Source organism: Desulfovibrio sp. JC010 (assembly GCF_010470675.1).
Classification (GTDB): Bacteria; Desulfobacterota; Desulfovibrionia; order Desulfovibrionales; family Desulfovibrionaceae; genus Maridesulfovibrio.
The window spans coordinates 1-55,918 of record NZ_VOIQ01000018.1 but is presented as its reverse complement, the minus strand read 5'-3'; the positions used below and the strand labels follow the sequence as shown (position 1 = coordinate 55,918).

Annotated in this window: 57 protein-coding genes and 3 tRNA genes (1 of these 60 cut by a window edge); 40 read left to right on the top strand and 20 right to left on the bottom strand. The window is 50.0% G+C overall.

Annotated features, from left to right (window positions below; genetic code table 11):
- Window positions 1–98, top strand: the end of a protein-coding gene (ercA, locus tag FMR86_RS17920) for an alcohol dehydrogenase-like regulatory protein ErcA (protein ID WP_163352775.1). The gene continues 1,063 nt to the left of window position 1, outside the view; only the last 98 of its 1,161 coding nucleotides appear in the window; its start codon lies beyond the left edge, outside the window; it ends in the stop codon at window positions 96–98.
- Window positions 82–1,728 (top strand): PAS domain S-box protein, encoded by a 1,647-nt coding sequence (locus FMR86_RS17915; protein WP_163352774.1) that lies wholly within the window; start codon window positions 82–84, stop codon window positions 1,726–1,728. Before ercA ends, FMR86_RS17915 begins: the two co-directional genes overlap by 17 nt.
- A 4-nt stretch (window positions 1,729–1,732) precedes the next feature.
- Here the strand turns inward: FMR86_RS17915 and FMR86_RS17910 are convergent, their stop codons facing one another.
- The 3 genes from FMR86_RS17910 to FMR86_RS17900 all read right to left on the bottom strand — a co-directional run bounded on the left by FMR86_RS17910 (window position 1,733) and on the right by FMR86_RS17900 (window position 5,221).
- Window positions 1,733–2,893, bottom strand: coding sequence for a hypothetical protein (locus tag FMR86_RS17910; RefSeq protein WP_163352773.1), 1,161 nt, complete (start codon window positions 2,891–2,893; stop codon window positions 1,733–1,735).
- A 16-nt stretch (window positions 2,894–2,909) separates the two neighbouring features.
- Window positions 2,910–4,568 carry a Na/Pi cotransporter family protein gene (locus tag FMR86_RS17905; protein ID WP_163352772.1) on the bottom strand — a complete coding sequence of 553 codons (1,659 nt, stop codon included), beginning with the start codon at window positions 4,566–4,568 and terminating at the stop codon, window positions 2,910–2,912.
- A 176-nt stretch (window positions 4,569–4,744) separates the two neighbouring features.
- On the bottom strand, window positions 4,745–5,221 hold the full coding sequence (locus FMR86_RS17900; protein WP_163352771.1) for an OmpH family outer membrane protein: 477 nt from the start codon (window positions 5,219–5,221) through the stop codon (window positions 4,745–4,747).
- Window positions 5,222–5,469: 248 nt separating this feature from the next.
- Here FMR86_RS17900 and pyk point away from each other — a divergent pair, with 248 nt between their 5' ends.
- A complete protein-coding gene (pyk, locus tag FMR86_RS17895) occupies window positions 5,470–6,897 on the top strand; it encodes a pyruvate kinase (protein WP_163352770.1) in 1,428 nt (475 codons plus the stop codon).
- A gap of 55 nt (window positions 6,898–6,952) precedes the next feature.
- Here the strand turns inward: pyk and FMR86_RS17890 are convergent, their stop codons facing one another.
- The 4 genes from FMR86_RS17890 to FMR86_RS17875 all read right to left on the bottom strand — a co-directional run bounded on the left by FMR86_RS17890 (window position 6,953) and on the right by FMR86_RS17875 (window position 8,262).
- Window positions 6,953–7,360: a cereblon family protein gene (locus FMR86_RS17890; protein WP_163352769.1), complete on the bottom strand. Its 408-nt coding sequence runs from the start codon at window positions 7,358–7,360 to the stop codon at window positions 6,953–6,955.
- A gap of 118 nt (window positions 7,361–7,478) precedes the next feature.
- Window positions 7,479–7,554, bottom strand: a tRNA-Asn gene (locus FMR86_RS17885).
- A gap of 222 nt (window positions 7,555–7,776) precedes the next feature.
- A tRNA-Asn gene (locus FMR86_RS17880) sits at window positions 7,777–7,852 on the bottom strand.
- Between the two features lie 334 nt (window positions 7,853–8,186).
- Window positions 8,187–8,262 (bottom strand) — tRNA-Asn (locus FMR86_RS17875).
- Window positions 8,263–8,539: 277 nt separating this feature from the next.
- On the opposite strand from FMR86_RS17875, the gene lysS reads away from it, so the two are divergent.
- From lysS to FMR86_RS17830, 9 genes are all read left to right on the top strand, one after another.
- Window positions 8,540–10,066, top strand: coding sequence for a lysine--tRNA ligase (gene lysS, locus FMR86_RS17870; RefSeq protein ID WP_163352798.1), 1,527 nt, complete (start codon window positions 8,540–8,542; stop codon window positions 10,064–10,066).
- A complete protein-coding gene (locus tag FMR86_RS17865) occupies window positions 10,063–11,292 on the top strand; it encodes a lipoprotein-releasing ABC transporter permease subunit (protein ID WP_163352768.1) in 1,230 nt (409 codons plus the stop codon). Before lysS ends, FMR86_RS17865 begins: the two co-directional genes overlap by 4 nt.
- Window positions 11,285–11,968 carry an ABC transporter ATP-binding protein gene (locus FMR86_RS17860; protein WP_163352767.1) on the top strand — a complete coding sequence of 228 codons (684 nt, stop codon included), beginning with the start codon at window positions 11,285–11,287 and terminating at the stop codon, window positions 11,966–11,968. Before FMR86_RS17865 ends, FMR86_RS17860 begins: the two co-directional genes overlap by 8 nt.
- Entirely contained in the window at window positions 11,955–14,669 is a 2,715-nt protein-coding gene (gene bamA, locus FMR86_RS17855; protein WP_163352766.1) for an outer membrane protein assembly factor BamA, read from the top strand. The genes FMR86_RS17860 and bamA overlap by 14 nt, the downstream gene beginning before the upstream one ends.
- A gap of 95 nt (window positions 14,670–14,764) precedes the next feature.
- Window positions 14,765–15,292 carry an OmpH family outer membrane protein gene (locus FMR86_RS17850; protein WP_163352765.1) on the top strand — a complete coding sequence of 176 codons (528 nt, stop codon included), beginning with the start codon at window positions 14,765–14,767 and terminating at the stop codon, window positions 15,290–15,292.
- 6 nt (window positions 15,293–15,298) lie between these two features.
- The gene (lpxD, locus tag FMR86_RS17845; RefSeq protein ID WP_163352764.1) at window positions 15,299–16,327 is read left to right on the top strand and encodes a UDP-3-O-(3-hydroxymyristoyl)glucosamine N-acyltransferase; all 1,029 of its coding nucleotides are present in this window, start codon (window positions 15,299–15,301) and stop codon (window positions 16,325–16,327) included.
- Between the two features lies 1 nt (window position 16,328).
- On the top strand, window positions 16,329–16,793 hold the full coding sequence (fabZ, locus tag FMR86_RS17840; RefSeq protein WP_163352763.1) for a 3-hydroxyacyl-ACP dehydratase FabZ: 465 nt from the start codon (window positions 16,329–16,331) through the stop codon (window positions 16,791–16,793).
- Window positions 16,793–17,602 carry an acyl-ACP--UDP-N-acetylglucosamine O-acyltransferase gene (lpxA, locus tag FMR86_RS17835; protein ID WP_163352762.1) on the top strand — a complete coding sequence of 270 codons (810 nt, stop codon included), beginning with the start codon at window positions 16,793–16,795 and terminating at the stop codon, window positions 17,600–17,602. The genes fabZ and lpxA overlap by 1 nt, the downstream gene beginning before the upstream one ends.
- On the top strand, window positions 17,599–18,432 hold the full coding sequence (locus FMR86_RS17830; RefSeq protein WP_163352761.1) for an LpxI family protein: 834 nt from the start codon (window positions 17,599–17,601) through the stop codon (window positions 18,430–18,432). Before lpxA ends, FMR86_RS17830 begins: the two co-directional genes overlap by 4 nt.
- Window positions 18,433–18,638: 206 nt before the next feature.
- Here FMR86_RS17830 and FMR86_RS17825 read toward each other — a convergent pair whose 3' ends face one another.
- Genes FMR86_RS17825 through FMR86_RS17810 form a run of 4 tightly spaced genes read right to left on the bottom strand, consistent with a single transcriptional unit; the run spans window position 18,639 to window position 20,998 of the window.
- Entirely contained in the window at window positions 18,639–18,884 is a 246-nt protein-coding gene (locus tag FMR86_RS17825) for a zinc ribbon domain-containing protein (RefSeq protein ID WP_163352760.1), read from the bottom strand.
- 12 nt (window positions 18,885–18,896) lie between these two features.
- A complete protein-coding gene (locus tag FMR86_RS17820) occupies window positions 18,897–19,265 on the bottom strand; it encodes a CGGC domain-containing protein (RefSeq protein WP_163352759.1) in 369 nt (122 codons plus the stop codon).
- A gap of 13 nt (window positions 19,266–19,278) precedes the next feature.
- Window positions 19,279–20,136, bottom strand: a complete 858-nt coding sequence (locus FMR86_RS17815; protein WP_163352758.1) for an ATP-binding protein — start codon at window positions 20,134–20,136, stop codon at window positions 19,279–19,281.
- Window position 20,137: 1 nt separating this feature from the next.
- Window positions 20,138–20,998, bottom strand: coding sequence for a P-loop NTPase (locus FMR86_RS17810; RefSeq protein ID WP_163352757.1), 861 nt, complete (start codon window positions 20,996–20,998; stop codon window positions 20,138–20,140).
- A gap of 287 nt (window positions 20,999–21,285) precedes the next feature.
- On the opposite strand from FMR86_RS17810, the gene FMR86_RS17805 reads away from it, so the two are divergent.
- The 3 genes from FMR86_RS17805 to FMR86_RS17795 all read left to right on the top strand — a co-directional run bounded on the left by FMR86_RS17805 (window position 21,286) and on the right by FMR86_RS17795 (window position 26,941).
- The gene (locus FMR86_RS17805) at window positions 21,286–22,137 is read left to right on the top strand and encodes a DUF89 domain-containing protein (protein WP_163352756.1); all 852 of its coding nucleotides are present in this window, start codon (window positions 21,286–21,288) and stop codon (window positions 22,135–22,137) included.
- 98 nt (window positions 22,138–22,235) lie between these two features.
- Window positions 22,236–25,481 carry an AsmA family protein gene (locus tag FMR86_RS17800; protein WP_373682501.1) on the top strand — a complete coding sequence of 1,082 codons (3,246 nt, stop codon included), beginning with the start codon at window positions 22,236–22,238 and terminating at the stop codon, window positions 25,479–25,481.
- A 71-nt stretch (window positions 25,482–25,552) separates the two neighbouring features.
- Entirely contained in the window at window positions 25,553–26,941 is a 1,389-nt protein-coding gene (locus FMR86_RS17795) for a YihY/virulence factor BrkB family protein (protein WP_163352754.1), read from the top strand.
- Window positions 26,942–26,962: 21 nt separating this feature from the next.
- On the opposite strand, the gene FMR86_RS17790 is transcribed toward FMR86_RS17795, so the two are convergent.
- Entirely contained in the window at window positions 26,963–27,190 is a 228-nt protein-coding gene (locus tag FMR86_RS17790) for a hypothetical protein (protein WP_163352753.1), read from the bottom strand.
- 27 nt (window positions 27,191–27,217) lie between these two features.
- Between FMR86_RS17790 and FMR86_RS17785 the strand changes: the two genes are divergently transcribed.
- The gene (locus tag FMR86_RS17785) at window positions 27,218–27,523 is read left to right on the top strand and encodes a hypothetical protein (RefSeq protein WP_163352752.1); all 306 of its coding nucleotides are present in this window, start codon (window positions 27,218–27,220) and stop codon (window positions 27,521–27,523) included.
- A gap of 198 nt (window positions 27,524–27,721) precedes the next feature.
- Here the strand turns inward: FMR86_RS17785 and FMR86_RS17780 are convergent, their stop codons facing one another.
- From FMR86_RS17780 to nth, 3 genes are read right to left on the bottom strand one after another with little or no spacing between them, the layout of a single operon-like run.
- Complete coding sequence (locus tag FMR86_RS17780; RefSeq protein WP_163352751.1) at window positions 27,722–28,366, bottom strand: YdcF family protein; 645 nt, start codon at window positions 28,364–28,366, stop codon at window positions 27,722–27,724.
- Complete coding sequence (tgt, locus tag FMR86_RS17775; RefSeq protein WP_163352750.1) at window positions 28,366–29,502, bottom strand: tRNA guanosine(34) transglycosylase Tgt; 1,137 nt, start codon at window positions 29,500–29,502, stop codon at window positions 28,366–28,368. Before tgt ends, FMR86_RS17780 begins: the two co-directional genes overlap by 1 nt.
- Window positions 29,502–30,164, bottom strand: a complete 663-nt coding sequence (nth, locus tag FMR86_RS17770; RefSeq protein ID WP_163352749.1) for an endonuclease III — start codon at window positions 30,162–30,164, stop codon at window positions 29,502–29,504. The genes tgt and nth overlap by 1 nt, the downstream gene beginning before the upstream one ends.
- 114 nt (window positions 30,165–30,278) lie before the next feature.
- Between nth and FMR86_RS17765 the strand changes: the two genes are divergently transcribed.
- The 7 genes from FMR86_RS17765 (at window position 30,279) to FMR86_RS17735 (ending at window position 36,219) form a co-directional block, all read left to right on the top strand.
- Entirely contained in the window at window positions 30,279–30,566 is a 288-nt protein-coding gene (locus FMR86_RS17765; protein WP_163352748.1) for a hypothetical protein, read from the top strand.
- 20 nt (window positions 30,567–30,586) lie between these two features.
- The gene (gene cutA / locus FMR86_RS17760) at window positions 30,587–30,901 is read left to right on the top strand and encodes a divalent-cation tolerance protein CutA (protein ID WP_163352747.1); all 315 of its coding nucleotides are present in this window, start codon (window positions 30,587–30,589) and stop codon (window positions 30,899–30,901) included.
- Between the two features lie 107 nt (window positions 30,902–31,008).
- Window positions 31,009–31,947, top strand: a complete 939-nt coding sequence (locus tag FMR86_RS17755) for a carbohydrate kinase family protein (RefSeq protein WP_163352746.1) — start codon at window positions 31,009–31,011, stop codon at window positions 31,945–31,947.
- Between the two features lie 233 nt (window positions 31,948–32,180).
- Window positions 32,181–33,263 (top strand): phosphotransferase family protein, encoded by a 1,083-nt coding sequence (locus FMR86_RS17750; protein ID WP_163352745.1) that lies wholly within the window; start codon window positions 32,181–32,183, stop codon window positions 33,261–33,263.
- Window positions 33,235–33,843, top strand: coding sequence for an adenylyl-sulfate kinase (locus tag FMR86_RS17745; RefSeq protein WP_163352744.1), 609 nt, complete (start codon window positions 33,235–33,237; stop codon window positions 33,841–33,843). The genes FMR86_RS17750 and FMR86_RS17745 overlap by 29 nt, the downstream gene beginning before the upstream one ends.
- Window positions 33,844–33,908: 65 nt before the next feature.
- Entirely contained in the window at window positions 33,909–34,370 is a 462-nt protein-coding gene (locus FMR86_RS17740) for a nuclear transport factor 2 family protein (RefSeq protein ID WP_373682500.1), read from the top strand.
- Window positions 34,351–36,219, top strand: a complete 1,869-nt coding sequence (locus FMR86_RS17735; RefSeq protein WP_163352743.1) for a potassium transporter Kup — start codon at window positions 34,351–34,353, stop codon at window positions 36,217–36,219. The genes FMR86_RS17740 and FMR86_RS17735 overlap by 20 nt, the downstream gene beginning before the upstream one ends.
- A gap of 73 nt (window positions 36,220–36,292) precedes the next feature.
- On the opposite strand, the gene FMR86_RS17730 is transcribed toward FMR86_RS17735, so the two are convergent.
- Window positions 36,293–36,637: an Hpt domain-containing protein gene (locus tag FMR86_RS17730; protein WP_163352742.1), complete on the bottom strand. Its 345-nt coding sequence runs from the start codon at window positions 36,635–36,637 to the stop codon at window positions 36,293–36,295.
- A gap of 151 nt (window positions 36,638–36,788) precedes the next feature.
- Here FMR86_RS17730 and FMR86_RS17725 point away from each other — a divergent pair, with 151 nt between their 5' ends.
- The gene (locus tag FMR86_RS17725) at window positions 36,789–37,790 is read left to right on the top strand and encodes a glycosyltransferase (protein WP_163352741.1); all 1,002 of its coding nucleotides are present in this window, start codon (window positions 36,789–36,791) and stop codon (window positions 37,788–37,790) included.
- 6 nt (window positions 37,791–37,796) lie between these two features.
- Here FMR86_RS17725 and FMR86_RS17720 read toward each other — a convergent pair whose 3' ends face one another.
- The 3 genes from FMR86_RS17720 to FMR86_RS17710 form a co-directional block, all read right to left on the bottom strand.
- Complete coding sequence (locus FMR86_RS17720) at window positions 37,797–39,224, bottom strand: RtcB family protein (protein ID WP_163352740.1); 1,428 nt, start codon at window positions 39,222–39,224, stop codon at window positions 37,797–37,799.
- Between the two features lie 256 nt (window positions 39,225–39,480).
- Window positions 39,481–39,912, bottom strand: a complete 432-nt coding sequence (locus FMR86_RS17715) for an ACT domain-containing protein (RefSeq protein WP_163352739.1) — start codon at window positions 39,910–39,912, stop codon at window positions 39,481–39,483.
- Between the two features lie 159 nt (window positions 39,913–40,071).
- Window positions 40,072–41,379 carry a phenylacetate--CoA ligase family protein gene (locus FMR86_RS17710; RefSeq protein ID WP_163352738.1) on the bottom strand — a complete coding sequence of 436 codons (1,308 nt, stop codon included), beginning with the start codon at window positions 41,377–41,379 and terminating at the stop codon, window positions 40,072–40,074.
- 460 nt (window positions 41,380–41,839) lie between these two features.
- Here FMR86_RS17710 and rsfS point away from each other — a divergent pair, with 460 nt between their 5' ends.
- The 16 genes from rsfS to pal all read left to right on the top strand — a co-directional run bounded on the left by rsfS (window position 41,840) and on the right by pal (window position 55,159).
- Window positions 41,840–42,226, top strand: a complete 387-nt coding sequence (gene rsfS, locus FMR86_RS17705) for a ribosome silencing factor (RefSeq protein ID WP_163352737.1) — start codon at window positions 41,840–41,842, stop codon at window positions 42,224–42,226.
- 21 nt (window positions 42,227–42,247) lie between these two features.
- Window positions 42,248–43,780 (top strand): 2,3-bisphosphoglycerate-independent phosphoglycerate mutase, encoded by a 1,533-nt coding sequence (gene gpmI, locus FMR86_RS17700; RefSeq protein WP_163352736.1) that lies wholly within the window; start codon window positions 42,248–42,250, stop codon window positions 43,778–43,780.
- A 3-nt stretch (window positions 43,781–43,783) separates the two neighbouring features.
- Window positions 43,784–44,023 (top strand): hypothetical protein, encoded by a 240-nt coding sequence (locus FMR86_RS17695; RefSeq protein ID WP_163352735.1) that lies wholly within the window; start codon window positions 43,784–43,786, stop codon window positions 44,021–44,023.
- A gap of 188 nt (window positions 44,024–44,211) precedes the next feature.
- Window positions 44,212–46,185, top strand: a complete 1,974-nt coding sequence (locus FMR86_RS17690) for an RHS repeat domain-containing protein (RefSeq protein ID WP_163352734.1) — start codon at window positions 44,212–44,214, stop codon at window positions 46,183–46,185.
- Window positions 46,185–46,487 (top strand): hypothetical protein, encoded by a 303-nt coding sequence (locus tag FMR86_RS17685; RefSeq protein WP_163352733.1) that lies wholly within the window; start codon window positions 46,185–46,187, stop codon window positions 46,485–46,487. The genes FMR86_RS17690 and FMR86_RS17685 overlap by 1 nt, the downstream gene beginning before the upstream one ends.
- Window positions 46,488–46,618: 131 nt before the next feature.
- On the top strand, window positions 46,619–46,966 hold the full coding sequence (locus FMR86_RS17680) for a hypothetical protein (RefSeq protein ID WP_163352732.1): 348 nt from the start codon (window positions 46,619–46,621) through the stop codon (window positions 46,964–46,966).
- Window positions 46,920–47,144, top strand: coding sequence for a hypothetical protein (locus tag FMR86_RS17675; protein ID WP_163352731.1), 225 nt, complete (start codon window positions 46,920–46,922; stop codon window positions 47,142–47,144). The genes FMR86_RS17680 and FMR86_RS17675 overlap by 47 nt, the downstream gene beginning before the upstream one ends.
- A 427-nt stretch (window positions 47,145–47,571) precedes the next feature.
- On the top strand, window positions 47,572–48,948 hold the full coding sequence (miaB, locus tag FMR86_RS17670) for a tRNA (N6-isopentenyl adenosine(37)-C2)-methylthiotransferase MiaB (RefSeq protein ID WP_163352730.1): 1,377 nt from the start codon (window positions 47,572–47,574) through the stop codon (window positions 48,946–48,948).
- Entirely contained in the window at window positions 48,942–49,421 is a 480-nt protein-coding gene (locus tag FMR86_RS17665; RefSeq protein WP_163352729.1) for a bifunctional nuclease family protein, read from the top strand. Before miaB ends, FMR86_RS17665 begins: the two co-directional genes overlap by 7 nt.
- A 9-nt stretch (window positions 49,422–49,430) precedes the next feature.
- On the top strand, window positions 49,431–50,084 hold the full coding sequence (locus FMR86_RS17660) for a histidinol phosphate phosphatase domain-containing protein (RefSeq protein ID WP_163352728.1): 654 nt from the start codon (window positions 49,431–49,433) through the stop codon (window positions 50,082–50,084).
- Between the two features lie 14 nt (window positions 50,085–50,098).
- The gene (locus FMR86_RS17655) at window positions 50,099–50,845 is read left to right on the top strand and encodes an NAD-dependent deacylase (RefSeq protein WP_163352727.1); all 747 of its coding nucleotides are present in this window, start codon (window positions 50,099–50,101) and stop codon (window positions 50,843–50,845) included.
- A 28-nt stretch (window positions 50,846–50,873) separates the two neighbouring features.
- The gene (locus tag FMR86_RS17650) at window positions 50,874–51,593 is read left to right on the top strand and encodes a MotA/TolQ/ExbB proton channel family protein (protein WP_163352726.1); all 720 of its coding nucleotides are present in this window, start codon (window positions 50,874–50,876) and stop codon (window positions 51,591–51,593) included.
- Window positions 51,594–51,596: 3 nt separating this feature from the next.
- Entirely contained in the window at window positions 51,597–52,013 is a 417-nt protein-coding gene (gene tolR / locus FMR86_RS17645; RefSeq protein ID WP_163352725.1) for a protein TolR, read from the top strand.
- A gap of 23 nt (window positions 52,014–52,036) precedes the next feature.
- Complete coding sequence (gene tolA / locus FMR86_RS17640) at window positions 52,037–52,990, top strand: cell envelope integrity protein TolA (RefSeq protein WP_163352724.1); 954 nt, start codon at window positions 52,037–52,039, stop codon at window positions 52,988–52,990.
- A 15-nt stretch (window positions 52,991–53,005) separates the two neighbouring features.
- On the top strand, window positions 53,006–54,379 hold the full coding sequence (locus FMR86_RS17635; protein ID WP_239057286.1) for a protein tolB: 1,374 nt from the start codon (window positions 53,006–53,008) through the stop codon (window positions 54,377–54,379).
- Window positions 54,380–54,568: 189 nt separating this feature from the next.
- Window positions 54,569–55,159 (top strand): peptidoglycan-associated lipoprotein Pal, encoded by a 591-nt coding sequence (gene pal, locus FMR86_RS17630; protein ID WP_163352723.1) that lies wholly within the window; start codon window positions 54,569–54,571, stop codon window positions 55,157–55,159.
- A 79-nt stretch (window positions 55,160–55,238) separates the two neighbouring features.
- Here the strand turns inward: pal and FMR86_RS17625 are convergent, their stop codons facing one another.
- Window positions 55,239–55,703: a phosphatidylglycerophosphatase A gene (locus FMR86_RS17625; RefSeq protein WP_163352722.1), complete on the bottom strand. Its 465-nt coding sequence runs from the start codon at window positions 55,701–55,703 to the stop codon at window positions 55,239–55,241.
- Between the last annotated feature and the right edge of the window lie 215 nt (window positions 55,704–55,918).

The window sequence follows — 55,918 nt, the reverse complement described above, 5'->3', positions numbered from 1 at the left end:
AGCTCGCGGAGCTGGCTTTGAAAGATGCCTGTATGGTAACCAACCCGGTGGAACTCAGTCAGGAAGATGTAGAGAAGATTTATGAAGCGGCGCTCTAAACCCAATCCCAGTGAGAATGTCCGCAACAAGCTTATCGGGCTTGGCGAGACTTCCATGCGCAAAAGTTATTATCCTGAACTGCGTGAAAGGATTAACGAGCTGGAGCGTTTCCGGGCATTGGTGGAAAATGCAAATGACGCATTATTTGTGCTTGATGCATTCTCATGGAGCTTTGCAGACGTAAACAAGACCGCGCTGAAAAAGACCAATTATACCCGCGATGAAATGCTGGACAGCCCTCCGGAACTTGTTTTTCCTGAGGATACCTGCTTTTTGCTCCACGAAGTGCTTATTGATGATGACGTCCATTCCTCATGGGACAAAGAAGATGTTTCCATGACCGACCTGCTCGGCAAGGGCGGCTCAAAGATTCCGGTGGAAATGACCCTGCGCGTGCATTATGTGGGCGGCAGGCTTTATATTGTCATGGTTGCCCGTGATGTGCGCCGCAGGCTGGCCGATCAGCGTGAATTGCGCCGGACCCGGAACTATCTTGGAAATGTCATTGATTCCATGCAGTCCGTACTGGTGGGCGTGGATGAAAGATCAAATGTGGTGCTCTGGAATGATCATGCACATAAGGAGACCGGGGTTCCCGCTGAACTGGCTGAAGAACGTTTTGTTTACGAGGTTATGCCGGAGCTGCGCCGCTTCGAGCATTTGATCTCGGCAACCATTCGTGGAGAAGCTGACGGGGGCACGGAAATTTTTCATATGGACCGGAACGGGGATACTGTTTTTTTTGAAATTGTCGTTTTTCCATTTAAGGGCGACGAGGCCGGAGCGGTTATCCGTATTGATGATATTACCGCCCGTACGCGCATGGAAGAGGTCATGGTCCAGACCGAAAAGATGATGACTGTGGGCGGACTTGCCGCAGGTATGGCCCATGAAATCAATAATCCGCTGGGCGGGATTCTGCAGGGGGTGCAGAATATCCAGCGCAGGATTTCCGGGCATCTGCCTAAAAACCGCGCTGTGGCTGAAGAGTTGGGGATTCCTTTTGAAGCAATCCACGAGTATTGCGAGAAGAGGGGGATTCTTCCCAAGCTTGAATCTGTGCAGGAAATGGGGGAAAGATCTGCCCGCATCGTCTCAAACATGCTTCAATTCAGCCGTCAGTCCGGCGGGGAAAGGGCCTGCTCCGACATAAAGAGTATTGTAGAAACCGCCATCGAGCTTTCTTTCAGCGGCTATGATTTTTACAGTCAGTCCGGGGGCGGGGGATTTGAAATTGTCCGTGAGCTGGATGAGAACACACCGTGCTTGCTCTGCTCTCCTTCTGAAATTGAACAGGTTCTGATCAACCTGCTTAAAAATTCCGTGCAGGCAATTCTGGCTGATCCCTCCAGAAAAGATAATCATGTCGCCCGGATAATCGTCCGTTTAATGCCGGACAACGATTATGTGCGGCTGGTAATTGAAGATAACGGTCCGGGCATGGATGCTAAAACACGCAAAATGGCATTGGAGCCCTTCTTCACCACCAAGCCTGCTGGCGAGGGGACCGGGCTTGGGCTTTTTGTTTCTTATTTCATCATCACTCAGAAGCATGGCGGAACCTTTGATATCGAAACCAGTCCCGGCGAAGGCATGAAGGTTGTGATCAGGATTCCGGTTGAGTGTTGATTAGTCACATTGATTTTTCAATTGCATCTGCCCTGCGTTTCATCTGGTCGGCTATGTTTACCAGAGTGTCGCTTCCTGCGGCAATGGATTTAAGTCTCTTTTCATCATTTCCCACCCTGCGGAAAACCCACTGCGCAATGTAAAATGCATCGTCGGGCTTATCGCATTGCCCGGCGCAGTATGCGTTGATTTTTTGGGTGATACCGGTTTTGATCTTTTCACGTATGGTGATGGCTTCCTTAAGTAATTTCCCGGAATGGGCCGCTTTACTGCGTGTGGATTCTGATTTTGAATTATGTGAGTTGTCGAGGTCCAGCTGGAAGATTCCATTTGCGGAGTCGACTCTTTTTTCAGCTTTCGCGAAGCTGTCCAGTGCCTGAATCAGGTCCGGGTTGTCTGCCACGGCCTTGAGCACAGCTGCTACGTGACGCAGGGGCTGTGCGCTTACCCTGAACATTTCCGCCCTTTGCTTACGGGTAAGTTCCCTTACCGAGAATGAATCTCCCTCAACGAATTTGCGTTCCGCCAGAACGCCCTTTTCTTCGATAAGATCAAGGATTGTTCCGGTGTCTGCTTTGGAGAGTTCTTCCATCTTTCCGGGAGCAAGCAGATAGTCCCAGATTGATTTGCGGGCAGTAACGAGATTCTGGGCTTCCGGCATAAGACCGCGCAGATTCAGGCCGAAGTGCATGTTGATCCCTTTTAGGGATGCGGAGCTGAATCCCTGTTTTGCCTTGTAGGGCAGGGAACCTGTGGGATGGTAGCTGTCGGCTACGTACTGAGCGAGATTATCAAGGAAAACTTCAGTGATAATGCTTGCCTTGAGCTTATCAACTGCTTTTTCAAGCGGAGCCTGTGCGGTTTTGTCTGCGGAGTTGGTTTCCTTGCCCTTGCTGCTCTTGCTCTCCGCGGGGGCTGCGTCTGCTGTGCTGTTCTTCTCAGATGCGGGCTGTTCCGGAGTGGTTTTTATGCTGTTGCCGGATTTAGCCACTTTTCCTGAGACAGGCATTTTACCGCTGGACCCGTCCTCATTGACCCATGCAGGGGCTTCTACTTCAACCCCTGTTTTTTCCCCCAGATCTTTTTTGACGTAAAAAAACAAGGCTGCTGCGGAGGCAACAAATACAGCTGCAAAAATGAGGGCGGGTATTTTGAATTTATTCATGAGCGGCTCCAAATGGTTACCAGTGGCGGTTCCATGCGAATTTTACGGTATTGGTCGGGCAGCATATGCCGGAATCAGGATTCATGGCCGCGAGATATACGGCTCCCTTGGCAGCCTGCCGGGCAATGCGCCTGATTTTTGAGAAAAGTTCAAGCTGTTCGACCATTTCAGGGACGGGAATGTCACCGTTCCCTCCGGCGGAAAGCAGTTTTGCCTTCAAGTCGTGATAAGCTGATAACATGTCATGTATCATGTTGTCGATTTTGCAGAACTCCTCTGAATATGGATTTTCTGCAACATTTAACACTCCGATGCAGGAGTTGCGGAAGACTGTGACCATGTCGGCGTCCGCTCCGAGCAATTCAAGCGCGGGTTTCAAACCTTTCTTTTCCAGTGAAGCCGCCAGTGCCCCTGCTGTGCGGAAGTATTGCAGCACGCGCAGGGCTGTGGCTACCTGCTGGCCCTGATTCTCGGTCAGCGGGCGGGCCTGCAGCCGGGCGCAGAAGGAACGGGCCGCTTCGATAAGACTTTCCTGTGCGGCCTTATCTGCCGGAAGCGCGCCGTAGCTGAAGTTGGAATTCAAACCTTTGCGCACTATCCTGCGGGTAAGTCCGCCGATACGTGTCATTTCAAGGGTCAGGGCATCAAGTGCCAGTGTGGGGGTGGTGATAACATTGTTATCCAGATACTTGGGCCGCCCCCGTTCGTCCTCCACTGAGGAGAATCTTTTTTCAATAAATGAAACCAGCTTGTCGGTGAATGGCCAGAGCACCAGCACACCGAGGAAATTGAAAACGGTATGAAACAGGGCCAGAACTACGGCAGGCTCGTGGTGCATACCCATGAGATCCAGGCCGAAAAGGATGGCTTTGATCAGCACCGGGAGAAGCAGCAGGGCGACAAGGGCCGTGATTATATTAAAGATGATGTGTCCGGTGGCGACTTTTTTCGCGTTGATGGTCGCTCCGATGACTGAGAGGGCCGCGGTGGAAGTGGTGCCGATGTTGGTGCCGATTACTGCGGCCGCACCCTGGTTGAGGTCCAGCAGCCCGCTTACTGTGGCGGTAAGCACAAGGGCCATTGCCGCGCTGGAACTCTGCATGAGCAGGGTCAGCATCAGTCCGATACCGATGAAAACAGGAATGGAAAGGGCACCCATAGTCGCGAATGAGCTCAAATCGATGGATGCTTCTATACCTTTAAAAGCCATCTGCAGGGTGGAAATGCCCATGAGAAAAAGACCGAATCCGGCAAAAGCATCCCCGAAATAGGCCCGCCGTGTGGTCGGGCCGCTTAAACGCATCATGGCACCAAGGGCGATGACCGGCAGGGCAAAAGCTTTCATGTTTACGCTGAAGCCGACAGCAGCGACAATCCAGCCGGTAACGGTTGTCCCGATATTACTGCCGTAAATAACCCCGATAGACTGGGAAAGGGTGATCAGTCCGGCATTTACAAAGCCGATAACCGCAACGGTCACCGCGCTTGATGATTGCACCAGCGCAGTGATCAGGAAGCCTGAAAAAAGGCCGCGGCCCGGACTCTTGGTCCATTCTCCGAGGATTTTTTTCAGTGATTTTCCGGCTGCCTGCTTTAAGCCTGTGGTCATAAAGCGCATGCCGATCAAAAAAAGCCCCAGTCCGCCGAAAAGATTGCCGAGTAATGCTAAGTTCATATCAGGTGTTTGGTAGATTGTTGAAATTAAGAGAGAAAATATGATTTCATAATCTCTTGTGCGCGGGGAAAAATCAAGGAAAAGGTGGGGATTAAGAAAAGTTCTTTTGTAACAAAAACGCCCTCCAATGCTGTAGCAGAGGAGGGCGTTTCAGTGTAAAGGCAAATCAGCCGAAATTATTCAGGCTTGATTTTAATGTCCATTTTGTTCATTGCTTCGATGATTTTGTCGCTGATGTCTGCGGACTCATCGTAGCTGATGGCGGTTTCGGTGCCGAGAATTGCAGAGTAGCCATTGGCCTTGCGGTATTCGTCAACTGCTTTGGTGAAGCCGTTCTGCAGGGCTTCTACTATACGATTCTGCTCAGCACCCATCTTGTTCTGGTATTCGCCGATGGCTTCCTGAACTTTACGGGTGTTTTCTTCGGTCTGGTTGCCGGCGAGGGATTTCTGCAGTTCTGCAAATTTAGTCTGGAATTCTTCGCTGGATGTTTTAAGATACTCCATGCCTTCAGCTCCGGCCTTGCAGTCTTTGAAAACTTTGTTGGTGTCAACAAAACCGACTTTAGCACCGGAAGTGGACTGCTGCTGACAGCCTGCGACAACTGCGGCCATGGCAATAATCAGTACGAGTTTGAGTACGTTTTTAAACATTTAATTCTCCGTGAGTTAAAATTATTTTCATTTAGAGTTATTCGGTATAAACTCGGAAAGGTGTCATGTAAAATAAAAAAATGATTATTAGCAAATTATGCGACTACGAAATTAAAATTTTGTACATTTCCGAAAATTATGTTACAAATATTTTCGAAAGTGAACATCGGATAGTGGTGGATCCGTATTTTTCCAATCAATTGGGGATAGTAAAATTTTTACCCAAATAAAATATTGAGGACAAGATCATGAGAACCAAAGTTGTTGCCACCCTCGGCCCCGGGTCCAGTAATGTTGAGACCATTACTAAAATGGTTCAGAACGGAGTAAGAATTCTTCGTCTGAACTTTTCCCACTCTGACGCGGAGAGCTTTAAGCCCGTCATTGCTATGATTCGTCAGGTTGAAAAAGACCTTTCTGTTCCCCTGACCATCATGGGCGACCTTTGCGGACCCAAGATCAGGGTCGGCGTAATTGAAGACGCACCGCACGATATTGACTCCCGTGCTTATGTTTATCTTGGGCTTCCCGAAGTTGCCGACAAGGCCAAAGATCTTCCGTTTATTCCCCTTGATCAGCCCGAATTGCTGCAGGGGCTTGAAGACGGAATGGAAGTTTCCCTCAGTGACGGAATGCTTCAGTTTTTCGTAACCGAAACTCTTGAGAAGGATAAGCTCTACAAGCTTCAGGCTCAGAATGCCGGTTTGCTTGCTTCCAAAAAAGGGATCACCTTCCCCGGCAAGCACATCGCGCTGCCCGCTTTTACCGAGAAGGATAAAGTTGATCTGGCTGGATGCATCGAGATCGGTGTTGATTCCATTGCCATGTCTTTTGTCCAGACTGCACAGGATGTCCAGGACGTTCTGGATGCAATGAACAAGCACGGCGTTGTGCTGCCCATCATCGCTAAGATTGAACGCCAGAATGCAGTTGAAAATATTGAATCCATTCTGGAGCTTGCCAGCGGTATCATGGTTGCCCGTGGTGACCTCGGCCTTGAGTGCAAGCTCTCAACTGTTCCGGTTATCCAGAAAAAGCTCATCCGTGCTGCCCGTCATGCCCAGAAGCCGGTTATCGTTGCAACCCAGATGATGCTTTCCATGGTTAAGAACCCCATCCCCACCCGTGCGGAAGCAAACGATGTTGCCAACGCAATTATGGACGGTGCGGACTGCTGCATGCTTTCCGAAGAAACCGCCATCGGTGCATATCCTGTTGAAGCTGTCGGGTACATTAAAGAGATCGCAGAAGGTACCGAGCCTTACTACCTTGAGCGCATCAAAGGGCCCTACAAGCCTGCTGATGAGTTGGTTCCCAATCCGGTCAAGTATCTGAGTTACTCCGCATGTCTGCTGGCTCAAGATATCGACAGTCCGGCCATCGTCTGCCATTCCTCCAGCGGTTCTTCCGCCAGACTTGTGTGCAGTCGTAGACCGGCGCAGACAGTCTATTGCCTGACCCCGGATAAGAGCGTTCCCGCATACCTCAACTTCTTCTGGGGTATTAATCCTGTTGTGACCGAGTCCAAGCTCACCAACCACAGGGACCGTCTGGTGGAATTCCTTGAAGCCGACGATAAGTTTGAAAGAGGCGAGGGTTTTGTTCTTGTTTCCGGTCAGCCTACTCCCGGCCAGACCATGCCCAAGACCAACGAAGTTAAGCTCTACTACAAATAGTACAGCTGTCCATATCGATAAAAAAGTCCCGGTACCTGAGGTGCCGGGACTTTTTTTATTCTTTAATGTTGTTTTTGATCAGGCCGTAAAAGGAGCTTGAGTCGGACTGAAAACGCCAGCCCAGATGGACCATGCATGAGCGGCAGACAGCGACCTGCCATGTGTATCCTGCAAACCATGAGAATTCATTGGAAGGCTTTCCGGCTATGGTGCAGCCCGGAGCGGTGGAAAAGCATTTTATTTGAAAAACATAGCCATGTGGATTGAAAAAGGAATGCTCGTGCTTGTCATTAATTTTAGTTGCAAAAGAATTGTCGGTGATTTCAGCTCCGCACTCCCGGCAGGTGATTTTTTTTTCTGAATCGAGCATCAAGTCCTGATCTTCGACTTCGACGCCGGAGTCAGCTCCGGGAGGTGCTGTTTTCAGAAGTGAGCAGGGGAGTGGGGTGTAAATTGTCTGCATGGTTTAAATATAACTCGCAGACAGGGAAATCGTAAAGGGAAGAATTAATAGCTGCAAAAATGATGAGGAAAAGCATAAAAAAAAGCTGCTTTCAAAAGAAAGCAGCCTTTGAGCTATCTGGCTCCCCGGGAGGGACTTGAACCCCCAACCTAGTGATTAACAGTCACCCGCTCTGCCGATTGAGCCACCGAGGAATATTTTGTGTTGCGCGGTTCCCCGCTGCAACGAAGATTGTTTTTACGGATTTGTCTTCAGGTTGTCAAACATTATCTTTAAATTAATTCGATTTTTTTGTTTGATGCTGAATCCGCCGGGATAAATACGTTGGATAGCTTATGTTTAAGTGTTCCTGATCAGACAAAATCAGGATGCAAAGAAAAAAGCTGCTTTCATAAGAAAGCAGCTTTTGAGCTATCTGGCTCCCCGGGAGGGACTTGAACCCCCAACCTAGTGATTAACAGTCACCCGCTCTGCCGATTGAGCCACCGAGGAATATTGGTGCCGCAACGTTTTCCGCTGCAACGAAGATGGTTTCTACGGATTTGTTGCCGACATGTCAAATATTATCTTTAATTTAATTTAAAAATTCTTTAGACTTTCTTTCAGGCAAAGGCCGGAGGCTTGAAAATGACGGTTTTGAGCTTCTCCCGGCAGATTCTGGATGGATACATATTGACCGAAAGATCGGGGGCTTTTTTCAGGACATATATAATTAATGTAGGAAAAGAGACCGGCTGAAGAATTCTGATTTGGGGAAAGAGCGAGGCAGGCTTTTGAAATTAAAAGAAAAAGGCTGCCTTCAAAAGAAAGCAGCCTTTGAGCTATCTGGCTCCCCGGGAGGGACTTGAACCCCCAACCTAGTGATTAACAGTCACCCGCTCTGCCGATTGAGCCACCGAGGAATATTGGTGCCGCAACGTTTTCCGCTGCAACGAAGATGGTTTCTACGGATTTGGCCCGCACTTGTCAAACACTTTTTTAAAAAAAATATTTGTGTGCGAAAGTGAACTATTAAAGATGTACTTTCTTGACGACAAAGGGTAATTAGCTTAGGCAATCAACGGATCTTGTATTTATCTAGACTTTATTCGGTTACGGAGAATTAATAACTTGAGCGGCAAGAAGAAAAAGCAAATAAAGCTGGCAACCAAATCAGAGCATGTGCAGACATTTATGCCCATGCTTGAGGCTCTGCAAGCTCAGAACGAACTCAATCAGGTTCTGAAGAATCGTGTGGAAAAAGCCTGCGGCCTCCTCGACGAAGGCATTGCACTTTACCCCAACGACTTCAGTAAAGATACAGAAGTCTCGGATATCTGGGACAATTATGACAATCTCGGAGGCGAAGAGCTGGAAGCTCTGGGCAAGAAATTCAAGCTTGCAGGCAGGGTTATCACTCACAGGTCCTTCGGTAAGGTCGCATTCTTTCATCTTCAGGATCCGACAGGCAGGATTCAGGTCTATGTGGCAAGGGATGACCTTGGTGCCGACCTTTACAAAATTTTTAAGAAATTCGACATCGGTGACATTGTCGGGGTTGAAGGTGAGCTCTTCAGGACTAAAACTGATGAACTGACCGTCAAGGCGGACAAAGTTGAACTGATCACCAAATCCATGCGTCCGCTTCCTGAGAAGTATCATGGTCTGAAAGATGTCGAGACCAGATACCGCCAGCGTTACGTTGACCTGATCGTCACCCCCCGCGCACGCGAGATTTTCCAGAAGCGTACCCTTATTGTTCGGGCTATTCGCAACTATCTGGATTCCAAGGGATTCATGGAAGTTGAAACTCCCATGATGCATCCCATCGCAGGCGGTGCTGCGGCTCGTCCTTTCACCACCCACCACAACGCCCTTGATATGCAGCTCTACATGCGCATCGCGCCGGAGCTTTATCTCAAGCGTCTGCTGGTCGGCGGTTTTGAGAAAGTTTACGAGATCAACCGTAACTTCCGTAATGAAGGTATCTCTGTGCGGCATAACCCGGAATTCACCATGCTTGAGTTCTACTGGGCTTATGCCGACTTCGAGGACCTTATGGACCTGACCGAGGAGATGGTTTCCTCTGTCTGTAAGGAAGTTAACGGCGACACTGTCATTGAATATCAGGAAGAGAAGATCGATCTGACTCCAGGGGCGTGGCATCGCGTAGCTTTCCACGAATCCCTTGAAACTATCGGTGGTGTTTCTCCTGAAGTATACAATGACTATGATAAGTGTAAGGAGCTGGTTAAGAAGCTCGGCGAAAAGGCTGTTGAGGGTGAAAAACTCGGCAAGCTGCAGGCCAAACTCTTCGATGCTCTGGTTGAGCCCAAGCTGATCCAGCCCCACTTTATCTACCATTATCCCACTGATATTTCTCCTCTTTCCAGAAGGAATGAAGAGAATCCCGATATTACAGACCGTTTTGAATTGTTCATTTACGGTCGTGAACTGGCTAACGCCTTTTCCGAACTCAACGACCCCGTGGATCAGCGTTGCCGCTTCATGGAGCAGGTTGAGGAAAAGGATGCCGGGGACGATGAAGCCCATAACATGGACGAGGACTATGTTCGCGCCCTTGAATACGGCATGCCTCCGGCAGCAGGACAGGGAATCGGTATTGACCGTCTGGTTATGCTTTTGACCGACAGTGCTTCCATCAGGGAAGTTATCCTGTTCCCGCTTCTTAGAACCGAAGGTGCTTCCGGCAATGGTGGCTCATGAAGTTTGAACTCTTCGTCGCACTGAGGTACCTCTTTACGCTGAGAAAGAATAATTTCATCTCAGTGATCTCGCTCTTTGCTGTGTGCGGCGTTGCTCTGGGCGTAGCAGCCCTTATTGTGGTGATCGGGGTTATGAACGGTTTTTCAACCGACCTCCGGGATAAAATCCTCGGAGTAAATGCCCATGTCATCGTGACCGCTTACGACGGCACGCTTGAGAATTATCACCACATGACCGACAGAATTGAAAAGATTCCGGGCGTTACAGGTGTAACGCCCTTTATCTATTCTGAAGTGATGCTTTCCAGCGGCGGGGGAGTGAAAGGCGTTGTCCTGCGGGGTGTGGACGCTGAAACCGCCAAAGGAGTGCTCAGCCTGCCCGGAGATATGGTTTCCGGTAGTGTTGACTGTCTTATAAAAGAGAGTAAACTGCCTGAAATTGTTATAGGAAATCAGCTGGCTCAGCGTCTGGGACTGGTTATCGGCGATACAGTGAATCTGCTTTCGCCTTCCGGTACCCGCACTGCGGCAGGATTTACCCCGAAAGTTCGGGTTTTTAAGGTCGGCGGAATCTTCCGTACCGGTATGTACGAGTATGATTCCTCACTTGCTTACATAAGCAATACAGCTGCACAGAAGCTGCTCGGTTTCAAACGGGATTTCGTTTCCGGCCTTGAAATTAGACTTGCTGACGTATATGCAGTTGATAAGATAGGCGATCTTCTGGATAAAGAGCTTGCCGGATACCCGGTGCAGGTCAAAAACTGGCAGGAAATGAATGCCAACCTTTTTGCAGCTCTCAAGCTTGAAAAGACAGCCATGTTCATCATTCTGGCCATGATCGTCATGGTCGGATCATTCAGCATCATTACTACCCTGGTTATGCTGGTAATGCAGAAAACCAAGGATATTGCTGTGTTGATGTCCATGGGGGCTACATCCGGAAGCATCAGAAGAATTTTTATGCTGCAGGGTACTTTGATCGGGTTGATCGGGACCAGCATCGGATACCTTATCGGGGTTCCGGTGGCATTGCTCCTGAAAAAATACCAGTTTATCAAGCTGCCCAGCAATGTTTATCCGGTGGACTATCTGCCCATCAGGATGGACTGGATGGATATGACAATAATCGGTGTTGCGGCGTTTCTGCTTTGTTTTCTGGCTACATTGTATCCGGCAAGGCAGGCGGCGGCTCTGGAACCGGCACAGGCTTTAAGGTATGAGTAATTTGCTTTACGAACTTACTGACGTCGTAAAAGAATACGAAGGGCCGACCGAGACTGTGCGGATTCTGGATCACGTCAACCTTACGGTTGATGCCGGAGAGTCCCTTGCTATTCTGGGGGCGTCCGGGTCCGGTAAAACAACGCTGCTTCATATTCTCGGCACTCTGGATACCGCATCGCGTGGAAATATCCATTTTGCGGGAATGAATATTAATGATATGACACCTGAAAAGCGGGCCGAAGTTAGGAACAGGGGAATCGGTTTTGTTTTTCAGTTTCATCACCTTCTTCCGGAGTTTACCGCTCTGGAAAATGTTGCTCTTCCTGCCATGATGGCAGGCATTGGTCAGGGGGAAGCCTCTGACATGGCCCGTGAAGCCCTTGAGCTGGTAGGGCTGCAGAACAGGATTGACCACAGGGTTACCACCTTGTCCGGCGGAGAAAGGCAGAGGGCCGCTATAGCGCGTGCTATTCTGCTTAAGCCTAAAGTTCTGCTTGCAGATGAACCTACCGGTAATTTGGATGAGAAGACAGGGAAGATGGTTGGCGAAATGCTGGCTTCCCTTAATGAAGAGCTTGGAATGACGCTCATAGTTGTGACCCACAACATGGAACTTGCCGGGGTTATGAAACGCCGGCTTGAGTTGCGTTCCGGAGAACTGTATGCCCAGAACTAGAATTCTGTTTTTACTGATTGCGGCAACTCTCGCTTTCTTTGTCAATTTCGAAGCAGGCAAGGCACAGGCAGAAGATGCCTCCAATGTCATTATTGCCGTACTTCCTTTTGAAGTTAATGCTGACGCTGATACCCAATACCTTAAAGACAGTTTACCCACTCTTCTTTCCGACAGATTGCGCGAAGTTGGATTTCGCGTGGTCGACCAGAAGAAAGTTATGCAGCTGGTGGATGAGCAGGGTTTTGAATACCTGAACATTCAGGCAGCTAAAGATATGGCCCTGCTTGCCGGATCGGGGTATTCCATATACGGAAGCTTCAGCCAGATCGGCGAAGATCTTAGTCTGGATGTAAGACTTGTTGAAGCGTTCGGCATGAAGCCGGCGGTTCCGCTTTTTGTTTCCAAGAAAGGGCTGATCAATCTGTTGCCTGCTGTGGACGAGCTGGTTTCCAAGGTGAAACTGGAGCTGCTCAGCCAGGACAAGATAGCAGATGTTGAAGTTCGCGGATGCCGGGTTCTTGATAAGGACGTTATCCTGATGCGGACCAACATCAAGACCGGTGACATCTACACTCCTTCCAAGATTAACGCCGACCTCAAAAATATTTACGCCCTCGGTTACTTTGACGATGTAAAGGTCAAAGTAACCGACGTTCCCGGCGGTAAGAAGATCATTTTTGACGTGAAGGAAAGGCCGCGTATTCAGGCCATTTCAGTCAAGGGTGAAGATGCTATTGACGCCGATGATATTCTGGCTGCGGTAAATACCAAGAAAGGCGCAGTCATGAACCCCAAAGTTCTTTCTGACGATCTGAACACCTTGCGCGAAATGTACCGCAAGGAAGGTTATTACAACGCTAAGGTAGATTACAAGGTTGAAGGTGAGGGTGCTCAGGCGCGCTTGAACCTCAATATTAATGAAGGCAAGAAGCTTTATATTGAAGGCATCAAGATTGAAGGTGCCAAGCAGCTTGATCCTGATGATGTGAAAGAACAGCTGGCACTGACCGAAAGAGGCTGGCTCTCATGGTTCACCAAGACCGGCGTCCTCAAAGAAGAACTGCTTGAGCGTGATGCTGCTGCCATTCTCGCTTACTACGGTAACCGCGGTTTTATCGATGCCAAAGTCGGTGAGCCGGAGCTGGATATCCAGGAAGACGGAATTTTTGTTACCTTCAAGGTTTCCGAAGGGGACCGTTATAAGGTCGGCAAGGTAAGTTTTCAGGGCGATCTGATTGTCAAAAAATCAAGATTGCGCGAACTTATCTCCGCTGATGATATGTCCGACGGCGGCGAGTATCTTGACCGTTCTCTGCTGCGTGAGGACATGAAGGCTATTTCGGATTTTTATTCCAACTACGGCTACGCCTATGCCGAAGCAAACATCAAGTTTGACCAGCATAAGGAAGAGAAGAGTGTTGATATTGCCTTCATAGTTTCCAAACGCCAGAAGGTGCATATCCGCAGGGTTATTATTGAAGGTAACTCCAAGACCAGAAACAACGTAATCATGCGCGAAATGCGTCTGACTGACGGCGACCAGTTCAGCGGCTCCAAGCTGCAGCGTTCCATTGTCCGTCTGAATAAGCTCGACTATTTCAGCGAAGTAGATATTGAGCCGGTACCCACCGGTGACCCCGGTGAAATGGATCTTAAGGTCAAGGTCAAGGATAAAAATACCGGTATGGTGAGTGGCGGTATCGGTTACTCAACTTCCGACAGTGTGTTTGTTTCTGCCAGAATCACCGAGCGCAACCTCTTTGGACGCGGCTGGGAGTTCGGTCTTAATGGCGGCTGGAGCTCCAAGACCATCAGTTACGGACTGGAATTCTACAACCCCCGCATTAATGATACCAAATGGGGCGGTGGATTCAACACATACTGGCGTAATGACGACTTCACAGATTACGACAAGCAGACCATTGGTGGCGTTGTCTCTGCCGGGTATCCCCTTGGTGAATACACCCATTTCTATACCAATTATCGTTTGGATTTTTATACTATCTCTGAAGTTGCAGATGATGCAGCAGACTCCATCAAGGATATTGAGGGTGATAACTGGTCCAGTGTCGTTACCGCAGGTGTTAAGCGCGATACGACCAACAAGGCCTTCAACCCCTCTACCGGTACTGTCAACAACCTGGTTGTTGAAATGGGTGGCGGTATCCTTCTTGGTGATGACTCTTATGTGAAGTACACATATGATTCCAACTACTTCACTCCGGTGTTCTGGGATCTGGTCTTCCACTGGAAGGGTAGTGCCGGTTTTATTCATGACAACTTCGGCGGCGGCGATATGCCGGTGTTTGAGAGATTTTACCTCGGCGGTATCAACACTGTCCGCGGTTATGACAGCCGTGAGATTTCACCTCGTGACTCCGAATCGAATGACCGCATCGGTGGTAACAAGATGCTCTACATGAACTTTGAGTTACTGTTCCCCATCAACGAGGAGCTCGGTCTTATCGGTGTAGGTTTCTTTGATATCGGTAACTCCTGGGATGATGGCCAGAACTTCTTCTATGATACCAAGCAGGAAGACGGAACAGACCTTTTCCTCGGTATGTATAAGAGTATCGGTGCCGGTCTGCGCTGGTTCTCCCCCATGGGTCCGATCAGGGTTGAATACGGTTACGGACTTGATAAGCTCGAAGACAGCTCAAGACATAAGATTGAGTTCTCCATGGGCCAGTTCTTCTAGCAGAGTTTGATATATTAATGTAAATGAAGGGCATGCCGATTTCGGCATGCCTTTTCGGCTGATTATAAGATAGGAATTATAAGGAGTAATTTTAAATGCGTAGAATTCTTTTTGCAGTACTGGTTCTGGTTTTTGCTTTTCAGGCTCCGGCTTTTGCCGCTTCCCAGAAAATCGCTATTGCCTCCATGGCGAAGCTGATCAAGGAATCAGAGGCTGGACAGGATGCCCAGAAGAAAATGGAAAAGAAATTCGAAACTGCCAAAAAGCAGCTTGAGGGCAAGCAGAAGGAACTGGAAAAGCTTAAACAGTCTCTGCAGAAACAGAGTCTTGTACTTTCTCTTGAAGCCAAGCAGGACAAGGAGATTGAGTTCAAGCGTAAGGTAAGGGATTATCAGGATCTTGCTCAGGCTACGCAGCGTAAAATGCAGCTTGAAGAGAAAAAGGCCGGTACTCCCGTACTTCAGCTTATCCAGAAAGTTGTAAACGAATACGGTAAGAAAAACGGCTACACCGCCATTTATGATAAAAAAACTTCCGGTCTGCTTTATGTTGACGAAACTGTAGATATCACCAATCAGCTGCTGCTCGAAATGAACCGCGCTTTCAGAGCCGGCAAGAAGTAGGACCATATGCTTCTTTCAGAACTTGCAGGTCTTATCGGCCTGAAGATGGCAGGCAAGGATAAGGAAATCTCAGGTGTCAATACACTTGAATTGGCCGGACCTTCTGAGCTGTCCTTTCTGGCGAATGCAAAGTACGAAAGCGCGCTCAAAGTTACCAAGGCCGCTGCGGTCGTGCTTGAGGAAAAATATGCCGATCAGGTGGAGTCCGCTCTTATAAGCGAGAATCCGTATATGGATCTGGCTAAGGCCATGCATGTTTTTTCCCGCCCTCAGGGGTGTCTGGAAGGAATCCATGAACTGGCCTTTATCCATCCTGAAGCTGAAGTTGATGGGTCCGCTACCATTTATCCTTTCGCCTTTGTGGGCAAGGGAGCTAAAGTAGGACCTAACTGCAAGGTTTTTCCCGGATCGTACATTGGGGAAGATGTTGTGCTGGGACCGGGATGTACCATTTATCCCAATTGTTCCATTATGGCAGGCACTGTTATCGGTACTGGTGGTATTGTCCAGCCCGGTGCGGTCATCGGCGGAGATGGATTCGGCTACGCGCAGGTTTCCGGCAAGCATATGAAGATTCCCCAGATCGGGACCGTCGAACTGCAGGATCAGGTGGAGATCGGAGCCAATGCCTGTGTTGACCGTGCAGCACTTGATGTTACCAGAATCGGTGCCGGGTCCAAGCTCGACAACCTTGTTCAGATTGCCCATAACGTGACTACCGGTGAAGACTGTCTTGTTATTTCGCAGTCCGGTGTTGCGGGCAGTACAAAGCTCGGCAAGGGCGTAGTTCTTGCCGCTCAGGCCGGACTTGTGGATAACATCAAGATCGGCGACGGAGCTGTGATCGGAGCGCAGGCCGGGGTTACCAATGATGTACCCGCAGGATTTATGGGGGCAGGTTCCCCGTTGCTTGAAAAAGGGAACTTTTTACGTTCCTCTATTTACCATAGAAAGCTGCCTGATATGGCAAAGAAAATGTCTGCGCTGGAAAAGCGTATCAAGGCATTGGAAGCAGAGTTAAGCAAGGAAGATTAAAGTGAGTAATTCAACTCCCGATATTATTGATATTAAAGAAATTATGGGGATGCTTCCCCATCGTTATCCTTTTCTGCTCGTTGACAGGGTGGAAGAGATCAAGCCCGGTGAGTCTATCAGGGCGTATAAGAACGTAACCATGAACGAGCCTTTTTTTCAGGGCCATTTCCCCGGACTCCCGGTTATGCCCGGCGTCCTGATTGTGGAAGCTCTTGCTCAGGCCGGTGGAATAATCGTTCTCAGCACTGATGAAATTGATACTGAAGACAAGGTTTTCCTGTTTACCGGAATCAACAAGGTTAAATTCCGCAGACCGGTTGTTCCCGGCGATAAGCTTGTGCTTGAAATCAGCGATGTTAAACGCAAGATGAATATCTGGAAAATGAAGTGCGTTGCAACCGTTGACGGCGAAGTAGCTGCGCAGGGTGAAGTCTCCGCAGCGATCGTCGACAAGGAGTCCTTGTAGTGGCTACTGAGATTCATCCTTCTGCTATCGTTGATTCCGGCGCGCAGCTGGGGGAAAATGTCAAGATCGGTCCTTTCTGTATTATTGAGGGGAACACTGTCATCGGTGATGATTGCACTCTTGGCGCGAATGTTCAGATTAAGTCATTTACCCGCATGGGTAAGGGAAACACCCTTGACAGCGGTGTTGTTCTCGGCGGCCTGCCTCAGCATCTCGGCTTTAAAGGCGAGGAAACATGGGTTGTGCTCGGAGACAATAACATCCTGCGTGAATACGTGACCATTCATCGCGCAACAGGCGTTGATATCGGACGCGAAAGCACAATTGTCGGCAATAACTGCATGATTATGGCCTACGCACATGTGGCGCATGATTGCACTCTCGGTGACCATGTAATCATCGCAAACGCTGCCAATATTGCCGGGCATGTGGATGTGGGCAACTATGTCACCATCGGTGGAATGGCCGGTCTTCATCAGTTTGTACGTATCGGCGATTATGCTTTTGTGGGGGCCATGTCCGGTTTCGGTCAGGATATTCCTCCGTACATGATTGCAACCGGAGTGCGTGGCGTCCTTCAGGGGCCGAATTCCATCGGGTTGCGCAGGAACGGGTTCAAAGCCAAAACCTGCAACTCTATCAAAAAAGCATACAGGCTCATCTTTCGTTCAGAGACACCTCGTAAAGAGGCTCTGGATCAGGCTGAGCAGGAATTTGCAGACGTTCCCGAAGTGCAGAATCTTATTGAATTTATCCGGTCCAGTAAGCGGGGGGTTACCTCTGCCGGGCACGGTTCTAAAGAAATATGACAAGTAATACTGAGACAATAGGTCTTATAGCCGGAGGGGGACAATTCCCCCTTCTGGTCGCAAAAGGAGCCGCAGCACAGGGCAATCGTGTTGTGGCTGTTTTTTTTAAGGGCCATTCAAATTTAGAAGTTGATGAGCATGTTGATGCCTCTGTTGAACTCAAGCTCGGTCAGCTGAACAAGCTGGTTTCTTTTTTTAAAGAGAATGGTGTCAGCAAAGTGGTTATGGCCGGAACTATCAACAAACCAAAAGCCTTTGATATTCGCCCTGACTGGCGCGCTGCAAAGCTTCTTTTCAAGCTGGCTTCAAAGGGTGATGACGTCCTGCTCCGGGCAATCGCCAGTGAATTTGAAGGCGAGGGTATGCAGGTGGTCGGACCGCATGAATATGCACCTGACCTGCTGACTCCTCCCGGATATTTAACCAAACGCAAGCCGAACGAAGTGGAAAGCACTGATATAGCATTCGGCTGGAAGATCGCCCGCGAACTGGGCCGTATGGATATCGGCCAATGTGTAGTTGTCCGCGACGGTGTTATTACCGCAGTTGAGGCCATTGAAGGAACCGATGCGGCAGTGAAACGCGGCTGCGAACTGGGCGGCAAAGGCTGTTCTATCGTGAAAGTTTTCAAGCCCGGTCAGGAAAAGCGGGTCGATATGCCTTCAATCGGTTTGAAGACCGTTCAGGGTATGAAGGATCTCGGTGCGACCTGCCTCGGCGTAGAAGCCGGGAAGAGCCTGTTTTTCGATCTTGATGAGTCCGTCAAATTCGCCGACAAGCATGGCATTACCATAGTAGGTTTGACTGAAGAATTGATTGATGAAATTTAGACTTTTAGTTAGTTATTAAAATTTACCACCAAAAAGACCGTAATATCTCGCAAGATATTACGGTCTTTTTTAGTTTGCAGTCTTAATGCGCGAAGCGGCGAAGCCCTAACAAAAGGTTTTGGGATTCTTAAACCCTTTTGTAAAAGGGTTTAAGCCCCCGGAGGGACCGTCGGTAGACTCCCCGAAGGGCCGCCGGAGGCATGCCTTTATGCTTTGCCGCAGCAGGAGCCGGGTACGCAGCCTTGCGATGAGGGGTTGCCTCCGCAGCATCCTGTTCCGGTTGCGTCGGGGACGTTGGGTGTGTCTTTCCCGGTCAGTGATGATGTGGAGGACATGAGTTTTTCTCCGCTGTTTTTCCCACAGGACGGGCAGGGGGCGGATTCAGCTCCGGCACTGACGAGCTCTTCGTAAACGGCTCCGCATTCGCGGCATTTGTATTCATAAATCGGCATAATTAGAAACTATTAACCAAAAATGTTTTCAGGAATGTAGGGATGTGTTCCTTCAATGACTTCACATCCGGCCTTGGCTTTTACCTTTTTCAGGAGAATGTCCTTGTGGGGACAGTGCATGGTAATGCATGGGGCAACATAAACTTTGTTGGGAACTTCGTCCATAGGTCCGTTCCAGAGCTTCATGTGAGCCATTCTGGTAACAATGCCTGCACCGGGGCATCCGCCACAGCCGACAATACCGACCAGTTCAGCGTCTTCAGAACAGTTTTTGAATTCACCGTCGCGGCGGTTGAAACCGACCATGCAACGGGAACAGCCGATACAGATGTCATCCATTGCCATGCTGCATCCGAGGATGACAATTTTTTCCTTACCCATGCTTTCTCTCCTTTTAAAGGTTTGCTTCCATTTTGGCCCAGATGGCTTCAATCTTTTTCCCCATGCCGTCCGGATCGTATTCAACTACGGATTGTCCCGCCAGTTGAGCTTTTGAAAAAATGGTATCGTAAGGCAGTTCTCCGGCAAGAAGAATGTCCTTCTCGGCGCAGAAAGAGCGGATTTCGTTTTCCTGTTCGGCATTGATGCCGCATTTGTTGATGATCGCCATGGAGGGAATCTTGAAATGTTCACAGAGTTTGTGGACTCTTTTCAGGTCGTGCACGGCGGAGATGGTTGGTTCAGCGACAAATACGGCGAGATCCGCATTGGTCAGGGAGGCGATAACCGGACAACCAACACCGGGAGAGCCGTCCACCAGCACTATTTCTGCACCGATTTCTTCGCCTACCTCGGCGGATGCGTTGCGCACGGTGGTGACCAGTTTGCCGGAGTTCTCTTCTCCGATGCCGAGTTCCGCATGAATCATCTGTCCGAAACGGGTTTCGGAACGAAACCACTGGCCGCAGAGGCGCGGGGAGACGGATACCGCTTCAACCGGGCAGACGTACGAGCACACGCCGCAGCCCTCGCATTTTTCGGAAATAACGGCGAAGTCATCGGATATGGCGTCGAATTTACAATGCTCGGCGCAGAGTCCGCACCGGGTGCAGAGGTCGGGATTGATTTCCGGACGCTCTCCGCTGAGGAAATCGTGTTTATCTTTTACCTCAGGATGCAGGATCAGGTGCAGGTCTGCGGCATCCACGTCGCAGTCGGCGAGCACTTTTTTGGGTCCGATGGAAGCCAGACCGGAAACCACGCTGGTCTTTCCGGTGCCGCCTTTTCCGCTGATTACTACTAACTGTTTCATTTTATTTTGCTCCGCTCACTTGTTCCTGAATTGAAGACCATATTTTTGCAAATTCGTCCTTGAATCCGGGGATTGTGTCGTAGAGCAGTTTGCCCTCGGAATATTCAGACGCGGCTTCACGGCTGTGCGGGAGCGAGCCGAGCAGGGGGACATTCTTTTCAGCAAGATATTTTTCCACCCGGTCATCGCCCATTCCGGCGCGGTTGATGACCACACCGCAGGGCTTGTTCAGGGTCTGCATGAGCTGCACGGCCAGATTGAGGTCGTGCAGGCCGAAGGGGGTGGGTTCGGTGACCAGCACTACAAAGTCGGTGCCGTCGATGGATTCCACCACCGGGCAGGAAGTACCGGGGGGACAATCCAGAATATTCACTTCCGCCCGGGGGGAAAGCTCTTTTACCGCACCGATCAGCGGCGGGGCCATTGCTTCGCCGATGCGCATCAGCCCTCTTGAAAAATCTATGTTGCCGGCTTTTCCGGTGGATGTGGTTCCGATTTCCCTTTTGCCTTTGCCGATGGCATCAGCCGGGCAGGCCAGTTCACAGAGACCGCAGCCGTGGCAGAGTTCGGAAAAACAGAGCACGGAATCCACCATCCAGATCAGGGATTTAAAACGGCAGAGTTCAATGCATTTACGGCAGGATTCGCCGATACATTTGTCTTCGTCAATGTCAGGGACGGTGAGGAATTCCTGTTTTTCAGGTCCTAAATCAGGGTTCAGGAAAAAGTGGGCATTGGGTTCTTCCACATCACAGTCGGTGAAGCTTACGCTTGTGCCCATAGAATCAAGATAGGCGGCGAAGTTAACGGCAACAGTAGTTTTTCCGGTGCCGCCCTTGCCGCTGGCAATTGCTATTTTCATGTATTTTATCCTCTGGCCATTCCGGCTTTGCAAGGACCTTGTCCTCGACCCGCCCTTGGGGAGCTATTGTTATTTCTGTTGGTAAATGGCATTGTTGCTCCTCTGTTTAAGTTATTGTCATTTTGAGATTAGCAACTGCCGTGCCTTGCTTGTAAGTGCTTTAAATTCAATGTGTTGTCATGCGGCAGGAATGTTTTGGGATTTGTTTCGGGCTTATATTTCGCCCACATTTCAAGAAAATAGGATCAAAATTAGCCCTGCTTTTGTGGGCAGGGGAAGGTTGTGTCATGAGAACTCATCTGGATTGTCTGCCATGTTTTTTGAAGATGGCCATAGCCGGGATCAGGGAGACCTGCCCCGGACGGGAAGATATACATGAAAAAGTTGTTAAGCACTGGGCTGCCGGGTTTGCTGATGCTGACCTGAACGAATCTCCGCCATCCCTTGCGGGAAGGCTTTTTCGCGAAACAGCCGAATATGTGGGTGATGTTGATATTTTTAAGGCCCAGAAGGAAGAAGCCAATGCGCGGGTTCTGGAATTATTGCCTGAGATGAAAGCCAAGGTTTTAGGCAGTGCGGACCCTCTGCTGGCAGCCATGGGGCTGTCCATCATCGGCAACTATATGGATTGTGCGGTAATGGGCGAATATGACTGGGAGGATGAGCTGGAGAATCTGGAGCATGGACTGGACCGTGAAGCTTTTGCGAAATTTCTTGATAATGTGCGCAGCCATAAGTCCCTGCTTGTTCTCGGAGATAATGCCGGGGAGATTGGGCTGGATACAATTTTAACCGGATTGCTGCGCGATGAAGGCATTAATGTGACTTATGCCGTGCGCGGAAAAAATATCCTTAATGATGCCACCATGGTAGATGCCAGAGTTGTGGGTATGACCGATCTTTGCGAGGTGGTTACTTCCGGGGTTGATACTCCCGGTACCGTGCTCAATCGCTGCAGCCCGGAATTCCGCACCCGGCTGGATAAATCCCCGGTGATACTCAGTAAGGGGCAGGGTAATTTCGAATCTCTCTGGGGCGTAAAACCTGATGTTTATTATGCTTTCAAGGTGAAATGTCCGGTGGTGGCCGATGTTACCGGGCATCCGGTTAAAACGTCTCTTTTTTGTCAGGAAAAATAATTTGTCAGGAGAAATAGCCCGGCTGTTCCCTTACTTTTTTCAGTCTTATGCCGTATAGATTATAGATTGGCGGCAAATGTTCAACACAGGTGTTCTCAGTGCTTCTGCGGGTAAAAAAACTTTTCTGGATTCTGTTTATCCTTTTCGATCTCTGCATTCTGGCGGCGGTTGTTGGGGGAGTGTATTATCTGGAATCAGATGAGCCGCGTCTTGAACTGGAGAAATTTCTCAGTGCCAAGCTGGACCGGGAAGTTCATTTTCATGAAAATTTCAAGCTGATTTTTTACCCCTGGCTGGGCGTGGATACCGGCCCGGTTACTGTTTCCGCTCCGCAGGGAGAGTCTTATCCCCATCAGCTGACCGTGCATGATATTGATTTCAAGGTCCGGCTCCTGCCTCTTTTAAGCGGCGAGTTGGAAGTGGATACCATTATTGTGGATTCCCCTTCACTGCATGTGGACCGACGCAAGGACGGTTCGCTTAATCTGCCTCTGCTCAATGCTGCTGACGAGGCCGGGGCCGAAAATGACGGGAGTCGGTATTTCGATTGCTTCAGCGTGCGCGGGGTCAGTGTTCTCAATGCCACCTGTGCCTACAATGATCGGGGCAGCGGTAATTCCTTCAAGGTTTCCGGGGTTAATATTCGTACCGGGCTGTTGCGCAAGGATACTCCGCTGGCCTTTGATCTCAGTGCCGTGCTCGATGCCGAGCTGTTCAACATCAAGGCTAAAACGGACCTTAAGGGGCTGATTGATTTTTCCGTGCAGGAAAAACGGTTTTCACTTTCCGAGACTTCCCTCGCACTTAAACTTGAAAGTGATGAACTGCTTGGTGCCGGGGAAACCGTGGAAGGCATAGCTTCACTTGATTTCAACCTCGTTGAGGGACGGGTGGATGTAAAGGGATTGGTTCTTCAGGGGGCGGGAATCCGTTTGTCCGGCGCGGCCAATTGTACTGATATTTATCATGACCCGGATTTCAGGGGCAGGTTGAAATCAACGAAGTTTGATCCCAAAAAAGTTTTTTCCAGATTCACCCCCATTCCTATTCCGGAAGAGTACAAGGATATCCTGAATCAGGCTTCCTTTGCGATGGATTTCCATTCCACCCTTGAAAAGACTGAACTTTCCAACATGGTTCTGGCGGTTGATAAAACCGTAATCAAAGGTGATTTTTCGCTCAAAGATTACCGCAGCCCGTGGTTGGAATTTGACGTGCGGGCGGATTCTGTCATCTTTGATCCCTACGAGAAGCTCTATGATCTTGAAAAGCAGATCAATGGAAACGGTACTGCTGCAAGCGAAAGCAAACCGCAGGAAAACCCTCTGCGACATATGGTCATTGCTGATCTGGTGCGCAAAATCCCCTGCAACGGCAAGCTGGCCGTGGATCATTTTTCCTATGACGGCATAAAGCTTGATGATGTGGCCCTTGCTGTTTCACCGGGACCGAAAATCGTGGACCTCAGTATCGGCAAGGGGTCGTATCTGGATGGGGATTTTATTCTTTCCGCAGATCTGGCCTTTGATGAAAAACGCGAATCAGGAGTCGTATACCTGAATAGCCGGGGCAAGATTTCTCCTTTTTCGCTGGCCCGGCTGCCTCTCGATGTAAAGGGTTTGAAATTTCATGCCGGGAAGGCCGCTTTCAATCTTGCCGGGCTGACTTCAAACGGACGTACCCCGGGAGATCTGGTCCGTAATCTCAGGCTTGATTCCAGCCTTGAAGGTAAAGGCGTAGTGGCGGACCTGAAGTTCAAGGGGCTGCCTGCTGAATTACAGAAGCTGCGTGCGGAGCTGGTCGGTCTTGCTTTGAAGTTTTCTCCTTTGGGCGCGAATGTTGCGCAAAATCTGGTGGGCCGCAAAATCGACCTGCAGTTTTCCGGCTCTTTTCTTGAACCGGACGGAGCCTTTAAGGGAGCTTTCAACGGCGGGTTGCTGTGCAGCAGAAATGATCCGGCAAATGTTGAGATCAAGGATGCGAAGTTTGATTTTTCCATCGGCGGCAAAGGTGTTCCGGTCATTAAAAAAGAAGTTTCCTTGAGCGTTGCAGGTGGCGGGGCAGTGAAGTCCGGCAAGTTGATGCTGGATAATTTTGCTTTAAAAAGCGGCGATATAAATCTGCACGGCAACATCTATGCTCTACGGCTGGGCACTGAAACAGCTACCGCAAAAGGCGAGCTCAAGCTGCCCAAAACCGGGTGTTCCGGTTTTTTTGAACTCTTCGGGGTGGAAAAACCTGAAACCAATGATCCTGATGCCTTTGATACGGTTGAGCTGGACAGTTCCTTCCAGCTCAATGGTGAGAACCTGACTCTTCGGGTGAACAAATGCAGCCTTGATAATGCCGCGGCAGAGGCCACTTTTCAGGTTTCGGATTTTAAAAATCCGTTCCTGAACTTCGTCATCAAGGCTGATAATGTGGACGTGGACCACTTTCTCCCGCCGAGCATGCAAAAGCTCAGCAAGGACAGCGATGAGAGCAGTTCCGGCAAAGAAGGCGAATTGGATAAGGTTCAGAAATTCAAGCTGCCGGAATGGCAGTTCCCGGATGAATTGATCGGCGCGATAAATGCCACCGGAAAGGTGGAGTGTAATTATTTTCGTATTTTTGATTTCGGGGCCAGCAAGGTCAGCGCGGATGTGGATATGCAGGATGCTGTCATCGATATCCACAATATGAAAGCGAATTTTCATGAAGGCAATCTGGCCGGAAAACTTGATCTGGGGCTTAAGAACGGAACGGTTTCCCTTGGTACGGATATAGAGGTCCGGGGATTTCAGGCCGGGTTGTTTTTTGTGGATTACGTGGGCCGTGATTACGTGAAGGGTAAAACCGACGCCTCCCTGAAGATCAATGGCCGTTCCACTGCCAATATTGATTTTGTGGATACCCTGACCGGAGGACTGGCCTTCAAGATTGTTGACGGCTCCTATCTTTTTGCCGCTACTGCTGAAAAAGACGTCAAGGAGCAGAAAGCACCCAGTCCGACCGGATTTTCAATTATGAAGGGTGCGATTAACGGTAAGGACGGGAGATTCCAGGTCGCTGACTATCTGCTCAAAACCAACTACCTGACCGCCACAGCCTCAGGCGGGTTCAGTTTCCCGGATGATTCAATCAACCTGCGGGTAAATGCTGATATCATTAAGCTTCCCAACCTTTACCTTAAGCTGGTCAATGCTTTTCTTGATGCCATGACCGGGGTCAACGTGACTGTGACCGGAAGGCTGAGCAACCCCAAGGTCGAAGTGAAAGGGCTGGAGCGTTGGGGCGATGTCCTGAATGATGTGCTCGGTCTGCCGGAGCAGTCTTTTATGTTTTTCAGGAAGCTGATATTCTGATATGGTCCACTAAATCGGACAGTTATTTGCTGTTGATCCTGTAATATCCCATTATCCTTCAGGGGGACGTGATGACCGGCGGAAAAGTAGGACAGCGGATTTCAGACTTTTTTATAAATGAAATCTGGGACTGGGGTTCTTCCCACGACAGAGGACCGCTCAGGTTTCTGCTCACCATGGCCCGTATCGGCTATCTGGTGACAGTGGGATTCCTTAAGGACCAGTGCATCATCCGTGCTTCTGCGCTTACATTCACCACCATGCTTTCCATTGTCCCGTTTCTTGCGGTTGCCTTTTCTTTGATGAAGGGTATGGGCTTTCAGGATTCCAACTATATTCACGACATGCTGCTCAAGGTCTCTGCCGGAAGGGAGGAAGTGGTCGGTAAGATACTTGAGTATGTGGATAACACCAATGTGCAGACTCTGGGCTGGATCGGGGTGGCAACCCTGCTTTTTACCGTTCTTTCCACCGTCGGTACGGTTGAGAAGGCTTTCAACATTATCTGGAAGGTTCGTCATGGCCGAACCTTCTGGCGCAAATTCACAGATTTTTTCTCGGTTATTTTTATCTGCCCGGTGGCGGTGATTGTTGCTACCAGTGTCAGTGTTTCCATTAAGAAGCAGGCTGTGTTGCAGCAGTTTGAAAATATTTACGGAGTTACGGAGCTGGAGAGTTTTCTGATCAGTCTGGCTCCGCTGGTGCTGATCTGGCTTGCGTTCACTTTCATCTATGCTTTCATGCCCAACACCCGGGTGCGCATTACCAGTGCGCTGGCTGGGGGAGTTGTTGCCGGGACAGTCTGGCAGATGGCCCAGTGGGCTTATATCAACTGGCAGATCGGGGTCAGCAAGTATAATGCTATTTACGGCAGTTTTGCGCAGTTGCCGCTCTTTTTGGTCTGGCTTTATGCCAGCTGGGTCATCGTCCTGCTCGGTTCGGAGATAAGTTATGCGGTGCAGAATGTGATGCTTTATCGCCAGCAACGGTTCATGCCCGATGCCGGGGTGGAGGATATGCAGAAATTCTCCCTGCTGGCCCTAAGCCTGATGGCTCTGCGGTTTGAGCGTTCCGAAGCTCCGTACGATGTTGAGGAACTGGCCGGGGAGGTCGGGGTTCCGGTACGTTTTATTTCTCCGCTGATGGATAAGTTTGTGGAGGGCGGTATTCTGGTCAAAGGGGCGGATGAGAGCAGTGAAATTTATATTTTTGCTGTTTCGCCGAAACATGTGACCATGCTGCAGGTCATGGGAATTCTTTCCGGTACCGGCAAGGGAGCCAGTACGGTGGTGGAGAATCCGGGCATGCTTTTTGTCTCCAAAATGATTGATGACATCAAGACGGTTATCCGGGAAAGCGGATGTGATGTTTCCCTGTACCAGTGTGCGGAGAATATGGATAAGTTTTTGAAGAGACTGCCTGCTAATCCGGTGCAAGCTGAAGATAGTGTTGAGTTGTGAGGAGAGAATGGATCAGGTCTTTTATAAAGATGTATTGGAAGCGTTAACTGACGGTGTCATTTTTGTTGCCACAGCACCTTGTTTCTGAAGATCTGGCGTGATATCGGTATGGTGAAGATTGGAAGAAGGCAAAATATTTGCGCTTACTCTTAATCTCAACAGGTTGAACAGCGGTATAATCCTTGCGGAAGAAAAAACACGTGCCGCAGACAACTCAAATAGTGCTTCACTGCGAAATGCACTTTCCATGCGAAACCTCTAGTTTGGGAGATACCAATGAAGCTGTCGATTCTGATCACAACCGCTGCCTTGCTGTTGAGTGTCGCCTTGGCTACCCCCTGCCTCGCTCAAAAAAAAGCCGAATGGCACTGGCTGGACTGCACGCGAATGCCGAGTGGAAACTGGAGCAAGTACTGCACTTCGGCAAATTGGGAAAAATACGGCGATGAACGCCGGTTCAAAGGCCTTTGCACCGGGAAACTTGTGCGGCATTGGCCCTATATCTCATGCAAGGAAGTCCTTGATTGCAACTACAAGATCGACCTGGACCGGAATACCGGCTGGTTCAAGTGCGCCGAGTAGACTGATCTCTCCTACTCCAGAAGAAACCAATTAATCACTCGACTTTCGGAGTTGTAGATTCCCATAGATGCGGAAGACATCGGCATCGGGCAGGGCTGCCATTGTTCATCGTGACAACAGTACTTGCGAGGACTTTTGCTCGACCGGGGCTTTTCTTTATTTTACGGTAAATTGCTTCAACGGTCATGCGCTCATTTTTTAATTCTCAATCTGCTCCGTACTCCTGAACCCGCCGCCCAGTTCATAATAGAGGGTCTTGGCCACTTCCAGAATTACATATGGAGCTATGCGGTAATTCTTCCACCATTCTGTTTTTGGGGGATTGTATGGTGTTGAAACTACGCATATTTTTATGCCGGGCGGAAGTGTTTCCCGGAATATGGTCCCGGCCCGGCGTGTGTGCAGGCGCGAGGTCACCAGAATCAGCGATTTTATACCGGACGGAAGTGCTTTTTTGAGTTCTTCCGCTTCTTCAATTGTGCTGACATTGGCATTGCCGAAAAAAACGTAATCACCGGACTTTACACCCTGTTTTTGCAAAATTTGTTCAAATATTTCCCACTGGAAAGGGAAGCTGATGCCCAATTCCTTGACTGCCTTTTTTTCCGGGGCCACCACAGGTTTGCTGATCAGTAATCTGGGGGCATAGCCTTTGTTATATAATTCCGCAGCGTAAATGGGCCGATAGTAATTGCCCGCCAGCACCACGATGGCATCCGCCTTTTCAAGCTGGTCCTCTTTATGGAGCAGGGTGGGGGCATAGAAAAAAAGCACTGCCGCCGCCAGTATCCCGGCAACGGTCAGTGCTCCAATCAGCGTTAATAACGGTCTGATAATTTTCATTATTTAACCGGGGATTCGTAAACAGCTTCGTACTTTTTCCTGAGATCGGCGAATGTACCATTCTCAATGGCATCCCGTGCTTCTTCGGTGAGTTTGAGGAAGAAGCGCAGGTTGTGGATTGAGTTCAGCTGATAGGAAAGCAGTTCCTTGGCCGCGTAGAGGTGGCGCAGGTAGGCTTTGCTGAAGGTGCGGCAGGTGTAGCAGTCGCAGTTGGGGTCCAGCGGGGAGTCATCTTCGCGGTACTGGGCGCGTTTGATATTGACCTTGCCGAGGCTGGTGTACAGGGTGCCGTTGCGTGCGTTTCGTGTGGGCAGTACGCAGTCGAACATATCTACACCGTTGGCGATGCCTTCGAGGATATCCAGCGGAGTGCCCACGCCCATGAGGTAGCGGGGCTTTTCTTCCGGCAGTTTGGGACCGATGTGCTGCAGGATGTCGTACATGTCCGGGATGGGTTCACCTACACTCAGGCCGCCGATGGCGAATCCTTCAAAGGGAATCTCGCGCAGCTGCTCAAGTGATACTTCACGCAGGTCCTTGTGGAATCCGCCCTGCACGATACCGAACATGAGCTGGTCGCCGGAGCCTACGGGATAGGCATCGCGACAGCGTTTGGCCCAGCGGGTGGTCATTTCAAGGGATTTGGCGGTGTAATCGCGGTCATGTCCGTAGCCCACGCATTCATCTAGTACCATCATAATATCGGAACCGATGTTGTTCTGGATGGAAATGACTTTTTCCGGAGAAAAGAAATGTTTTGAGCCGTCCAGGTAGGAACGGAATTCCACGCCCTGCTCGGTGATCTTACGAATCGATTCAAGGCTGAAGACCTGAAATCCACCGCTGTCGGTGAGGATGGGCTTATCCCAGTTGGCAAATTTGTGCAGACCGCCACGGCGGGCAATGAGGTCGTCACCGGGACGCAGGTAGAGGTGGTAGGTGTTGCCGAGGATGATCTGGGAGTTGATCTCTTTCAGGTCACGCGGTGAAACAGCTTTAACCGCTCCCTGTGTTCCCACAGGCATGTAGACCGGGGTCTGGATTTCACCATGGGCGGTCATAAGGGTTCCGCGGCGGGCATGGCCGTCGGTGGCATGTACGGTAAAAGTTCCGGGTTTCTTTTTTTCTTCACTCATTATTTTTTCTCAATTCCGTTTTGCGGACAGATATCGTTAAGTTCACAGATGTTGCATTTGGGACTGCGGGCCGAACATATTTCCCGGCCGTAGAGCACAAGGACATGGTTGGCATCGCCCCAGTTTTCGCGTTTAAAAAGCGGCATCAGGTCTTTTTCAATGACATTGGGATTGGTGGATTCGGTCAGACCCATCCTGAATGAAAGCCGTTTCACATGGGTATCCACGGCCACCCCTTCGTGTACGTCCATGGCGTTGGAAAGTACAATGTTGGCGGTCTTGCGGGCTACACCGGGCAGCTTGATCATATCTTTCATGGTCCGGGGCATTTCACCGCCGAATTCATTCATGACCAAATCCGCCGCGCCTTTAAGGTTTTTGGCCTTGTTGCGGAAAAGTCCGGTGGAGCGGATGACCTCTTCAACTTCGGAAAGGTCCGCTTCATTCATTTCCGCCGGACCGGGCCATCTGCGAAAAAGCTCCGGGGTAACCTTGTTGACCCGCACATCAGTGCACTGGGCGGCCAGAGCCGTGGCAACCATCAGTTCCCATGCGTTGCTCCAGTCCAGTTCCGGTTCCGGGTTGGGGTACCGTTTGATCAAGCGGTCATAAATTTCCGTTGCTCTTTGCAGAGTTTTTTTATCCGGGGTTTTCAATTTCATAATGTCTGCTGTGGGCTATCATTTCTTTATGTGGTTTTCAACAGCCTGATAAATGTTGCCGTTCATGTCAAATCATGTATCATTTAATATAAATCCAGAATGGAGGAACTGAAAATGAAAATAGTATTAAGTCTGATAGTTGCGGTTATTTTTACCGTATCCGGTCTCGGTCTTTCTGTTTCCGGCGCCGTGGACGGTTCCGATCTTGTTTTTGCTAAATGTTCCGGCTGTCACAGCCTGAAGCGTGTCTGCCGGGGCTTAGGCAAAAAAGATCTTGCTGCATGGGAGAAAACTACCCAGCGCATGGCTGAAATGGGCATGACCGTAACTGCCGACGAGCTGGACGGTATCAGCAATTACCTTGCAAACGCCAAGCCCGGTGAAAGTCCTGTATGTAAATAATGATTTGTCGGGAGGACAATATGTCCGTAATGCTGGTTTACATTACCGCAGGTGATGTGGAAGAAGCACGTGAAATAGGCGGCGAGCTGCTCATGCGCCATTTGGCCGCCTGTGTGAATATCTTGGAGAAAATGGAGTCCATGTACTGGTGGGAAGGCAAGCTGGAACGTTCCGCTGAAGCTGTGCTGATTGCCAAGACCACTCCTGAGCTGGTTGAAAAGTTGATTGAGACGGTAAAAAGTATTCATAGCTATGATTGCCCGGCCATTGTGGCTCTTGAGGCAAAGCAGGGCAATGAAGACTTTTTTGAATGGATAAAGAGCCATACCAAGTAGCCTTTAATTGACTTTCTCATACAAGAAAGCTTACCCTCTGCCCGCTAAACTTAAGCGGGCAGAGTTCTTTTCTGCCTTATCCAAATTCTATTCAGGAGTTCATACAAATGCAGATATTGGTTTCCGGTTCTTTGGCCTATGACAGAATTATGAGTTTTCCCGGCAGCTTCGCCGATCATATCCTGCCCGATAAAATCCACATGCTGAATGTGTGCTTTCTGGTGGACGGCCTTGATGAACGTTTCGGAGGTACAGCCGGAAACATCGCTTATGCCCTTTCCATGCTTGATGAAAAGCCTGTTATTCTCGGTACTGCCGGTAAGGATTTTGACGGCTATGAAAAATGGCTGGACGATAACAAGATCACCCGCGAAGGCATCAAGCGCGTTGATGACGAATTCACCGCCGGTGCTTACATCACCACTGACAAGTCTGACAACCAGATTACCGGATTCAACCCCGGTGCCATGAAATACGGTTGCGATTACGATTTTTCAGGCGTGAACCCTGCAGACGCACTGGCTATCGTCTCCCCCGGAAACCTTGACGATATGCAGAATTTCCCCAAGGTTTACCGTGAAAAGGGTGTTTCTTACATCTACGATCCGGGCCAGAACATTCCTGCATTCAGCGGTGAACAGCTGCTGGAAATGATTGGCGGCTGCAAGATTCTTGTTTCCAATGACTACGAGCTGGAAATGATCATGAAGTCCACAGGCAAGACCCGTGACGAGCTTATGGAAATCTGCGATTCCATCATCGTTACCCTCGGCGAACATGGCTGCCTCGTGGTTGAAAAAGACGGCGAAACCAAGGTTCCCGCTGCCAAGGCTGAAGTTGTAGAAGATCCCACCGGAGCAGGCGATGCATTTCGCGCCGGACTGATCAAAGGCCTTGCCATGGGTAAAAATCTGGTTGAAGCCGCTCACGTGGGTGCGGTCAGCGCAGTTTACTGCGTTGAAAAACTGGGCACTCAGGAACACTCCTACACCGAGGAAGAGTTCTGGGCGCGTTACGAAACCAATTTTGGCTCAGTCAGCCGATAAAGCACCATCTGCTTCGTTGCTGCGAAAAAGTCTGAAACTCACGTATGCGTAATACGCATCGTTCCAGTCTTTTTCTTGCGCCTTGCATCTGGCACTTTCTCGACTGCCTGAGAAGCTTAGTGTTATCAAGCCGGAATCCTGTTTACAGGGTTCCGGTCTTTTTTTTTGCCAAAAACAGCTGTAAGTAATCGCCCTGATCCTGTATCCTTAATTTAAAATCCGGAGGATGGATCATGATTGAAATCACCGCCGCCATGCTTGAAGAATATCTGAGGGAAGCTTACGGTCCCGGTGCGTCCCTTGTGGATTACGGGGATATCGGATCGCTGGATAAACAGGGCATGAAAAAGTTCGGCTACGGCAAGCCGCTGCTGGTTGTCTTTAAAGTGGACGGTGAGGAGCGCGAGACCGTTATTTCAGTCATGAAAGGGGATAATTACGGGCACCAGTTTTATTGGGACAGGGCGGCTGTGCTCATGTTTCAGTATGAAACTTCTGCCCGGCTGGAGCGACATGTCAAGCCCATGGGCATCGGCTACATTACCGGTGGAGGTAATATGCGTCCCCTTAGTGAACCAAGGGAGTTTTTCATCCTCAATGAAAAGCTGCAGGGCTATGATTACTTTCACGACCTTGACCGTATCCGCAAAGGTGATTTTCAAAAGCAGGACGAGCAGAACAGTGTTGATCTAGCTACATGGCTGGCGGACATTCATTCAGTGAAGCACAATGATCCGCATCTCTATAAACGGCGTATCCGTGATCTGATCGGTTCCAGTGAATGCATCATGGGGCTGGTGGATGAGGCATTTGACCACCCTTGCGACTTTTTTTCTCAGGACCGTTTTGTGAATCTGGAGAAGAAGCTCATCGACTGGCGTTGGAAGCTTTTTCATTACACTCACCGCCTTTGTGCGGTACATGGCGATTTCCATCCCTGGAATGTGCTTATGGCCGGGCCGGAAGGGTTCAGTGTGCTGGACCGCAGCCGGGGGGAGTGGGGCGAACCCGCCGGGGACCTCTGTTGCATGGCGACCAATTATATTTTGTTCGGCCTCTATGCTGACGGCCGTTTTTCCAGCAAATTCCGTAAAATGTATATGAGCTATATGGAAACTTACCTTGAAAGTACCGGGGATATCGAGGTATTGCAGGTCATGGCCCCGTTTTTTGTCTTCCGGGGTTTGGTCATTGCTTCCCCGGTCTGGTATCCGGACCATCCTCAGGAAGTGCGTGATGCATTGATGCGTTTCATTGAAAATGTTCTTGAAGATGAGGTCTTCGATTATGTCCAATTTGAACGGTATATGCGTTAACAGAAACTGGGCCGTCTGGATTACTGGATTGCCCGGATGCGGCAAGAGCACCATTGCCGAAAAGCTCTATGAGCAGTTGCGTGAGGAAGGGGTGAAGGTTTTCCTGCTCAGTATGGATGAACGGCGCAAACTTTATACTCCGAATCCTGAATATACCTGCGATGAACGGCAGCGGGCCTATAACCTCTTTGTTGAGGATGCCGTATCCATTATGGAATCCGGGCGGTGTGTCATCATGGATGGTGTGGCCCATGAACGTTGCTGGCGAAATGATGCCCGCGAGAAGATCGGCTATTTTGCCGAAGTCTACCTGCGTTGTCCCATGGATATGGCCATGAAACGTGAAGCCGGACGGCAGCAGGGGCTGGTCATGGCCGGGCTCTATGAAAAGGCGCTTGAGCGGCAGCGCACCGGAAAGCAGTATGAAAATCTCGGCGAGGTTATCGGCGTGGATGTGAAGTTTCAGGAAGATCACAATGCCGAGTGTATTGTGGATACAGCCGGGAAAAATCCTGATGAAGTTTTTGAAGCTGTTATTAATTGTCTGCAAAAGTGGCGCAGGATGAACGGGATTTGCTGATTTTTATTTCAAAATGTTTTACTGGGGACTTGGTTGCAATAAATAATTTTTAGAAGGTGTTTGCTGTGAGAAAAATTCTACTTTCAATGTTGATGTTGCTGGTCGTTGTTTCTGCTGCTGTTTCCGCCGGGGCTGCCGGGGAGGAAGAGGTTCGGGATCAGATCGAAGATGTTCTTTTTGAGTACAAGGATGCATACAATCTGCGTGGTTTTGATGCCGTCAGGGCTCTTTATGCAGATAATGCGGTGGTCATGTCCTTTCCCTGCAAATCAAAAGAACTGCGTCAGTTCTCCGATTTCAGTGCCAGTCTGCCCCAATGCTCATCCTACTGGCTGGAAAGTTCTTTTAAGCTGCGTCTGTTCAATATTACTTCTTTTAAGATGGATGGCGACAAGTGCTGTGTCCGGTTGAAATGGGATTACCGCAGCAATGACGGACGCGGCAAATTCACCCCTTCCTTTGAATTCCTGCGCAAAGACGGCAGGTGGCTGATCGTAAAAGAAACCTATGGCCGCAAAGCAGAGTAATAAAAACAGGCAGGCGGTCCTTGCTCTTGGGGCATTGGGTGTTGTTTTCGGCGATATCGGCACCAGTCCTCTTTACGCCATGAAAGCCTGTTTCAGCGGGCATCATGCCATTGCGCTGAATCCGGCCAATGTGCTGGGCGTGCTTTCGCTGATCATCTGGTCCCTGCTGATTGTTATCTGTCTGAAATATGTAACCTTTGTCATGGCCGCGGATAACGAGGGCGAGGGCGGAATTTTCGCCCTTTATGAGCTGGTCAGCCATAAGGGCCGACGCAGGTCCGCTTCCTTTATGCTTTTCGCAGCCATGATCGGCGGGGCACTGCTCTATGGAGACGGGGTGATAACCCCGGCCATTTCCGTTCTTTCAGCCATTGAAGGGCTGGATGTGGTCACCACTGCCGCAGACCGGTACACTCCGCATATCGCCTGCACCATTCTGCTGGCCCTTTTTGCTTTTCAAAGCAGCGGCACAGATAAGATCGGACGGTTGTTCGGTCCGGTTATGCTGGTCTGGTTTACGGTTATCGGTGCCTTCGGGCTGCTCTCCGCTGTAGGTAATCCTGAAGTTCTACAGGCTTTCAGGCCCTATTACGCGGTGCGTTTTTTTGCTGAAAACGGTCTGGCCGGGTGTATGGTTCTAGGGGCTGTCGTGCTCTGCGTTACCGGAGGCGAGGCTCTTTTTGCAGACATGGGGCATTTCGGGCGCAGGCCGATTACTCTTGCGTGGTACTGTATTGCTCTGCCCAGCCTGCTGCTCAACTATCTGGGGCAGGGGGCCATGCTGATTCGTGACCCACAGGCAATTCTCAATCCGTTCTTCAGTATTTTTCCCAAATTCCTGACCCTGCCCATGGTCGTACTGGCAACTTTTGCGGCGATCATCGCCTCACAGGCCATTATTTCCGGGGCTTTTTCCCTTACCGCTCAGGCCGTACATCTCGGCTTTGTTCCCCGCATCCGTATTTTGCAGACCTCGAAAGATAATCCGGGGCAGGTTTACGTGCGTTCTGTGAATTGGATTATGGCCGCGCTGTGTATTTTTCTGGTGCTCTATTTTAAAGGATCGGAACATCTGGCCGGAGCCTACGGGATTGCCATTACCGGAACCATGGTGATTACCACCTACCTGTTCTGGTTCTACCTGCGCAGGGTGCGAAATTGTCCGTGGATACTGGCTGCCGTGCTGACCGCTTTTTTCGCGGTTTTTGATCTTGGCTTTTTTATTGTGAATTTCACCAAGCTTGCCGGGGGCGGCTGGTTTCCGCTGCTCTTGGCCGGACTTATTGCTTACGGCATGACTGTATGGATATGGGGCCGGGCCAAGCTTCGTGAACAGTTGCAGGCCCGCGGGCTGGAAGTTTCCGATCTGGAACCGGAAATTGAAAAGTACATGCTGGCCAAAGTTCCGGGGGAGGCGGTGTTTCTGTCTGCTTCAGAGTTCGTCCCCCATGCCTTTCTGCAGCATCTGCGTAACAACCGGGTGGTGCACGAAAAACTGGTTTTCCTGCGGGTGAATACCTCCAGCGAACCCTATCTGGATGCGCACAATCGTATTTCCCTGAAAAGTATTGATAAGAATATCTATTGGATGACCGTGAATTACGGATTCATGGAAAAGCCGAATCTCTCGCTGATTCTGGTGCAGACCTGGAATCAACTGGGGCTTAGCAGTACAGACAGCTATTTTTATATCGGGCGTATGCAATTGCGTTTTGACAAGGAAAATCAAAAACACCTGTTACGCAGAAAAATTTTTATCCTGCTCAGTTCGGTAGCAGAAGATCCCCTTGATTACCTGCGTATTCCGGCAGAGAAGGTGATCAGTATCGGCACGGCGGTAAAAGTATAAAAAGAAGGTCCGGGGCAGTCAGTCCCGGACCTTCCTTCATTTAGAGAGTTGAGCACAATAAGCCCAAGCCTTGTTACTGGATAAATTCGCTCATGAAATCGTACACAAGTTTCATTTCATCTTCCAGAACATGCAGGTTTTTTTCTGAAAGCTCCTTATCTCCGTCACGGGCACTGTATTCCAGTCTCAGGCAGGCTTCGCGGACCCTATCGGCTCCCATGGTGGCTGCTGCGCCTTTCAGGGAGTGGGCAAGGTATTTCAGTTCGTCCATTTCTTCGGCTTCAAAGGCTTCCCTTATCTTGGTGACCCGTGCGGGTTCATCGCGCAGGAATACCCCGAATAATTTAGTCAGGAATTCCTTTTTGGTAGAGGCCATGGAAGCCAGCCAATCCTTGTTTATTACTTCGATATTTTCCATCGGACCAACATAATCCAAATCATAATCTATTTCTACCGTTTTCGGTTCTTGAGGCATGAAATAAGTGGACAGTGTTTACTTTGCAGGAATAAGTGGATAAATTTCAGCACGATCAAAACATTCATAATCAACAATTGCAGCAGGAAAACCAATGCCCAAAGCTTCAGTCCTACTACCTGTCTATAATGGTCAACAGAGTATTGCGCGTTCTTTGAAATCCCTGCTGCGCCAGACTTATACTGATTTTGAAATCTGCATCATCAACGACGGTTCCACTGACGGGACCCTTGATGTGCTTTCCCGGTTTTCTGATCCAAGGATAAAAATCCATACATTGGATGAAAATGCCGGACTGGTCAGCGCGTTGAATATCGGCATTGATAAGATTGACGCAGATTATGTCCTCAGGCTCGATGCTGATGATGTCTGCCATGAAGACAGGATCGGCAGGCAGGTCCGATTTATGGAAGAAAATGAATCCGTCAGCCTTTCCGGCACATGGTGCCATATAATCGATCGCAAACAGCAGAAACGGATTCAGCAGGTTCCCACCGGGAATGACGACCTGAAGGCCCGGCTGTTTTTCAATAATCCTTTTGTGCATCCTTCAATGATTTTCAGGCGTGAAGCCTTGCAGAAACATAAGTACAGTGATGAGTACAGATATTGCGAGGATTACGGACTCTGGGTTGAGATGTCCATGGATGAGACTATTTTTTTTGCAAATATCCCTGAACCGCTGGTCTACAAGTTTGAAAACAAGGGCGAGAATATTTCCCATCTGCGCTATGAGGACCAGCTTCGTTCGTGTTCAATATTGAGAGGTAAATTACTGCAGCATATCGGCATGGCTTTTTCTGCCGATGATTTCAGCCTGCACGATGCCGTCGCTATCAATTCAATCCCGGATATTGCTGACATTTCAGTGCAGCAGAGAGTCGAAGCATGGCTTATGCGTTTGCAGCAGGCCAACAATAAAGCCGGATACATCCCGCCGCGCAGCTTTGATTTTGAACTGGCCCAGCGTTGGATTTCTGTTTTCGAACATGGACTCAGTTCCGGTCAGGTGAGTGCGGGGCAGGTCCTGTCTTCGCCGCTGATCAGCAGTCTTGATAAGGCGCAGATCTGCCTTTTTGAGGCTCGGCTGGTCTAATTCTGATCAGCCTTTCACGCATATAACCGGGCGCAGCCGGGCAACCTTTTCCGCAATTCCGGCTGTCCGGGTCGATTCAATTATCGCATCCACATCTTTGTATGCAAGGGGGGCTTCTTCGGCGATCCCTTTGATGGAACCGCTGCGGATGATGATCCCGCGCCTGCTCAATTCCTTCTGAATTTTATTACCCTTGAATGATTTGCGGGCTTTGGCCCGGCTCATGAGCCTTCCGGCACCGTGGCAGCAGGAAGAAAATGATATTTCCGCTCCTTGTTTTGTACCGGCCAGAATGTATGATGCCGTGCCCATGCTCCCGCCGATGATGACCGGCTGGCCGTGTTTTTTGAACTCGCGGGGGAGTTTAGGGTGTCCCGGACCGAGTGCGCGGGTGGCTCCTTTGCGATGCACCCAGAGATTTTTCTTTTTGCCGTTCACCTTGAATTCTTCGCGCTGACAGGTGTTGTGGCTGACATCGTAGAGCAGACTTAAGTCCGCTTGCGGCAGGATTTCAGCAAAACATTCACGCACCAGATGGGTGATGGTCTGGCGGTTGGCAAGGGCGCAATTGATACCCGCGCCCATGGCTCCGAGGTAATCCCGGCCAAGTTCGGAGTTGATGGGCGCGCAGGCAATGTCGCGGTGGGGCAGCTTGATGCCGAAGCCCGGCGCGGCTTCGGCCATCATGGGCAGGTAGTCTTTGGCGATCTGGTGGCCCAGTCCCCGGGAACCGCAATGAATGCTGACCACAATATCATCCATGCCAATGCCGAAGGCCGCTGCTTTGGCCTTGTCGTAAATTTCTTCCACATACTGCACTTCCAGATAATGGTTGCCCGATCCCAGCGATCCCATCTGGCTTTTCATGCGCTGTTTGGCTTTTTGCGGAACCTTGGCCGGGTCGGCAAAACCGCTACGTCCGTTACCCTCAATCCTGCCGAGGTCCTGCGGTTTACCGAAACCTTGACCTACAGCCCATGAAGCCCCGCCCAGCAGCATCTCATCAAGTTTGTCGCCCTCAAGAATAATATTTCCGCCGACTCCGGTACCGGAGGGAACCTGTTTAAAAAGTAAATCCGCCAGCTTGGCATCACAGGTGATCAAGTCCTGTCGTTTTAATCCAGTGATCAGGGTGCGTACACCGCAGGAAATATCAAAGCCCACGCCGCCCGCAGAAATTACCCCGTGTTTCTCATCAAAAGCACCCACGCCGCCGATGGGGAAGCCGTAGCCCGAATGGGCGTCCGGCATAGCGCATACCGGACTGACCACGCCCGGAAGGGAGGCCACATCACGCACCTGCGCAACAGTGGTGTCGTCCAGCTCAAGGATTATGTCCTTGTTGCCGAAGAACAGAGCATCCACACGCATGGGGCCGTATTTTTCCATGCGCCAGATGCAGGGGGATGTTTGTTTGAGGAGTTTGATGTTCATTTTGCCTTCGGCGACCCTGCCGGGGGCCTTAAACCCTTTTCCAAAAGGGTTTAAGAATCCCAAAACGTTTTAGTAGGGCTTCGCTGTTTAATTTGTAAAAATGCAATTGTAATAAAAAACCGCAATATCTTCAAAGATACTGCGATCAATTCTACGCCGCCTAAACGCGCTATATGCGAAGCTTAATAAAAGGTTTGAAGGATGGGGTCTGGGGAAGGAAACTTTGCAAAGTTTCCTTCCCCAGCCGCCGGAGGCATTAAAGCTTACAAAGTTCGTCGCTGGGAAGCATTTTGATTTTCTTTTCAGTGAGCAGTTCAATTGCCTGATCGGTGCGGTCGAAGCGGAAAATGATCACGGCATTGGCACCGGACTGGTGTACGAAGGCGTACATATATTCCACATTGATACCGGACCCGCGCAGCATTTCGAGCAGGTTGTGCAGTCCGCCGGGCTGGTCGTCTACTTCTACTGCTACGACAGAGGTTTTACCCACGGTGAAGCCTGCGTCTTTGAGCACTTTCTGTGCGGTTTCAAAGTCGGACACAATGAGTCTCAGGATACCGAAATCGGAAGTATCGGCCAGAGAAAGGGCGCGGATGTTGACTTTGTTTTCGGTGAGCAGACGGGTTACTTCGGCGAGTCTTCCGGCACGGTTCTCTAAGAATATGGATAGCTGGTCACATTTCATGGTGTTTCCTCGCTTTTATTGGTTAACATCTTCTTGAAGGCTGTTCAAAAATGGTGAGATGCTAGGCGCGAAAAAAGTTCAAGACCGAAGCGTACTCCGGGTACGTGAGGGTTTGAACTTTTTGAAGCAACGACGCAGATCGCCGTTTTTCAACAGCCGTTACTGATCCTGATTACGCAGGTCGATTATTCTCTGGGCCTTACCGACGGAACGCTCAATGGATTTGGGCTCCACAAGCTGAACCCGTGCGGTTACGCCAAGGAATTCCTTAATAGTTTTTTGTATCTTTCTTTCGAGACGCTGTAAATTTTTAATTTCATCGGAGAAGGACGCACCGGAAATTTCGACTTTAACGGTCAGGATGTCGAGGTTGCCGTCACGTTCAACTACCAGCTGGTAGTGCGGGGAGATGCCTTCGGTTTCGATGAGGATGGACTCGATCTGGGACGGGAAGACGTTTACGCCGCGGATGATGAGCATGTCGTCACTGCGTCCCATTACGCGATGCATGCGGGCGAAAGTGCGGCCGCAGCGGCAGGAGGTGTAATTGAGCCGGGTCAGGTCGCGGGTGCGGTAACGGATGAGCGGAATGCCTTCCTTGGTCAGGGTGGTGATGACCAGCTCGCCGGTTTCGCCGGGTGCAACGTGTTCGCCGGTTTCGGGGTTGATGATCTCAGGCAGGAAATGGTCTTCCATGATGTGCAGGCCGTTTTGCTCTTCAGCACATTCCATGGCTACACCGGGGCCCATGATCTCGGACAGGCCGTAGATGTCGAGGGCTTTGATGTGCAGCTTATTCTCAATTTCGCGGCGCATGGATTCGGTCCACGGCTCGGCACCGAAAATACCGATGCGCAGGGGCAGTCTGCTGAAATCAACGCCCATTTCCTTGCCTGTTTCGTACAGGAACAGGGCATAGGAGGGGGTACAGCAGATTACGTCCGCTTCGAAATCCTTGAGCAGCATGATCTGGCGTCTGGTGCCGCCGCCGGAAACCGGGATGATGGTCGCGCCGAGGGCTTCCGCACCGTAATGCGCGCCGAGGCCTCCGGTGAACAGGCCGTAACCGTAAGCATTGTGAATGCTGTCTTCAGGGGTTGCCCCGGCAATGGCGAAGGAGCGGGCCATCATGTCCGCCCAGTTCTTGATGTCGCGCTTGGTGTAGCCGACAACGGTAGCCTTGCCGGTGGTACCGGAAGAAGAGTGGACACGTACGATGTTCTCACGGGAAACAGCAAACAGGCCGAAGGGGTAGTGGTTACGCAGGTCCTGCTTTTCGGTGAAAGGCAGTTTTGTAAGATCGGAAAGGGAATTGATATCCTTGGGCTCAATGCCCATTTCCTTAAACTTGTTGGCGTAAAAAGGAACGTTGGCGTAAACGCGCTCGCAAAGCTGCTTAAGGCGGCTGAGCTGTAATTCTTCCAGCTCTTCCCTCGGCATTGTTTCCTTGTCTACATCGAAGATCATCGCTTGCCTCCTGATATGGCTGATCCCGGTACAGGGTTTAAGTTACAAAATAAAAAAAGCCACGGGTTATTCGCCCGTGGCCCGGTAAACTCTCGATCAGTGTGTTTGCCCATAACCACGGGATGACTATATTTCAGTCCTAAAAAAGAAAAAAAAGAAAAAGGAAAATAGGTCGTGGCTATGCATAAAGATTTCTATCGCATAAGTAATCACCCACCGTCAATAATTCATTGAATTTTCGGGGTTCTTTTTTCGTTTTCGAAAATTATTTTCACAATTGAAAATATTTTAAAAGTCCGCTATAGTTTGATTGCGTAGCGGACGTAAATTCTCTATATAATCATATTGTACTTTGGACGAAATGTGAGAACTGCGTCTGACCGGGAGTATCGGACCTCCGGCACGCAGGGGTGTTAAACCCTTTATTCTCGCTGTTTGCGGTCCGAATTCAACCAAAAGAATGAAAACTAAAGAAAAGAAATTTAAACAGATCGATACTAAGGATAAAGTGCAGCTTGTTGCGCAGTGGTTGGACGAAAAACAGGCCAGCGAGGTTTCCGCTGTAGACGTACAGGGAATCTGCCCCATCGCCGAAGTTGTGATGGTTGCCGGTGCAAAGGGTGTGCGCCATGCACAGGCTCTGGCTGATTTCGTACTGGAGCAGCTTTCCAAGGATAATATCGAATATCTCGGTATGGAAGGCTACAAGACCGGAGACTGGATCCTGCTCGATCTGAACGATATTATCGTACACATTTTCCAGGAAGAAAACCGCGGATTTTATAACGTGGAAGGTCTCTGGTCCGAAGGTACCAGAATGGATTTAAAACTAAAGCCGCAGGACTAAGCCTGCGCAAGGAATAGAAACATGTCTCAGCAAACCGGTGCTCCTTCCGTCCTGCTTATTCTGGACGGTTGGGGAATTGCCCCTGAAGGTAAAGGCAACGCAGTATCACTTGCCAACACTCCCGTTCTGGACGGGCTGCTTGAAAGCTGTCCGCAGACCCAGCTCAAATGCGCAGGCCGCGCAGTGGGGCTGCCTGACGGATTCATGGGTAACTCCGAAGTCGGTCATACCAACATCGGTGCCGGACGTGTTGTTTATCAGGACATGACCCGCATTGATATTTCCATTGAGAAGCACGAACTGGCTTCCAACGCAGCCATCAGCAAGCTCATGGAAGATGTCAAAGCTGCGGACGGGCGTCTGCACTACATGGGCCTTCTTTCCGACGGCGGCGTACACTCGCACATCAATCATCTTTACGCGCTGATTGAAGTTGCCAGGGATGCCGGGATCAAGGAAATTCTTGTTCATGCTTTTATGGACGGCCGTGATACCTCTCCCACCAGCGGTAAGGGCTACATGCAGCAGTTGGTGGACAAGATGGCTGAAATCGGAGCCGGTAAAGTGGCTTCCATTTCCGGTCGTTATTACTCCATGGACCGTGATAAGCACTACGAGCGCAACGAGCTTTCCTACAAAGCACTGGTTCTCGGTGAAGGTCAGGAAGTCTCTAATCCGGTCAAGGGTGTTGAAGATGCCTACGCTGCTGGCGAAACTGACGAATTCATCAAGCCGCGTCTTGTTTCCGGTGTAGACGGAACCCTGAAAGACGGTGACGGTGTCTTTTTCTTCAATTTCCGTGCTGACCGTGCACGCCAGATCTGCCGCGTGCTTGCGGTGAAGGATTTCAGCGAATTTGATCGTTCGAAGACTCCTGAATTGAGCGGTTTCGTAACCATGACCCAGTACGAGTCTGATTTTGATTTTCCCAATGCTTTTCCTCCGCTGAACATCAGCAATCCCATCGGGGAAGTTGTGGCGGATAAGGGGCTGAAGCAGCTGCGTATTGCCGAGACCGAGAAGTACGCCCACGTAACCTATTTCATGAACGGCGGACGCGAAGAGCCTTTCGAGGGCGAAGACCGCATTCTTGTTCCTTCTCCGCGTGATGTGGCCACCTACGATCTTAAACCGCAGATGAGTGCCGAGGAAGTAACCGACAAGCTGATCGATGCCCTGCCCGATTACCCGCTGTGCATCTGCAACCTCGCCAACCTTGACATGGTCGGCCATTCAGGCATTATCCCGGCTGCAATCAAAGCCTGCGAAACTGTTGACGAATGTGTCGGCAAAATCGTAGAAGCGGTGAAAGCGCAGGGCGGATCCATTTTCCTCACTGCCGACCACGGCAACGCCGAGGAAATGATTGACGGTAACGGCGGCCCGCAAACCGCGCACAGCCTGAACAACGTACCGCTGGTCTTCATCGGCGACGCATTCGAGGGCAAGGCACCTGTAGAAGGCGCACTTTGCGACATCGCACCCACAATTTTGAATCACATGGGTATTTCCGTTCCTGAAGAAATGACCGGAAAAGACCTCTTAAAAGGATAATTAATGTCTGGATCAAGACCTTTGTCTCCGGTAAAGCCCAGCGGAATGGAGATAATTTTCATGTTTCCCTGCCCGTTCTGCGGCCGGGAAGTGCCCTACATCGCACCCACACAGCCAGCCATGGCTACCTGCGATGCCTGCCGGAAAAATTTCCCGATAGTTCCGGTTGATGAAAAAGTGGTCAGATTTTACAAGGTCATGCTTGAGAACGGCAAGGCTGCTGTTGATCCTGATTTTTTCTAGGTTGAAGTAAAATATATATTGAGAGAAAGAGTCTTCCGCGTGTGCGGGAGGCTCTTTTTTTTGGGCGGACCTGAACCGCCTGATTCAGGTCCGGGTTGTCCGCTAAATTAGAAATATCCGGGAGAATATAGCTGTGGATCACAGGGATTCATGGCAGCTCCTGAAATTTCTAATCTTGGAGGCCTTTTATGTCTTACGATTTTAAGGGGGAAGGCAATCCCCGTGTACCCCAGAGCGGGACAGGCGTAGATTTGTTTGATGAATTTGAGCGCGACAATGTGGAGTACAATCCCGAAGATGCGGTGCGGGTAACTCCATTTATCGTGCCGGGAACATCGGAACCTTTTTCCATGCTGGCAACCATGCGCGATGAAAACGGACGCATTGCCGGGCGGCTGGTGGCATTTGATAATTTTACCCAGAGGTTGCGCTACGAATATGACGCCGGGGGCAGGCTGCATAAGGTCTGGAGCAACGAAGACCTGATCGAGGAGTATTTGTACGGAAAATCCGGGGAACGCTATTTCGGCGTGACCTCACGGATTCCGCAACGTTCTTTTCGTTACGGTCCGGGCTTGCGGCTGGAAAAGGCCGGGAATGTGAAATATTCCTATGACGGGCAGGGCCGTCTGATTCTGAAGCAGCATGGACCGGAAACAACCCGTTACAGCTATGATGATTCCGGGCAATTACAGCTGGTTAAGCTGTCGGACGGCACCCGTATCAGCTACGAAATTGATTCCGAAGGCAAGCGTATCTCCAAATCAATCAACAGCCATAAAGTGGAAACATACCACTGGCATGATTTCACCACCCTGTCCGCTGTGGTAGACCGTTTCGGCAATAGCCGGGAGTTTGCTTACGATGAAGACGGCGATCCCATTGCCATGCGATTCAAAGAAAACGTGTATTATTTTGCTGCTGATCAGGTGGGGACTATTTATATGGTTGCAAACGGTGAGGGAAATGAGGTAAAGCGTATTATCCGTGATTCGTTCGGAAATGTGATTGTCGATACCAATAAGCAGATGGAAATCCCCCTTGGATTCGCTGCCGGGCTGTACGACAAGGATACCAGGCTGGTCCATTTCGGCTATCGCGAATACAACCCAACCATCGGCAGGTTCATCCAGCCCGATCCGCTGGGGCTTGCTGGCGGGGACGTGGATGTATACGGGTATTGTGCTGATGATCCGGTTAATTTTATTGATCGGGTGGGGTTGTTTGATGTTTCGGGGTCGGGACATGCGGGAGCACACGGTAGTGCTTCCTTTGGTGGAAGTCTTGGAGGGGACTCATTAGGCTTAGGTGTGTCAGGTTCAGCGCATGCAGGGGCAAGGGGTAGTGCTTCTTTTGGGAGCGGCGGCTTCGGCGGTGAAGGGCAGAATCGAAATATTACAAACGGTGGCCAAAACGCGGCCAATAATACGAATTACACCCAAGGGAACGCAACAGCTTTAACTGCCCTAAATCAATCCGGTGCTCAAAAAGGTAAGGCAGTGGCGCAAAGTGCTGCCGAATTAGCGGATAAGCAGGCTAAGTTTGATGCTCAGCAGCTTGCAAAAGATAATAAGGCTCTTGCTGCTGCGGCGAAGAGGGATAATCAGCGGCGTGCGGGTATGGAAAAAGCCAATGCTTTGTCCAGTCCTTTGACGAATACTGTTGATCCTAACGGGCAAGCTAAGCCGAATACAACTCAAAATGATCCGGCTAAAACTAGCGCACAACATGCTCGGGAGATGGAGAAAACCTATAAAGAGGTGGCTAAAAAGCAACGTGCTGATGAAAAGGCGAGGAAGGATAATATAGCTCGTGCTGGTTCAGAGCTTCGGGAAGCTCGGTTGCGTGGGGATGCTCGTGCCAATAAAGGTAAGAAGGATAAAGATGACTTTGGTCTTACGGATTTAGGTGAAGGGGCGTTAATCGGGGGAGTTGGAGGAGCAATTGGGTTAGGTGCTTACGCGGGAAGTGTTTTTGGCCCTCCGGGTGTGCTCGCAGGAGCTATAGCTGGTGGTTTTTATGGTTCTGCATGGGGCGGACTCAAGAAAGTAGGATTTAAGGCTCTCTCTGACAAATTTGGTGTAGACAGAAAAGAAATGGAAGATGCCTTCGGAATTCTTGGAACAGCCAAACCCAATACACACAAAAGGGATTTTACATAATGGAATTTGCAATCATAACAATTGCTCTTATTTGCTATACTGCGATCTTGCTTTTTTATACTGTTCGTACAAATAAAGAAATTATTTGTTCAAACTGCGGACATAAATATTTGGCAACTCCAAAAAGATCTTTGGCGTATATGTATTTATTGGCTGCTTTGGGGTTAGCAATAGTTGTAGCTTTTTTTGATTTTGATGATTTTACGGTTAGCATCCTTCTCGCCATTGCAGGGTGTTATTATCTTTTCAAAGAAGAAGGATACAAGTGCTACAACTGCAAAACGATAAACCAACTCCCATAAATTAATCAGCAAGCCCCCGGACCCCGGTCCGGGGGCAAATTTTTATTTCAAATCAATGCGAATTATAAGAGCAGGCGAAAAGGGACCGTGCTGCCGCAGCGGATAAGAGGGATAATCAGCGGCGTGCGGGTATGGAAAAAGCCAATGCTTTGTCCAGTCCTTTGACGAATACTGTTGATCCTAATGGGCAGCCAGCTTCCAAGCCGGGTACGCCAAATGCTACGGAGCAAGATAAAGATGGCGACGGTGTATGGGATAGTCTTGGAGATATTTATGATGCCGCTGGGAAGGCAGCTAAAAGAGGTTATAAGGCAACAAATAAAGCTATAGCTAAGACTATTGATACTTTTCGAGGTGATGAGAAGAATGCAATGAAATATGCGGAATATGTGACTGATAAGAAGCGGGGGATGTGTAATACAATGATGAAAAATGCAAAAGAGACTAGCGATAGATGGTGCAAAAGATGGAGCTGCTAAATATGGTCCAGTCGGTGCTGCATGGGGACTAGTCACTGGGTCTTTCGGAATGGCGGAAGGGCTTGGTAAAGCAATTAAAGACAATTATGAATATGATGTTGAGAAAGGTCTGCTGGAGCAGAGGCAAAATGTGAATGGTGATTATTTTAGTCAAATGAAAAGCAAAAATAAGAGATAAGATGACTCATAATGAATTGTTATTGATTGTATGTGGCGTTTTTGTTTTTTATTACATTTTCTTTAGGACAAAATTAAAATGTCTAGAATGTAATAATGAATTAAAAACATTTTCTTATAGAGAATTGGGGTTGTCATGGTTATTAGGGCGAATGTCTTTTTTTGTTTATGACCTTATTACTGGAGATAATGTTAATTACTATACTGAGTTGTTGTTTCTTTCTCCTGCTTTTTACTATCTTGCGTCTGAACCTAAATTTTATTGTAGGCATTGCATGAAGGGGATCCCTTTAGATAGCGTAGAGATCATCAAATAATTAAAGCCCCCGGCCCCCGGTCCGGGGGCTAATTTTTCCCCTCACCCCACCTCGCTTCAAGCCCCCCCCATCATCCTTTACCATCATATATATATAGCGTATGAGCCGGGTATGAAATTTACAGTACTAACATTCGGATGTCAGATGAACGTTCACGATTCAGACTGGCTGATCCGGGCCATGGAGAGCCGTGGCTGGACAGCTGTCAAAGAATCTGAAGCAGATATATTTATTCTTAACACCTGTTCCGTGCGTGAAAAACCGGAACAGAAGGTCTACAGCGTGCTGGGCCGCTTGGCACCCTTGTGCAAGAAGCCGGGCAGCTTTGCGGCTGTGGGCGGTTGTGTTGCGCAGCAGATCGGGGACGGCTTTCTGGAGAAATTCCCCCACGTGCGTCTTGTTTTCGGCAGTGACGGTATTGCGCAGGTCCCGGACGCTTTGGTTGAGCTGGCTGCTGATCATGAAAAGCGGCTGGTGCTGACCGATTTTCTGGGGGATTACCCGGAACGCGAGGGCGGCGAAGTGCAGCCTAATGCGGATTTGATTCCTCCGGGCATCGGGACCATTCCCGGTCAGGCTTTTGTGAATATCATGCAGGGCTGCGATAACTTCTGCGCTTACTGCATCGTTCCTTATACCCGTGGCCGCCAGAAATCCCGCTCTTCGGAAGCTGTGATTAAGGAATGTGAACATCTGGTTAAATCCGGTATCCGCGAAATCTGTCTGCTGGGTCAGAATGTGAACAGTTTCGGCATGGATAAAAAGGGTGAGGACATCACCTTCGCGGAGTTGCTCTACAAGATTTCCGCCATTGAAGGGCTGGAGCGCATCCGCTTTACCACCTCCCATCCCAAAGATATTGCGCCGGAAGTGATCAAGGCTTTCGGTGAATTGCCTAACCTCTGCCCCAGCCTGCATCTGCCGGTGCAGTCCGGATCGGATAACATGCTCAAGAAGATGGGCCGCAAATATGATAGTGAACGTTATCTGGGAATAGTTGCCGGGCTGAAAGAAGCCTGCCCTGATATTTCTTTGACCACGGACCTGATTGTGGGCTTCCCCGGTGAGACTGACGAAGATTTTGAGCAGACCATGGATATGCTGGAACGGGTGCGTTATGAAAGCAGTTTTTCCTTTAAATATTCAGACCGTCCGGGCGTTGCGGCAGTTAAGATGAAGCCCAAAGTTCCCGAAGATGTTGCGCAGGCCAGACTTGCCCGCTTGCAGGAAAGGCAAAACCGTATTACTAGAGAAAGTCTAGAAGCTTTAGTCGGTCGCGATACCGTGGTTCTGCTGGAGCGTCCCAGTAAACGGCAGGAAGCCGGCGGAATGTCATGGCGGGGCAAAGATCCCGGCGGGCGGGTGGTCAATGTTCACTTTGCGGGTTATGGTGAAGAGCAGAAGCTCGGAGGCAAACTGGTCAAGGTGAAGATCACCGAAGCCAAGAATCATTCCCTTGTGGGAGCGAAGGTAGGCGAACCATGGTAGAAATGCAGGTTTACGGTCTGGCGGTGGAAAGTGATACCGAGACCCCGGTTCTGGTCTTGAAAAGTGATGATTTGGGCATAATGCTGCCTATCTGGATCGGGGCCATGGAGGCTATGGCGATTTCCATGGTGCTTAATGAAGTTTCATTTCCCCGGCCCATGACCCATGACCTGCTTTTGTCCACCATTGCCACTTTTGACGGGGAAGTTGTGTCCGTAGATATCGTTGATATTGATAAGGGCACTTTTTATGCCGAGATCATGGTCCGTAAGGATGGTGATCTGGTGGCTATTGATTCCCGTCCTTCCGATGCCGTTGCCCTTGCCGTGCGTGCGGACTGTCCGGTGCGGGTCTCTCAGAAAGTGCTCGACGTTGCCGGCACCAAGGATATTGAAGAAAAAGTAGAAGAGAAGTCCGGCTGGGATGACGAGCTTGAAGGGCTTTCCCCTGATGACTTTAAATATAAAATGTAGAGTAATCCGATGATTGATTTCCATACCCACACAGTTTTCAGCGACGGCGAACTTATTCCTGCGGAACTGGCAAGGCGGGCCAAAGTGGCGGGCTACCGTGCTCTGGCCATGACCGACCATGCCGATTCCAGCAACATTGATATAATTCTTGAAAATGTTCGCAGATTTGCAAAGAACCATGGCCATTATTTTGATATTGACGTCTTCGCCGGAGTGGAGCTGACCCACGTTCCTCCGGGACTCATCGGGGAAATGACCGAGTACGCCCGTAAAGCCGGAGCACAGATTGTGGTCTGCCACGGTGAAACCGTTGTGGAGCCTGTGGCGGAAGGCACCAACCTCGCCGCTATCGAGGCTAAAGTGGACGTGCTGGCCCATCCGGGCATGATTACCGATGTGGAAGTGAAGCTGGCCGCCGAGTACGGGGTCTGTCTGGAGATTACCACCCGCAAGGGGCACAGTCTGACCAACGGTCATGTGGCCGCGCTGGCCCGCAAGCACGGGGCCAAGCTGGTTATCAATAACGATGCCCACGCGCCCGGTGATCTGGTGGGGCTGGATATGCGCCGCAAGGTTGCTCTTGGTGCCGGGCTTGCTCTTGAAGAATACGCACAGGCTGAGGAAAACTCCCGCGAACTGGTTCAGAAAATCATGAAGCGGTAGATTAAAGGTCGCCGATGGATAAACTCAGTGCCGGAATAAAAGAAGCAGCGCAGCTGATCAGCAGAGCGCGTTGCGCCGTTGCTTTGACCGGGGCCGGGATGTCCGTTGCCAGCGGTATACCGGATTTCCGCAGTCCGGGCGGGCTGTGGTCCAAGCATGATCCGGAGAAGGTCGCTTCCATCCGGGCCTTGCAGAGTGATCCGGTTACGGTCTGGAAGTTTCTACTGGAAGCTGACTCCATGCTTAAAAGTGCCGAACCTAATGCAGGTCATAAGGGTTTGGCGCAGCTGGAGAAAGACGGCTACATACACGGTGTGATCACCCAGAATATCGACGGGTTGCACCAGCGGTCCGGATCGCGGAATGTAATTGAATTTCATGGCAATTGCAGTGAATTTTACTGCATGGAATGCTTTTCCCCCTATGCGGCGGAGAAGATAAAGCCGGGGACGGAACTCCCGGTGCGCTGTCCTGAATGTTCCGGGGTCGTCAGGCCCGACCTGGTCTTTTTCGGCGAGCAGATTCCGTCTGAAGCTTACGCTTCGGCGTTTGAGCTTGCGGACCAGTCCGATCTGGTCATTGTGGCCGGAACCTCCGGGGGCGTTGTGCCCGCCAGTCTGATCCCGCCGAGGATTCAGGGTGCCGGGGGAAAAATTATTGAGATAAACAAGGCTCCGTCCGCCTACACATCATTCAGTGATGTGTTTATTCAGGGCGCGGCGGAAGATGTTCTGCCTGCCATTGTGCAGAACTTGAGCTGAAATAATTATTTAAAAGGTGCGGTGCATTATGGATTTCTTACCTCAGGGCGGAATTTTTGCGATGCTCGATCAGGCCACCATTGTGGTCAAATGTGTGCTTGGCCTGCTGGCTGCCATGTCTCTCTGGAGCTGGACAATCATTTTCTGGAAACTGATTTCCCTCGGCCGGGCACGGACTCTTATCCTCAAAGGCAATGAGATCATGGAAGAGGCTGATTCTCTTTCTTCCGGCCTGACTGAGATCAGCAAAACCGAAGCTTCTCCCCTGAACCGTATCGGAACCGCGGCGGTGAAGGAATACCGTGTGTTGGAGAAATCTGCGGTCAGTGCCAGCCATAAGCGCAGGCTGATCAAAGATACCCTGCGCCGTATCCTGCGCCGTAAAGTCAGCTCTGAAATGAAAAAGCTGACCACCTCCCTTTCTTTTCTGGCAACCTGCGCCAACGGTGCCCCGTTTATCGGGCTGTTCGGTACTGTCTGGGGGATCATGAATTCTTTCCACGCCATCGGTTCTGCAAAGTCCGCCGCTTTGGCTGCTGTTGCACCCGGTATTTCCGAAGCGTTGGTTGCCACTGCCATTGGCCTCGGTGTAGCGATTCCGGCAACCATTTTCTACAACTTTTTCCTTGGCGTGCTGAACGGAATCGAGACCGAACTGGTCAACTTTGCAGGTACTTTCCTCAACCGTGTGGAACGCGAAGTTTCATGGGTTGAGCCTTCCGGCAAAAGCTCCGTAGCAGAGGAGTAGACCATGGGTATATCCACCAACAACCGGGGCATGCTGGCAGAAATCAACGTGACTCCCTTTGTGGATGTCATGCTGGTGCTGCTGATCATCTTCATGGTTACTGCACCGTTGATGACTCAGGGCGTGGAGGTCGATCTGCCCCAGACCCGCACTGTACGCTCTCTGCCGCAGGATAACGAGCATCTTGTGCTTTCCATCAATGATAAAGGTGAAATCTATCTTGATGAATACAAGGTCGGGATGGACGAATTGCAGGGCCATCTGGAAAAGCTGGTCAAAAAGCAGAATAAAATGCTTTTTCTGCGTGCTGACAAGAACGTTGCTTACGGCGAAGTGGTAAAGGTCATGGGCGAGATCAAGGCCGCCGGAATCGACAGGCTGGGCGTGGTTGCCGAACCTGTCGAAAAGAAAAAGAAATAGTTTAGGGACAGGCGAATTTATTGATGAAAATCATCGGCCTTTTCATATCTTTACTGCTTCATGCGGGTCTGATACTTTTGGCTCTGACATGGACAGTCTCACCTCCGGTGAAGATTTCCCTTGATATGCCTGTGTACAAGGTTGATCTGGTCAGCCTTGCCCCTCTGCCTGCTGCGCCCGCTGTAAAAAAAGCCCCTGCTCCGAAAGCTGCTTCCAAGCTCTCCAAGCCCAATGCTGTAGCCATTCCTGCGGCCAAACCCAAAGCTGCCCCTAAAGTCAAACCCGAATCCACTAAAGCTCCGGCCCCGAAGCCTGCTCCCAAGCCCAAAGCCAAGCCTAAGCCCAAGCCGGACACCAAGAAAATTTCACCCAAAAAAGTAAAGACCACGGCTAAGAAGAAGCCTGTTAAAAAGGTTGAAAAGAAAGCTCCTCCTAAAACGGCCGAGCCCAAGAAGCCTGAAACCAAAAAGGTGGCCAAGAAAACACCACCCAAAAAAGTTGAGAAAAAAGTAGAAAAGAAACCTGAAGTTTCAGCGGAAGATGCCCTTGCCGCTGACCTTGCTGCTCTCACCAAAATGGTGGAGAAACAGGAAAAAGCTGAGCGACAGGCTGTTGCCAGCGATCTGGCCTCACTCAGCAAGAGTGCAAAGGCCACAGCTGTAACCGGTTCCGCTGACGGCACTGCCGGAGCTTCCGGGCTGGTTCAGGTTTATGCTTCCATTGTGAAGGAAGCGGTGCGTAAAAACTGGCGTTACCCGGTCTTCGGTCAGAAGCAGAACCTCATGGCCCGGGTGCAGATCCAGTTGAAATCCAACGGTGAAATCAGCGATATCAAACTGCTGGATTCATCGGGCAATGTTGATTTTGATGATTCGGTAATGACCGCGCTGCGTGATACCGAAGTGCTTCCCGAACCTCCGGGAACATCCATCAGGACTCTCGTTGTAAACTTCAACCTGCATGATCTTGATCAGTAGGGCAGGTTTAAATTTATGAGAAAAATTAAGTTGAAGATAATGAAATCCGCTTACGCGATGCTGGCGGCAATGTTGCTGCTGGTACTGGCTGCTGCCAATGTTTTTGCGGCGGATACCCTGACTGTGGATATTTACGGTCCCGGCCAGCGCAAGGTGAATATCATCCTGCTGCCGCCGAAAACCGTGCCTGCCGGAAAGTACGAAGGTTCCAAGGATAAGGATCTGCCCCTGCCTGCTGAGGCCGGGACTTTCAGTAAGGATCTTGCCAAGGATCTCGGCTACCTTCCGTTTCTGAACATCGTCCCTCTTACCGATATTCTGGGCGGTGATCCGTCACGCGGTGTGCGCCCCGGTGATATCGATATCAAACCGTTGCGCCTGTCCAAGGTTGACCTCGCGTTGACTACGGGTTGGGAAATACGCCCTAACGGGGAGAAGAACCTGCTTGTCCGCTGTATCGGTACTTTTAACGGGCGGACCATTCTCGGTAAGAAATATTCCATGGTCACCGAAGAGATGCTGCCCCGTATTGCGGACCGCTTCAGCTCTCACCTGATGCGTATTTTGACCGGACGGGACGGATTTTTTGAGTCTTCCATCGCTTTTGTGCGTAAGATAGGCAAGACCAAGGAAATTTATACGGTCAGCCCGCAGGGTCGAAATCTCAGGCAGATCAGTTCCCTTGGCGGTATTAACCTGAGTCCCAACTGGTCGCCGGACGGCAACAGGCTGGTTTTTACCCGGCTGGGATCACGGCAGCACCTGCTTTGTGTCTGGGACCGGGCCACCGGAAAGATTGACCAGAAGAGTTTTCCCGGAAACACCGTGATCGGCCCGGATTTTCTTCCGGACGGTAACATGGCCGCCACCCTGACCATGAACGGCAATTCAGATATTTTTCTGATCAACGGGAATTACAAGCCTAAAAAGGCCTTGGCCAAAAGCTGGGCCATTGAGGTTTCGCCAGATTTTGACAGCACCGGGCAGAAGATGGTTTTTACCTCCGCCCGGTTCGGAAATCCCCATATTTTTCTGCTGGATATGAAGAGCGGTGTTGTTACCCGTGTAACCACGAAAGGAAAATACAACACCAACCCGACCATCAGCCCGGACGGCCGCTTTGTGGCTTTCTCCCGCCAGACTCCCATGGGGCACCGTATTTTCGTGCATGACCTGACAAATGGACGGGAACGGCAGCTTACCTTCGGGCCTGGAAATGATGAAGAGCCTGCTTTTGGGCCGGATGGTTATTACATTGCTTTTTCTTCCAGCAGAAGCGGAAAGTACAAGATTTACCTGACCACCCGTCATGGCGATCCGGCCATGCTGGTGCCTACAGGAAGCGGAGTTGCCAAGGCCCCGGCATGGGGTAAGGCACATAAGTCGTAATTGGTAATGTGGGGTGGATTTTTTTAAGGGGGCCACAGTGAAGTAGCGGTTTAACAGTTTTGTTGCAACCGCGACTTGATTTTTTTACAAAACACTTTAGGGTCGTAATATTGTAAGTCTAATTTAATGTAGTGTTATATTGGCATGGACAAACTCCTGACCTTAAAAGTTCCTTATTCTGGAGGGCAAATGAGAGCTAGAGCGATAATTTTGTGTGTAGTATTCATGTTGATAGCCGGACTTGGTACCGGATGTTCAAAGAAGCAGGTCGAATCTTCCCCCGCCAGCCCCGCTGTAGAGGAAAGAATGGCCGAGCAGCAGAACAAGGAGCAGCTCGATAAAGAAGAACAGGCCCGTCTGGAAAGGGAAAGAGCCCTTCAGGAACAGGCTCTTGAAGATGAGCGCAAGGTTGCTGCCGCTAAAAAAGAATTTAATGAAGCTGTTGTAGAGCTTGGCAATATGATCCATTTTGATTTCGATTCTTTTGAAATCAAGGAAGAGTATCGTCCCCTGCTGCAGCAGAAAGCCGAAATTCTGAAGAAATATGACAACGTGACCATGGTCATCGAAGGTTACTGCGATGAGCGCGGTACTGAAGAATACAATCTCGCTCTTGGTGAGCGTCGTGCCCGTGCAGCGTATGAGTTTCTCATCCTGCTTGGCGTGGCCCCCGAAAGACTGAGCATCGTCAGCTTCGGCGAAGAAGAACCTGTTGATCCCGCCCACAACGAAACCGCATGGGCCAAGAACAGAAGAGATCAGTTCCGTTTGACTTATTAGTTTCAGCACAGAACAAGCAAAATCCCCGTTTTTCAATGAAAAACGGGGATTTCTTTTTTTGTAGAGCAAATCAGATTGATCAGGTCAGATAGCGGATCAGCCAGAGACCGAGCATGGCGTAAAGTCCGGCAAGGGCATCATCAATCATGACGCCGTACCCGTCTTTCAACCACTTTTCGGACTGCTTGATGGGGAAAGGTTTGGTGATATCGAAAATTCTGAACAGGACAAATCCGACCAGCAGGTGCCAGTCCACTACAGCCGGGAAGGGCAGGAAAACCAGCCATTGGCCCAGCAGTTCATCAATAACGACACTTCCGGGATCTTTTTTGCCCAGCTGCTTTTCCGCTGCTGTGCAGGCTTTAGCGCCGAAGTAAAAAATCAACCCCAGAATCAGTATTCTGACCGGGAGCTGAAAGGGCAGAAATAAAAATGGTGCGGTAATAAGGGCAGCGGCAGAACCCCAGGTCCCAGGAGCCTTGGGAAGGTGCCCAACCGGGCCGAGAGTCGCCACATGCGTAAGGTTGATGTTGAATTTTTTCATGCGCGCAGTATCGGGCTAAAGCGGTTAAATGTCCAGAAATGACAAAGCTGAATTCATTATGAATTCAGCTCAGATTGCTGACAAAGTCCTCGCCTTTTGGTGAGGACTTTTTTATATTGTTTGCATGTTAAAAAAGCCTGAGCAAAAGCAAGTCACTGTTGAGTTGGTTACGATTGAAGAATTGGTTCCTGAGAACCATTTACTTCGAAAGATAA

Bases quoted from the DNA above. Each gene is read 5' to 3' on its own strand.
- FMR86_RS17915 (WP_163352774.1), top strand. From the start codon at position 82: ATGAAGCGGCGCTCTAAACCCAATCCCAGTGAGAATGTCCGCAACAAG.
- FMR86_RS17910 (WP_163352773.1), bottom strand. From the start codon at position 2,893: ATGAATAAATTCAAAATACCCGCCCTCATTTTTGCAGCTGTATTTGTT.
- FMR86_RS17905 (WP_163352772.1), bottom strand. From the start codon at position 4,568: ATGAACTTAGCATTACTCGGCAATCTTTTCGGCGGACTGGGGCTTTTT.
- FMR86_RS17900 (WP_163352771.1), bottom strand. From the start codon at position 5,221: ATGTTTAAAAACGTACTCAAACTCGTACTGATTATTGCCATGGCCGCA.
- pyk (WP_163352770.1), top strand. From the start codon at position 5,470: ATGAGAACCAAAGTTGTTGCCACCCTCGGCCCCGGGTCCAGTAATGTT.
- FMR86_RS17890 (WP_163352769.1), bottom strand. From the start codon at position 7,360: ATGCAGACAATTTACACCCCACTCCCCTGCTCACTTCTGAAAACAGCA.
- lysS (WP_163352798.1), top strand. From the start codon at position 8,540: ATGCTTGAGGCTCTGCAAGCTCAGAACGAACTCAATCAGGTTCTGAAG.
- FMR86_RS17865 (WP_163352768.1), top strand. From the start codon at position 10,063: ATGAAGTTTGAACTCTTCGTCGCACTGAGGTACCTCTTTACGCTGAGA.
- FMR86_RS17860 (WP_163352767.1), top strand. From the start codon at position 11,285: ATGAGTAATTTGCTTTACGAACTTACTGACGTCGTAAAAGAATACGAA.
- bamA (WP_163352766.1), top strand. From the start codon at position 11,955: ATGCCCAGAACTAGAATTCTGTTTTTACTGATTGCGGCAACTCTCGCT.
- FMR86_RS17850 (WP_163352765.1), top strand. From the start codon at position 14,765: ATGCGTAGAATTCTTTTTGCAGTACTGGTTCTGGTTTTTGCTTTTCAG.
- lpxD (WP_163352764.1), top strand. From the start codon at position 15,299: ATGCTTCTTTCAGAACTTGCAGGTCTTATCGGCCTGAAGATGGCAGGC.
- FMR86_RS17830 (WP_163352761.1), top strand. From the start codon at position 17,599: ATGACAAGTAATACTGAGACAATAGGTCTTATAGCCGGAGGGGGACAA.
- FMR86_RS17825 (WP_163352760.1), bottom strand. From the start codon at position 18,884: ATGCCGATTTATGAATACAAATGCCGCGAATGCGGAGCCGTTTACGAA.
- FMR86_RS17820 (WP_163352759.1), bottom strand. From the start codon at position 19,265: ATGGGTAAGGAAAAAATTGTCATCCTCGGATGCAGCATGGCAATGGAT.
- FMR86_RS17815 (WP_163352758.1), bottom strand. From the start codon at position 20,136: ATGAAACAGTTAGTAGTAATCAGCGGAAAAGGCGGCACCGGAAAGACC.
- FMR86_RS17810 (WP_163352757.1), bottom strand. From the start codon at position 20,998: ATGAAAATAGCAATTGCCAGCGGCAAGGGCGGCACCGGAAAAACTACT.
- FMR86_RS17805 (WP_163352756.1), top strand. From the start codon at position 21,286: ATGAGAACTCATCTGGATTGTCTGCCATGTTTTTTGAAGATGGCCATA.
- FMR86_RS17795 (WP_163352754.1), top strand. From the start codon at position 25,553: ATGACCGGCGGAAAAGTAGGACAGCGGATTTCAGACTTTTTTATAAAT.
- FMR86_RS17790 (WP_163352753.1), bottom strand. From the start codon at position 27,190: ATGGAAAGTGCATTTCGCAGTGAAGCACTATTTGAGTTGTCTGCGGCA.
- FMR86_RS17785 (WP_163352752.1), top strand. From the start codon at position 27,218: ATGAAGCTGTCGATTCTGATCACAACCGCTGCCTTGCTGTTGAGTGTC.
- FMR86_RS17780 (WP_163352751.1), bottom strand. From the start codon at position 28,366: ATGAAAATTATCAGACCGTTATTAACGCTGATTGGAGCACTGACCGTT.
- tgt (WP_163352750.1), bottom strand. From the start codon at position 29,502: ATGAGTGAAGAAAAAAAGAAACCCGGAACTTTTACCGTACATGCCACC.
- nth (WP_163352749.1), bottom strand. From the start codon at position 30,164: ATGAAATTGAAAACCCCGGATAAAAAAACTCTGCAAAGAGCAACGGAA.
- FMR86_RS17765 (WP_163352748.1), top strand. From the start codon at position 30,279: ATGAAAATAGTATTAAGTCTGATAGTTGCGGTTATTTTTACCGTATCC.
- cutA (WP_163352747.1), top strand. From the start codon at position 30,587: ATGTCCGTAATGCTGGTTTACATTACCGCAGGTGATGTGGAAGAAGCA.
- FMR86_RS17755 (WP_163352746.1), top strand. From the start codon at position 31,009: ATGCAGATATTGGTTTCCGGTTCTTTGGCCTATGACAGAATTATGAGT.
- FMR86_RS17750 (WP_163352745.1), top strand. From the start codon at position 32,181: ATGATTGAAATCACCGCCGCCATGCTTGAAGAATATCTGAGGGAAGCT.
- FMR86_RS17745 (WP_163352744.1), top strand. From the start codon at position 33,235: ATGTCCAATTTGAACGGTATATGCGTTAACAGAAACTGGGCCGTCTGG.
- FMR86_RS17735 (WP_163352743.1), top strand. From the start codon at position 34,351: ATGGCCGCAAAGCAGAGTAATAAAAACAGGCAGGCGGTCCTTGCTCTT.
- FMR86_RS17730 (WP_163352742.1), bottom strand. From the start codon at position 36,637: ATGGAAAATATCGAAGTAATAAACAAGGATTGGCTGGCTTCCATGGCC.
- FMR86_RS17725 (WP_163352741.1), top strand. From the start codon at position 36,789: ATGCCCAAAGCTTCAGTCCTACTACCTGTCTATAATGGTCAACAGAGT.
- FMR86_RS17720 (WP_163352740.1), bottom strand. From the start codon at position 39,224: ATGAACATCAAACTCCTCAAACAAACATCCCCCTGCATCTGGCGCATG.
- FMR86_RS17715 (WP_163352739.1), bottom strand. From the start codon at position 39,912: ATGAAATGTGACCAGCTATCCATATTCTTAGAGAACCGTGCCGGAAGA.
- FMR86_RS17710 (WP_163352738.1), bottom strand. From the start codon at position 41,379: ATGATCTTCGATGTAGACAAGGAAACAATGCCGAGGGAAGAGCTGGAA.
- rsfS (WP_163352737.1), top strand. From the start codon at position 41,840: ATGAAAACTAAAGAAAAGAAATTTAAACAGATCGATACTAAGGATAAA.
- gpmI (WP_163352736.1), top strand. From the start codon at position 42,248: ATGTCTCAGCAAACCGGTGCTCCTTCCGTCCTGCTTATTCTGGACGGT.
- FMR86_RS17695 (WP_163352735.1), top strand. From the start codon at position 43,784: ATGTCTGGATCAAGACCTTTGTCTCCGGTAAAGCCCAGCGGAATGGAG.
- FMR86_RS17690 (WP_163352734.1), top strand. From the start codon at position 44,212: ATGTCTTACGATTTTAAGGGGGAAGGCAATCCCCGTGTACCCCAGAGC.
- FMR86_RS17685 (WP_163352733.1), top strand. From the start codon at position 46,185: ATGGAATTTGCAATCATAACAATTGCTCTTATTTGCTATACTGCGATC.
- FMR86_RS17680 (WP_163352732.1), top strand. From the start codon at position 46,619: ATGGAAAAAGCCAATGCTTTGTCCAGTCCTTTGACGAATACTGTTGAT.
- FMR86_RS17675 (WP_163352731.1), top strand. From the start codon at position 46,920: ATGCAAAAGAGACTAGCGATAGATGGTGCAAAAGATGGAGCTGCTAAA.
- miaB (WP_163352730.1), top strand. From the start codon at position 47,572: ATGAAATTTACAGTACTAACATTCGGATGTCAGATGAACGTTCACGAT.
- FMR86_RS17665 (WP_163352729.1), top strand. From the start codon at position 48,942: ATGGTAGAAATGCAGGTTTACGGTCTGGCGGTGGAAAGTGATACCGAG.
- FMR86_RS17660 (WP_163352728.1), top strand. From the start codon at position 49,431: ATGATTGATTTCCATACCCACACAGTTTTCAGCGACGGCGAACTTATT.
- FMR86_RS17655 (WP_163352727.1), top strand. From the start codon at position 50,099: ATGGATAAACTCAGTGCCGGAATAAAAGAAGCAGCGCAGCTGATCAGC.
- FMR86_RS17650 (WP_163352726.1), top strand. From the start codon at position 50,874: ATGGATTTCTTACCTCAGGGCGGAATTTTTGCGATGCTCGATCAGGCC.
- tolR (WP_163352725.1), top strand. From the start codon at position 51,597: ATGGGTATATCCACCAACAACCGGGGCATGCTGGCAGAAATCAACGTG.
- tolA (WP_163352724.1), top strand. From the start codon at position 52,037: ATGAAAATCATCGGCCTTTTCATATCTTTACTGCTTCATGCGGGTCTG.
- FMR86_RS17635 (WP_239057286.1), top strand. From the start codon at position 53,006: ATGAGAAAAATTAAGTTGAAGATAATGAAATCCGCTTACGCGATGCTG.
- pal (WP_163352723.1), top strand. From the start codon at position 54,569: ATGAGAGCTAGAGCGATAATTTTGTGTGTAGTATTCATGTTGATAGCC.
- FMR86_RS17625 (WP_163352722.1), bottom strand. From the start codon at position 55,703: ATGAAAAAATTCAACATCAACCTTACGCATGTGGCGACTCTCGGCCCG.